This window comes from Rhizobium sp. 10N414 (assembly GCF_056394785.1).
On sequence record NZ_JBFTIN010000025.1, the window covers coordinates 1 to 56,865 of the forward strand.

Here is a 56,865-nt window from a genome sequence, read left to right on the forward strand (position 1 = left end):
CGGTGAGACGGGAGTGAAGACGTTCCTGGTGAGCGAGAAGGGCGTCGTCTACGAACGCGATCTCGGCACCAACACCGCCGCGGCGGTCGCGAAAATGACGCGCTTCAACCCTGACGAAAAATGGGACATCGTACCCAACTGATTTTGGCACCGCCCCGCCGATGGGAGTCATTTCGCAACGTTCGGACAAAATTCGAATGCGATGCGTCCTTTGCCGCCTGTGACTGGGAAAGACAAGCCTGCATTCCTTTCGTCCGTCTATGGCTACGAGTTGCCAGGCGCGAGCGGCGCTGCGATTGGCGCCTAAATTGAGACTTCTCAGACGACATCTGGGCGATGTTCGCCACTGCTGCAAATTCCGTAGCCGCCAGGCGCGACGAACCACCTCGCGGCGTCAGGAATAGGGTTTGCGGACCCGATTTTGGAAACCGCCCCCCAAGCGAGATCACGAGTGTTGCAGTTCCGCACTCGACTCGCCGTTAAAGCAATGCTCCAGTAACAACAGGCTAAAGTTGGGAGTTGGCGATGTACTACGAGTGGAACGAAGCCAAAGCGAGACGGCAGTACCTGATCAAGTTCGCCTCGGTCTGGCTGGCAGCGATCGCGTTGGCATTTCTTCCTGTCTGGTGGTTGGTGCAGGAAACCACTTTCTAGTCTTGTCAGACGAAGATCTTGCCTGATCGGGAGACACCCAAGGGGTGAACTCGGCCGCAACGCCTACGCCTCTCAGAACTCTCGAAACAGTTCCTACCAGCTGTAGCGCCAGTTACCAACATTGGCGTACGTGCGATCGATGGTCGGCTGTGCTTTTATGACCCCGGCCAGAAAATGCGGCCACTTCCTGTGATAGTGTTCCGAGGTCCGTGCACACCCCTGCGGGCCTCGTCCTTTGCGCCTCCCACCGAATGACTAGCCCTCCCCCTCAAACGGAGGCATCCTGCCCTTCGCCCCAATAGGTTATTCTGAAACTTGTTCGCAGTCCCTCTGTGAGCAGGGTTAACTCAGGGCCCCTCAGAACCCCGTCGAGCCTTGCGCTTCTCTGTTCTACAGCCAGGCCGCGACAATAGCCGCGGCCTCGGCATTTTCAGGAGGGCTTCGATTTCGGCTGCTCCCGACCCGCGATCGACATGTGCTTGAAGCCTCTGTAGTTCGGTTACATCCGCGTGTCATTTGGCTGCACGTCGAAGCCGCTATGTGACCTCCGGCGACTGTCGATCTGGGGGCTCTCGCATACAGATGGCCTCCTCGGCGCGTCGCGGCCGCTGAATGCCTCGTCGGCATGACCGTGGTGACAGCAGGCTGGATGATGCTTGGACGAGTGAGTGTGCTGGTGGTCAAGAACACTTGGAGGGCGCCTCAATGCCCCCTAAAGTCGGCCTGGACGCACTCCTCATCAACGGCGATGAGAACTGCGACAAACGCTCGGGCACAATTCCGGGCGCCCTGAGTCGGGGTAACATAAACCAGTGAACCGAAGGCGAGATGAGCGGGCAAGGCAGGGACAGGTTCAAGATTGCCATTCTGGCTGTTGCCCTTACCGGCCTTACGGTTGGGGCCAGCCTGAGGCTTGCCGGAAATGTTGATCTCGCCGAGATGGTCTGGGTCGCGGGGGTCGTTACTGTCCTTGCCGTCCTAATCATCGAGATTGTCCGAAGCCTCTGGAGAGGCGAGGTCGGCCTCGACATCGTGGCGGCTCTGTCCATGTCGGCCGCGCTTGTCTTCGGTGAGACGCTCGCCGCGGCCGTCGTCGCGCTGATGTACACTGGAGGCACATTCCTCGAGAGCTTTGCCGAAGGCCGTGCCCGCCGCAACATGCAAGACCTCCTCTCACGTATTCCACGCACCGCCGCCCGATACCGCGACGGCGCGTTGGAAGAGGTGTTGCTCAACCAAATCGCACCCGGCGACCTTCTCCTCATTCGGCAAGGGGACGTCGCGCCTGTCGACGGAACTGTCGAGAGCGCGCGCGCGGTCGTCGACCAGTCAGCCATGACAGGTGAATCGATGCCTGTGAGACTGATGCACGGGCAAGAGGCGATGAGCGGCTCGACCAATGTGGGTGATGCCTTCGATCTGCGCGCAAGCCGCCGCGCTGCGGAGAGCACCTATGCAGGAATCGTCCGTCTGGTCGAGGAGGCGCAGCGGTCGAAGGCGCCGATGTCTCGACTGGCAGATCGCTATTCGATCCTGTTCCTCGTCGTTACGGCCACGCTTGCCGCTGCCGCGTGGTGGATGACCGATGACCCAATCCGGGCCGTAGCCGTGCTGGTCGTAGCCACACCCTGCCCTCTGATCCTTGCGGTGCCGGTCGCGCTGGTCGCGGGCCTATCGAGGGCAACGCACTTTGGCGTGCTGATCAAGGGCGCGAGGGCCCTCGAGGCACTCACGCAGGCCCAAACATTGATCCTCGACAAGACCGGCACACTGACGGACGGCCGTCCGCAGATTGTGTCGGTCGACACTTATGCCGACTTGCAGCCGGGTGAAGTGCTTCGCTTGGCTGCGGCAGCCGATCAGGCATCGAAGCACCCCATGGCACAGGCGATCGTTGCCTCGGCACGCGCGCAGGGCATGCCCCTGCCAATACCGACGCATATCGAGGAAGTTCCAGGAGACGGGGTCGCGGCTCAGGTGGACGGCCGATCCGTCGTCGTGGGCGGGACAGATTTCGTGATCAGCAAGATTGGCAGATCGCGGGCTCCGGATCAGGAATCCGAAGCGGGCTCTGTGCTGGTCGCGGTCGCGGTGGACGGCCAGCTCGCGGGAAATCTGGTCCTGTCCGACCCGTTGCGCCGGGAAACGGCAGGCTTCCTTTCCGGCATCCGCCGCAGTGGCATTAGACGGATTGTGCTTGCCACAGGCGACCGTCACGCCGTCGCCGAGGCCGTTACTGAAGGGCTCGGGCTTGATGCCGTCCGCGCCGACCTGACGCCCGACAAGAAAGTTCTTCTGGTGCTGACCGAACGCAAGAACGGGCCGGTGATGATGGTGGGCGACGGCGTCAACGACGCTCCCGCATTGGCGGCCGCCGATATCGGCGTAGCAATGGGAGCACGGGGGGCGGCTGCCTCCGCCGAAGCTGCTAGCGTTGTTCTGCTGGTTGACGACCTCGGTCGGCTCGTTTCGGGGCTAGAAGTGGCTAAGCGATCACGCGGGATCGCGCTCGAAAGCGTCTTCGCGGGCATCGGTCTTTCCATGGCCGGAATGGTTGCCGCAGCCCTTGGCTACCTCACGCCAGTCCAGGGCGCGCTCCTTCAGGAGGCAATCGATGTTGCGGTCATCCTGAACGCCTTGCGCGCGCTGCGAATAACACCAAGAAACGTGTCGGCAGTGGGCACACGGGTTAACCCTGTCGAGCTCCAATCCCGGGCAGAACGCTACGGTGCCTCTCAATGACTAGCCTCTCCCTAGCTGAGACGCATATGGTGTCTCGACGCCGATCTGCATCGGCGATGCACGCGGCAATACCTTTGAGGGACCGGAAGCCCGTCATTGAAAGCCTCAAATTGCAAGATGTCAGAAAGGTTTAGGCTGAGCGCCGAACGCGGTCTCGATCTGCCGCGAATATTACAACCAGAAACTTATTTTGAGACGACACGGCCACTAAGTCGGGTAGGCTGCTTCCATGAGGGGGTAGCTGGAATGAACTCGGAAGCGCGAGACTATGGACATCAAACCGACTGGCAAAGCATCGCCATGCTAACGATGCCATTGGCCATTGCCGTCGTTTCGTTTGGATGTCAGTTTTTCCTGTAGATATCTCATTATGGAAGGCTCCGCGCTTTTGCAGCACAACGCTGCAGCGCAGTGACTTGCATCGTATTGGACGCCCCTAGACTGTCACAAGGAGAGCGTTGCCCGAGGCGGTTGCGTTCTATCCAGACAACCTCATTTTAAGCTCGACAAGCACAATCCGAGGAAATTCGCTGCACCCTCGCGCGACGAACTGGCGCGGCGCCCAAGGCGCAGCGATTTGATGGCGAGTCCGAAAACTCCACCGCCATGTCGCGCTGGACAGCTTTGTAGATAATCGCTGCCCTCCCTGGGGTCCTCAAGCTTGCGCTGGGTCAAGGTGCGAAACAAGCGGGCCACCTGTTCCGAACGCGGCATCATTGGAAACAGCGAAAGCGACTCCAGATGTATTTGGCGACGTTTACTTCGAGCCATATTCACTTACCTAAAGGGCAGAATAGCCCGAGAATTTAAGGGAGCTGCCTGGGCAACCTCCTCGCAGCAGGCGATACCGGCAGCTGCCTTTTGACGGAGGAGAAAATGACCGATAGCCGCTCAGATCCGAAGGGACCCGATCTCGCCCTCGGAATAGCACTCGACAACCTTCCCGATGGAGGCAAGCTGGTTGGTCACAAAGACGGCGAGCCCGTGCTTCTCGTGCGTCGTGGAGCAGAGATATTTGCCGTTGCCGCCACCTGTTCGCACTATGGCGGACCGCTGGTCGACGGCCTGGTTGTCGACGACAGTGTTCGTTGCCCCTGGCATCATGCCTGCTTCGACCTGCGAACCGGAGAGGCCCTGCGCGCACCGGCCCTGTCGCCGCTCACGTGCTGGTCGGTCGAGCAGCGCGGCGATAGGATTTTCGTTGGCGATAAACGCAAGAAATCGTCGCAAGCCTCGCGCGATAGCAATGCCGAGGTCTTGCCGGGAAGAATCGTCATCGTCGGCGGTGGCGCGGCGGCYTTTGCCGCAGCCGAAAGACTGCGGCGCGAACAATATCAGGGCGCCATCGTCATGATCAGCGACGACGAGGCGTTGCCGGTCGACCGCCCCAACCTCTCGAAGGACTATCTTGCGGGCAAGGCTCCCGAAGACTGGATCCCACTGCGCACGGAAGGCTTTTATGCCAAGAACGGCATCGAGGTACGCCTCGGAACGAAGGTTGCCGACATTGATGTCCGCGCCAGAGAGGTCGTGCTCGCCGATGGCGGCCGGGTCGCCTTCGACAAATTGCTGCTAGCGACCGGCGCCGAACCGGTGCGCCTCAGCATACCGGGTGCCGACCAGCCTCATGTCCACACACTGCGCTCGCTTGCCGACAGTCGCGCGATCATCGCGCAGAGCGGCGCGGCGCGGCGCGCTGTCGTGCTGGGCGCCAGCTTCATCAGCCTCGAGGTCGCTGCCGCGCTTCGGACCCGCGGTGTCGAAGTGCATGTCGTGGCGCCTGAGGAACGGCCGATGGAACGGGTGCTAGGTCCCCAGATGGGCGACTTCATCCGCGCCCTGCATGATGAACATGGTGTCGTCTTCCATTTGAAAGATACCGCTGCGAGCATCGGCGCCAGCGAGGTTTTGCTGACGAGCGGCAGCACGCTGACTGCCGACCTGGTCGTTGCCGGCATCGGCGTGCGCCCGCGGGTCGATCTCGCCGAAAGAGCGGGGCTTACCATCGATCGGGGTGTCCTGGTCGATGCCTATCTGGAGACCAGCGCGCCGGGGATATATGCGGCCGGCGATATCGCGCGGTGGCCCGACCCCCACAGCGGCGAGAACATCAGAGTTGAGCATTGGGTCGTGGCCGAGCGGCAGGGTGCTACCGCTGCGCTGAACATGCTCGGACGCCGGAAGGAGTTCACGGATGTGCCGTTTTTCTGGAGCCAGCATTACGACATCCCGATCAATTATGTCGGACACGCCGAGAGATGGGACGCGATCGAGATCGAGGGCGACATTGCTGCGAAGGACTGCCTCCTGCGCTTCACGCACGGCGGACGCGTTCTGGCGGTTGTCACGATCTTCCGCGATGCGGAAAGCCTCGAGGCAGAACTGGCGATGGAACACAACAAGGCATAACGCGCGTAATGGCTCTATGCCAACCCGGATCTCTCCTGTCGCAAAATAGCGCCGTGGAGTTGATCCATAAAGCAGCACCGTGTGGGCTGCCGACGTGGGCGTCACGCGCGCCGCTGTAATGGCTGCCAACGGCTTCACATGTTGATCCAGGCGCCCGACCTGCAGTGCAAGATGGGGCTTTTCCGTCCCGCGACAGCGAGGTGCCCTGAGTTGACAAATGGCTGACTGCCCATAATCTGCGCGTACGCCTTTTAGATCGCCGTTTTTTTCGTGGTGAGGTTCATGCCCATGGCAAAGTGCATGAGACGATTTCTGCTGGCGAATGTTGCCCTGTGGCTTTCCGCGATCGCGGCCGGCGCTGCGACGCTCGATACGGTCACCCAGCGCGGCAGTGTGCGTATCGGCTACATTACCGACGAGGCGCCCTTTTCCTCCGTCAAATCGGGCGCCGATCCGACGGGATATGCCATCGACCTGTGTGGCAAGATCGCCGACGAAATAGAGTATCGGGTTCCGCAACTGAAGCGCGAATACGTTGAAATGACGCTCGCCAACGGCTTCGATGCAGTGAAAAACGGACAGATCGACCTGCTTTGCGGCGCGATCACAGTCAATTTGAAGAGGCGAGAAATCGTTGACTTCTCACAGCCAATCTTTCTGACGGGGGCGACCGCGCTGCTCCGCAAAGATTCGCCTAACTATCTGCAGACTCTTTTTCTCGAGAAGCCCGCTGTTCGCCCGGTCAGCCAGCGTGTCCCCTCCACACGGGTAATCGGGGTGCGGGCAAGCACAACAACTGGAACGACCCTGCGCGAGGCGTTGGCCATCCAAGCCTCGAAGACGAAGCTTTCCGATTTCGAAACGCACGAGGATGGGCTTAAGGCGCTGGAGGATCACAAGATCGACGCCTATATCGCCGATCAGGTGCTACTCATCAGCCTGGCCAAGAGGGCACGCGATTCATCGTCGCTCGAGATCGGTGATCGGCTCTTTACGCATGAACCCTATGCAATAGCGCTGCGTCGCGACGACGCCGACTTCCGCCTGCTGGCCGACCGTGCGTTGACGGCATTCTATCTGTCGGACGATTTTCTGCCGCTGCTGGAAGGCTATTTCGGATCCGAGGCGCCGATGCTGCACACGCAAATCATCATGGAGCATGTTCCCGATTGATTTTAATCACCTCAATCAAGGGATTACACAAGCAGCTGCACCGCCTTGCGGAACGACCGACCGCAAAGGGGTATCCTGATGGCTAATGCCCGCCGCGCCCGAGAAGATGGGCAGCCAACCGCCAGGTGTGATGCGCGATTCGGTCGAGTCGTCGAGCGGCGTCGATCCGCGCGAAGGCACTTGCAGCTACCAGCTCTCCCAGTGCAACCGAGGCAAGAGTTGTCGCGCGATGGTCCTGCTTCAGCGCGCTGAGTTCTTTTGCCGCCCGTTCGGCGTCCGAAAGCGTCGCGGCGACCTCGGGTGACACGCTCCAACCGATAGCCGCGGCCTGCGCGCTGAGGGCCGTTTCAGAAGTGATCGAGCGACCAATCGCTTCGGCCGCGATCATCACACGTGCGCATAGCTCGGTCGCGCGGCGTTCGAGAACGGCTTCGACCGGCCGGCCGGGGAGCTCCCCCTCCTCCAGGACGTCCGCAAGGCGCGAAGCGTGATCGAGCGCGTGCAGCATGCTCGTCATGCGCAACCGCTCATCCTCAGTCTCGGGCGGCTCCTTCAATTCGGAGAGAAAATCCCGTATCTCCGTCAGCACAATGCCGGTCGAAACGCCTCCGGTCGCAAGCCTCGTCGGGCCTGAGAGCGCAGCAGAAACCGAGGCAGTGTTCATCGCGAGGACGTCCGCCAGGACGCGCCTGACCGTCTCGATCGCGATGACCGGACTGGCAAGGGCGCTTGGATCAAGCGCGCGCTGAACGGCTGTCTGCCTCGACGGCAACATACGCTCGACAACGCGGGTAAACCATTGCGTCGCCGGAAGCAGCACCGCAACCCCTACGACGTTATAGGCCGTGTGATAGGCAGCAAGCTGCGTCATCCCGTCGACCGACGCGGAAAAGCGTTTCATCAGTACAGTCGTGAACGGAAAGGCGATGATCGCGATAAGCGCCGCGATCATCTTGAACAGCACATAGGCCAGGGCGAGGCGCTTGGCCGTCGTGCTGGCGCCGATCGCGGCTAAGGCGGAACTCGTCGCCGTCCCGATATTCTGGCCGATGATCAGTGCTGCGCCTTGCTCCAGGCTCACTGCCCCGGCGTAGAAGGCGGAAATGGTCACGGCGATCGCCGCCGTCGAGGACTGCATGACCGCCGTCATCGCCAAGCCAACGCCGATCAGCATCATGAGGCCAGCCAAACCCGCACCCCAGCTAACTCCCGGAGAACCAAGCACCGAGGGCAGATCGGACGGATGCAACGTCTCCGCCAGCCCCCCCATGCCCTGCTGCAGCGTCGTCAGCCCGTAAAGAATGAGCGCGAAACCCGCAAGCGCACTGCCCCCCGCCGCGATCCTCCCGCCGCTCAGTAGCTTGGCCAGCGCTCCGATGAATATCATCGGCAGCGCGTAGGCTGAGAGCGAGACTCTCACGCCGATCAGCGCAACCAGCCATCCCGTTCCCGTTGTGCCGACATTGGCGCCGAAAACGAGCCCAAGCCCCTGCGGGAAGGTCAAGAGCCCGGCGTTGACGAGACCGATCGTCGTCATCGTCACCGCGCTCGACGACTGGACGAGCAAGGTGACGACAGCGCCCCAGAAAGCGCCGGAGAGCGGCGTGGCGACTGCCGCGCCCAAGGCGGTCCGTAACGCCGATCCCGCCAATGCCTTGAGGCCGTCGGTCATGACGGTCATGCCGAGGAGAAAGAGCCCAATTCCACCGAGAATGGCAACCGCTGTCGACATCGGCGTTTGGCTCCCTTCGCTTCGCTCTTTATCTCTTCAAGCTAATAGGACCAACCTCGCCGTGCAAGCGGGCTTGGAATGCCCTTCCTTTGGGTGAGTGAGCACACGGGAAGCCAACGCGCGGCCTTCGATTCGGTGCTTATCTTTTCCGGATCTGATCCGCGGCGGCCGGCCTCCCCCCTTGCCTCTCCTTGCCTCTCCTTGCCGTAAGAGGATGCTTCTCCGCCAGTTGTTGCGACTCAGCGGCTTGCAAAAAACCTGTTGGCGGGCCGAGATAGGCCAAGGTGTTCACGTAGCGTCGCACCCTCGTAATCCCTCCTGAAAATGCCTCGTCGCTGCAGCTCGGGTACAAGCCGATCAACGACATCGTCGAGACCTTGGGGAAGGTAGGGGAAGACGATGTTGAAACCGTCGCTGCCGCGTGCCGTCAGCCATTGCGCCATCTCATCGGCGATCGTTTCCGGCGTTCCTACGAACGCAAGGCCCGCGTAGCCCCCATAGCGCTGCGCGAGCTGCCGAACGGTCAACTGCTCTTCCTGGGTGAACTTCAGCACTTGCGCGCGGCCGGTCTTGCTGGCGTTCGTCTCGGGTATCTCAGGCAGCGGCCCGTCCGGATCGAAGCCGGAAGCATCATGACCAAGGGCGATCGAGAGCGAAGCGACGGCGCTGTCATAGTGAACGAGGCTGTCGAGCAGCGCCCGTTTCGCGCGCGCCTCCTCAATGCTGTCGCCAATGACGATGAAGGCGGCCGGCAGGATCTTGAGGCTATCAGGATCGCGGCCGACGGCGGCCATCCGCCCCTTGATATCGGCATAGAGTGATTGCGCCGCCGGGAGATCGCGCGGCGAGCAGAAGACGACTTCGGCTGTCTCGGCGGCAAGCTGGCGGCCCGGCTCTGACTGCCCCGCCTGCACGATCACCGGCCATCCCTGAGGCGGGCGGGCAATATTGAGCGGACCGCGCACGCTGAGCTCCTCGCCCTTGTGATTGAGGACATGCATTTTGGTCGGGTCGAAAAACTGGCCACTTTCCACGTCGCGCGTAAATGCGTCGTCGGCGAAACTGTCCCAGAGGCCGGTGACGACGTCGTAAAACTCGCGGGCGTGGCGATACCGTTCGCCGTGTTCGACATGTTCATCGAGGCCAAAATTCAGCGCGGCGTCGGGATTAGCCGTCGTCACAATGTTCCAGCCCGCGCGCCCGGCGCTGATATGGTCAAGCGAGGCGAAGCGGCGCGCAACGTGATAGGGCTCGTCGAAGGTCGTCGAGGCTGTCGCAACGAGCCCGATCCGATCGGTGACGGCGGCAAGCGCCGACAGCAGTGTGAACGGCTCGAAGGAGGTTACCGTCTGGCTCCTCTTCAGTGCCTCCAAAGGCATGTTGAGCACGGCCAGATGATCAGCCATGAAGTAGGCATCGAACTTCGCCGCCTCCAGCCTTTGCGCAAACTCCTTTAAGTGCTTGAAGTTGAAGTTCGCGTCCGGGTAGGCGCCGGGATAGCGCCAGGCTCCGGTATGCAGACTGACGGGGCGCATGAAGGCGCCGAGATGCAATTGTCGCTCGTGTGCCATCAAGTCGTCCCGCCTTATGCCTGCCCGTGCCCGCCGACTACGCCTGCGGCTGCTTGGTCTTGCGCAGGTACGGCAGCACCGTGTCAAACGATCCGAAGCGCGTTACCGCGTCCTCGTTGGAGACGGCAGCCGTGATGATGACGTCATCGCCCTGCTGCCAGTTCGCCGGCGTCGCGACCTGATGCTTTGCCGTCAACTGAATGGAGTCGATCGCGCGGAGGATCTCGTTGAAGTTTCTCCCCGTCGTCATCGGGTAGGTGAGGATCAGCTTGATTTTCTTGTCCGGGCCGATGATGAAGACGGAACGAACGGTTGCGTTGTCAGCTGGCGTGCGGCCTTCCGACGTTTCTCCGGCTCCAGCCGGCAGCATGTCGTAGAGCTTGGCAACCTTCAGGTCCTTGTCGCCGATCAATGGATAGTCGACATCAAAGCCGGTCGCCGTCTTGATATCGCTCTTCCACTTGCTGTGGCTTTCCACCGGATCGACGGAGATGCCGATGATCTTGGCGCCGCGGCTGCGGAATTCGGGCTCCAGCCCTGCCATCGCCCCAAGCTCGGTCGTGCAAACCGGCGTGAAGTTTTTCGGATGCGAGAAGAGTACGGCCCAGCCGTCACCGATCCAGTCGTGGAACTGAATGGGACCTTGTGTGGTGTCGGCGGTGAAATCAGGGGCAATATCGTTGATGCGGAGGCTCATGAGTAGTGACCTTGTTGGAAATGGCGCTGGTGTTCAATGACAGGCGATTCTGTAGTCGTTTTCTGGCACTGTTCAAGCACTTGTGCCACGATGCCGGTGATCAATGGCCGCAAAGTTCGCGTGCCGGCCAGTTGCCTCGTCGATGACATCGACTACCACGCGGACGAGGCCCCTCTACCAAGAGACGGCTTTTTCGGCGGTATCTTATCGAGATGCCGCGTTCTGGCTTTCAGGGTTTCGAAGGCACGGTAGCCCCCCGGCCACCGGCCATAGCCGCTGGCGACATTGACGTGCCCGGCCAAACCGGCATTGCGAAGCTCGCTGCCCCAGAGACGGGCAAACAGTGTCAGCCGATCGAGCGACATGTAGTGATCGTTCAGGCTGCCGACGACGATACTCGGAAACGGCAGCTCGGCCGTCGGCATTGTACCAAACGCAATCTGCCCGGGATGCAGCTTCTCAGTCACCAGCAGGTCGCACGGCGCCACGAGCAGCGCTCCCCTCACCCGCGCCGCAGCAGGCCGCCCGGCAAGGCTTGCCGCGAGCAGACATCCAAGACTGTGAGCAACGATATAGGCTTCACCGGCATCTTCGAGCACGGCCTCGAGCCTCGCCCGCCAGAGGCTGAGGTGCGGATGATCCCAGTTGTCCTGCCCGACAAGGCGACTTTCGGGATGGTCCCGCAGCCATGCGGTTTGCCAGTGCGCATCTTCTGATCCGAAGAGCCCGGGAAGAATAAGTACTGGCGCCATCATCAATCCTTATCCGCGTTGTGTGAAGGAGTATCTGTTCCTAGAGAACGCCGAGGGTGATGGCGAATAGGAACCCGAAGGCGAACACCGTCGCCGCGGAAGCAGCCACATCCGCCGCGGCATCGGCAAGCCGGCTACGCGGAGCAATATGGCGAGCATCGAAAACGGCCATGACGATCCCTCAGTACCAAGGCGCCGGAGACGAACTCCAATAGTAGATTTCATAGTCGCGTGCCGTCAGTTCGCCGTCGCCATGCGGCTCAAACCGTGGTGCGACTGCCGGTTGGGAAAGTCCGATGAGGACCATCGACCGGAACCAAAGAAGAAGAGACTGCATCATCGTTTTCTCCTTGCCCTACCTCAGATCAGCTGGTTGCGCCTCGCATTCGAAAGCAGGTCCGCGGCACTGGCGACCGGGCCGAACAGCGTCAGCAGTCGATTTTGCTCGCGCATCGTCAGCCGATAGCGACGCGCAAAGTCGAAGACGCTCCAAAGCTCGCTCCCCATCGCCCGTTTCTCCGAACTGTCCATGCCACCATTCCTCCAAATCTCATTCGGCCGCCTGAAGCGAGGCCCTTGCCGACGGGACGAAAGAGAAGGCAGCGAGTTCATCGACGACAGAACCGATGCGGCCAGACAGCGCCTCCGAAGCGATTTTGTAGTCGACGAAATCGCGGTCAGCGGCATAGACGGCCGTCGGCAACGTGTGGGCCATGAAGAATCCGAACAGCGGCCGCAGCTGATGCTCGACAATCAGGGCATGGCGGTCTCCGCCTCCGGTGGCAGAAATGATGATGGGCTTCGAGCGCAGTTCGCTCGGCTCGATTAGATCGATCAAGTGCTTGAACAGGCCGGGATACGAGCCTTTGTAGGTGGGCGAGCCGATGACCAGGACATCCGCCTTCACGATATCATCGAGAACCTGGCTGGCCTGTTCATCCAGGTCGCGACGCCAGAGCGCAGTGCCCAGCGACGGACCGACGTCCTTCAGATCGTAGATCTTGCTTGAAAAGCCGTAGTTTTCAGCAGCAAGCCCCACAATATGCTCGACCAGGGCATAGGTCTTGGACGGACGGTTAAAGCTACCGGCAATACCCACCAATCGCAGCGACATAGATCTCTCTCCTTTGTTGTTAGACCGAATATTGTCTATAAATTTTATGAACAAAAGAAATGACGTTCCGTTATCTAGGAGAACCGTGAAATTCGATGCCCTCGGACGCGCCGTCACGCAGCCTGGCTTCTGCAACTCTCCTAAGCTGTTGAACAGCAAACCTATGAGGCGGCAGAGAGCGACGGCCAGACTGTGTAATCGCGTGCGCCTGCTACGGCCCGGCCGTTCAAAAGTTCCAAGGTGTGCCGCAAGCTTTCTGTCTCGGCATACGCGTTTTTCTTGGAACCTTTGGCCGCGCCGCTCGTTGTGTGATTGCAGCGTTTGAAATCCGCGCTGCCGGACCAGCATCGCCTATGTAGGTTCGTCAAAAAGGCCCGGTGGTTTCTATCCCGCCGGGCTTTTCTTGGTCCCTTCCCCCGCTTTTTCTCCTTCGATTGTCGTTCGTTTTGAACAACTTGCGCTCTCGAGCATTAACTATCGTCTGCAACCAGGAAACAACCCAATGACGATCACCGCCAAAGTTGCCGCCGCCCTATGCATGCTCATGGCACTGAGTTCTTGCGCAAACACGATCAAGGGCATTGGGCGCGATACGGCTAATACCGTCAATGCGACCCAGAACGCCGGCAATCGTGTAGCGAATGCTGCGTCCCGCTAATCTCGTTGATGGCTTCTCCGCCAACAACCGGACCCTGCATGCTTCCGGTCTGAAACCCGCCGAGACGCGTTTTCTGGTGGACAACCTGAGCGCGTTCGAAAGGAGCGTTTCAATCTCTTCGCGTTAATCGACGGAAATAGCCGGCGGGCCTTGAAATCGCATCGATCGAAGCAAAGATTCGTCTGGATGCGATGGAGGCCTAGCGATGTCGAACTATAAAGAGGAAAGGCGGTTTCGGTGTCAGGACGACAGAGGAAAAACCTATGTCGTCATTCAGCAGATCAGGATTTCTGGCCAAAACGCGCCTTCGCCCAAGACCGACTATATGACCGAAGAAGGCGAGATCGTGAATCGACTCGATGAAGATCATTTTCTGCTCCTGCTCGATGGGCAGGTACTGCACATTCCCCATATCTCGGATACGGATCACTGAGCGGTGACGGCAACGACAGAAATGGCGCGCCGCTGACTCCAGGCGGTTGCTTTCGCTGCGTCTGCCGCCGACCAAACTCAACCGAATCATGATTCGGCGCGATCATCCGCATGACTGGGACATGAACGCCGGTTTCAGTGCGCATTCATTCGCCACATCTAATCTGCCCAACCATCAGCGCTCCGAAGCGTTGCGTTGACAGATACAGATGGAGACCGATCATGAGAAAGCTAGTTGTTGCAGCCGCCGGACTAGCGACGCTGCTCGTAAGCGCACCGGCTTTCGCGGACGGCGTATACTTCGAGTTCGGCTCCGGCCCACGCTATTATGACGATCCGCCTCCGCCGCGCTACTATAGGCACGGCCCGCGCTATGCGTACGACGATGATGGCGATGATTATTATCGCCCGCGTTATGCGCGACAGGTGTGCTGGGACCAGCCCTACCAGAAAAAGAGCCATCACCACTACATCACCAAATACAGGACGGTCTGCCGCGACCGCTAACATGTAGTGCGGAAGGCAATCATGGTGCGCCCGGCGGCGCACGATCACCGCTTCCGCATCCTGCGTCCTTCCTTCCTTTTTCAACGAAAGCGCAAAAAGGTGATTGGCCCCGATGGTTAGGTTGCGATAGGACTTCGCGCATCATTGCCTGCCGCCGGAGTGCCTAAGTGTCGATTGCCGATATTTCCTTGTTGAGCGCCCTTTTTGCCGGCGCGCTGTCGTTCCTGTCGCCCTGCGTCCTGCCTCTCGTTCCCCCCTATCTCTGCTATATGGCCGGCATTTCCGTCGAGCAGTTTCGCGGTGGCAGCGCCGTTGCCGTTGCCCCGGACGCGCGGCGGGGCGTGCTGTTTTCGGCGCTTTTCTTCACACTCGGCTTCGCGACCGTTTTTGTGGCGCTCGGAGCTGGTGCATCCAGCATCGGCATGGCGCTTCGCCAGCATCTCGATCTCCTGGCAAAGATCGGCGGCCTGATCATCATCGTCATGGGATTGAATTTCCTCGGAGTCTTCCGGATTGGAATTCTGGCCCGCGAGGCGCGCTTCCAGGGCAGCGGCAGGCCCGCGACGCTGACCGGTGCCTATATCATGGGCCTGGCTTTCGCTTTTGGCTGGACACCCTGCATCGGTCCGGTACTCGGTGCGATCCTTGGCGTTGCGGCCTCGCGGGAGACGGTTGGCTCAGGTGCTGGGCTGCTGGCCGTCTATTCCCTCGGCCTTGCCATCCCGTTCTGGATCGCCGCTGGCTTTTCCGGCGCCTTCATGAACTTCCTGACGCGCTTTCGCCGGCATCTCGGAACGGTCGAGAAAGTCATGGGCGTATTCCTCGTCCTGACCGGCCTCGCCTTCATGTTCGGTTTCGTCAGTGACGTCGCAATCTGGTTCCAGCAGACCTTTCCAATCCTGATGAAAATCGGCTAAGCCGAAATCACCCTGCAGAAATTTGCATTTGGAATAGCCGTTGTTCGACATTGTTAGTCTGCTCCTGCCGTTCTTCGGCCTGATCCTCATTGGCTATATCGCAGGCAAGGTGACGAAGCAGCCGGCCGACGCGCTCGGCTGGATGAACACCTTCATCATCTATGCAGCGCTGCCGGCGTTGTTCTTCAAGCTCGTCTCACGCACGCCCTTCGAAGATCTGACAAGGATCGACTTCATCGCCACCGATCTCGCGGCAACCTATTCGATCTTCATTGCGCTGTTCGCGATCGGTCGCTGGATCCGGGGTAATTCGCTCGCCGACTGCACGATCCAGTCGTTTGCCGGCGCCTACGGCAACATCGGCTATATGGGGCCTGGCCTCGCTCTGCTGGCGCTCGGCCAAGCAGCGGCCGTCCCGGTCGCGCTGATCGTCTGCCTCGAGAACGCGCTGCACTTTATCGTCGCGCCGGCGCTGATGGCAGCCGCAGGCGATGACCGGCGTTCCGCGGGACGGCTGGCGATCGACATTACTCGGAAGGTGGCCTTCCACCCCTTTATCCTGTCGACGGCGTTCGGCTTCGTTGCTGCCGCCTTTCACATCGATCAGCCGGCCGCATTCCAGCATTTCGTCGACTATCTCGCGCAGGCTGCCGCCCCCTGCGCTTTGTTTGCCATGGGCGTCACGCTGGCGCTTCGGCCGGTGAGGCGCATACCGGCCGAAATCGGCTATATCGTTCTGGCGAAGCTCATCGTGCACCCGATTGTCGTCTATCTCGCGCTGACCGCCATCGGTGGCTTCGAGCCGGTCTGGATCTATGCCGCGGTACTGCTTGCCGCCCTGCCGACGGCAACCAACGTCTTCGTCATCGGACAGCAATATGGCGTCTGGAAGGAACGCGCTTCGGCAACGATCCTGATCACGACGGCGCTTTCCGTCGTGACCGTCTCGCTCTTCCTGATTGCGATCAAATCAGGCTTTCTTCCGGCTTAGCTTTTCCTTGATCGCGCCGGGAATATCGCGGAACGAACGACCAGGCTCGATGCCCTCACGCATGACAATGCTGCGCAGTGGGGGGAGTGCCGACAGAATGTGCAGGCCGGCAGCGCGCATCATCTGCACAGGCAGGAAATCGGACAATAGCGAGCGATTGAGAAGATCGACGCTCGCGGTGCGGCTCATGATATCGGCGCGACGCTTCCGATCGAAACGGTCGCCGGCATCAGCCGCGATCGGCAGTTCGGGTCGCGTGCAAAGAATGTCCTGAAGCGCCATGACATCGCGCAGGCTGAGGTTCAGCCCCTGCGCGCCGATCGGCGGGAAGACATGCGATGCCTCGCCAATGAGGGCAATCCGCCCCTTGCCGGAGCGATGGGCCATCATGCCTGATAGAGGCCAGAGCTGCACACCTTCCTCGACGGTCACCTTACCGAGCAGTGACTGCATGCGCTCCTCGACGACATTGCTCAGTTCGACGAGCGAGAGTTCATTGCGGGCGACGGCATCCGATGGGTTCTGGACCCAAACGAGGCTGGAGCGATTGGCGGGCAGCGGCACCTGAGTGAAGGGTCCGCTTTCCGTATGGAACTCCGTCGAGATATTCTCATGCGGCAGCGTGTGTTCGAAGTTCAGCACCATGGCCGACTGCGGATAAGACCAGGTGCGAACGTCGATGCCGGCGGTTTCGCGCAGCTTCGACTTGCGCCCATCAGCGCCAACCGCGAACGTCGCCGACAGGATTTCGCCATCGGCAAGCGTGACCGTCACCGCCTCGGTGCCGATATCGATCACGTCGGCAAACGAGGTAAAGCGCGTGATGTTCCCCTCACCGGCGATTGCGGTCTCCAGCACCCCCATCAAGGCTTTGTTCGGGAAATTGTAGCCGAAGGCCTCAAGATCGAGTTCGACCGAACGGAATGTGGTGATCGGCGCCCGCAGCAGGCGATTCGTGCCGTCGATGATGCGCATGGTGGAAAGCGGCGCGGCCGCTGGCCGCAACTTTTCCCACAAGGTCAACCTGTCGAGGAAACGGATCGATTGATCCATGAGCGCGGTCGTGCGCCGGTCCTGGCTCGGCGATGGCGGGGCAACGAGAGCCACGTTGCGTCCGCCGCGAGCCAAGGCGATGGCGGCGATCATGCCAGCAAGCCCGCCACCGATCACCGCGATTTCAAAAGTCTTCATTGCACCGTTCCGTCAATTCTTTGACGGCGATCCGGTGCTTATGCAGCCGGCTTCGCCTGACGGCGCCAACTATAGCCCTTGCCAGCGTCCGCGTCACGCACAGCCGGTTGATAATGATGCGGAATTCCCGGCAGGCGATGTTCCGTGAGGCGCTTTATCGCAGTCTCGTTGGTGACAGCGAAGCTGTCGATGCCGACCCGCTGCATCAGCGGAATCTGGTCGATCAGCACGTCGCCGACGGCGCGCAGTTCGTTGGTGTATCCAAGGCGGTCGCGCAGGAGGGATGCATGGCTGAAGGCCCGGCCATCGTTGAACGCCGGGAAGGCGACAGCGACGATCTCAAGCCGATAGAGGTAGGGCTCGAGCTTGCGAATATCGTCCGCCGGCTTGATCAGCACGCCGAAGCCGACCTCGTTGCTCTCGTCGGCCCTGGCGATCAGCTCGTCCAGGCCGAGAAGGGGTCTCTGCCCCTCGACTGCCTTCACCTCTTCAGTCTCGATCACCCAGGGATCGTTCTCTACGAAGCCGGTTTCTCTCCAGATCTTGGTCATCGTCCCCTCCTTACGCCGCTTCTGCCGCCGAACCATACAGCGCGTCCTTAAACGGCTGAGGACCAACGCGGCGATAGGTTTCGAGGAAGATCTCAGACGGCTCCTTGCGGATTGTCAGATAGGTGTTGACGATCGTTTCGATCGCGTCGGTCACCTTGTCAGGCTCGAAGCCGCGGCCGATGATCTCGCCGATCGACGTATGCTCGTCGCCCGAACCGCCAAGCGTGATCTGGTAGAGCTCAGCGCCCTTCTTCTCCACGCCCAGCAGGCCGATATGGCCGACATGGTGATGGCCGCAGGCATTGATGCAGCCGGAGATCTTGATCTTCAGCTCGCCGATCTCAGCCTGCCGATCCGGATCGCCGAAGCGCCGGGAAATTTCCTGCGCAACAGGAATGGAGCGCGCATTGGCGAGCGCGCAATAGTCCAGCCCCGGACAGGCAATGATATCGGTGATCAGACCGGCATTGGCCTCGGCGAGGCCGATGGCGACGAGACCGCGATAGACCGCTTCGAGATCGGCGAGCGCCACATGCGGCAGGATCAGGTTCTGCTCGTGGCTGACGCGGATTTCGTCGAAGGCATATTCCTCAGCGATATCGGCAATGGCATCCATCTGGCTATCCGAAGCATCGCCCGGAATGCCGCCGATCGGCTTCAGGGAGATCGTCACCATGCCGTAGTCGGGATGCTTGTGCGGCTGCACGTTCTGCTGCACCCAGCGAGAGAAAGCCGGATCGGCCTTCTTCCAGCGAGCGAGATTTTCCCAGCCTTCGGCACGATCTGGCAGGGCCGGCGGCGCAAAATAGGCGGCGATGGCTTCGACATCAGCTTCCGGCAACTTCAGTTCGGAGTCCTTGAGTTCCGCGAACTCTGCCTCGACCTGACGCGCCAACTCTTCCGCGCCTGTTTCGTGCACGAGGATCTTGATGCGAGCCTTGTACTTGTTGTCGCGACGGCCATGCAGGTTGTAAACGCGCACGATGGCTGTCGTATAGGACAGCAGGTCCTCCTCCGGAAGGAAATCGCGGATCAGCTTGGCGATCATCGGCGTGCGGCCCTGGCCCCCACCGACATAAACGGCAAAGCCGATTTCACCCTTCTCGTTCTTCTTCAGATGCAGGCCGATGTCGTGGACCTGGATCGCGGCGCGGTCACGTTCGGCACCGGTGACGGCAATCTTGAACTTGCGCGGCAGGAACGAGAATTCCGGATGCACCGAGGACCACTGGCGCAGGATCTCGGCGTAGGGACGCGGATCCGCGATTTCGTCGGCGGCTGCACCTGCAAAATGGTCAGCAGTGACATTGCGAATGCAATTTCCCGACGTCTGCAGAGCGTGCATCTCAACGGATGCCAGCTCGGACAGCGCATCCGGGATTTCGGAGAGCTTCGGCCAGTTGAACTGCAGGTTCTGGCGGGTCGTGAAGTGGCCGTAGCCGCGGTCGTACTTGCGCGCGATATGAGCGAGCATCCGCACCTGGCGCGAGCTCAGCGTCCCGTAAGGAATGGCGATACGCAGCATGTAGGCGTGAAGCTGCAGATAGACGCCGTTCATCAGGCGCAGCGGCTTGAACGCGTCTTCGGCAAGCTCACCGGAAAGGCGGCGCTGCACCTGGTCGCGGAACTGCTCGACGCGCTCGGCGACAAAAGCGTGGTCAAATTCGTCGTAACGATACATCTGCTTCCTCAGACTGCGATGAATGCGGGGTCGGCGGGCTTGTAGCCCGGCGCGTATTCCATGGTTGGGCCCTGGGCACGAATGCGTTCGCGCAAGCGCAGCGGCCACAGCACGCCATTGCTCTCCTGAACCTCGACGACGGCTACGTCCACGACCTGATTGTCGGCATAGGACTTCTTGCCAATTGCTTCCAGCGCATCGACGGCTTCTGTATGGCGAGCAACAAGGGCTTCCTGCAGCGAGGTCACCCATTGGCCGTTGGCGTTCAGCCAGACGGCGATGCCATCCGTCAGTCGGTTGGCAGTCAGGACCTTGTCCACCATGTTCAGCTCCTTGCAAATTCCTCGGACCGGGCGCGTTCGCGCACGAGCGGTTCCGACAGTTCGAAATTGGCGCCTGCTACAGCATCGCCGATAATGACCATAACGGGGCCGGTCAACTCGTCACGGTGCTGCAGATCAGGAAGATCCCGCAGAATCCCATGCAACAGCCGGCGATTGGGACGGCTGGCATTCTCGATGACGGCGACAGTGGTTTCTGCCGGAAGGCCAGCCTGCATCAGGCGCTCGGCGACGGAAGCGGCGACGGTGCGCCCCATATATACGGCGATCGTTGCGCCTGAGACGGCGAGGCTTGCCCAATCCGGCAGGACATCACCCGTCAGATCGTGGCCGGTCGTAAAGACCAGCGAAGATGCCACGCCACGCAACGTCAGCGGTAACTCGAAATCGGCGGCGGCGGCGAAGGCCGAGGTGATGCCGGGGACCACTTCATAGGAAATGCCCGTAGCCCGCAGCGCCGCCATTTCCTCACCTGCCCGGCCGTAGACCAGCGGATCGCCGGACTTCAGGCGAACCACGCGCTTGCCTTCGCGACCGAGATATACGAGCAGATCGTTGATCTCTTCCTGCGACTTCGAATGGCATCCCTTGCGCTTGCCGACCGACAGGCGCTCGGCGTCGCGGCGGCCCATGTCGACGATTTCCTGCGGCACGAGGGCATCATAGACGATGACATCGGCCTCCATCATCACGCGCTGGGCGCGCAGCGTCAGCAGGTCCGCAGCACCCGGCCCGGCGCCGACGAGCCAGATGTGCCCCTCGACCTTCTCAGCGGACTGCAACATGCTGTTGGCTGCACGACGCGCCTGCGGCAGGTTCTCGCTGGCGACAGCATCGGCGACCGCGCCGGAGAAGAAACGCCGCCAGAACAGGCGACGCGCAGCGCCCTTCGGCACGAGATGCTCGACAGTCTTTCGATAGCCGATGGCAAGATCGGCCAGCCGGCCCAGCGACGGTGCAAGAATTTGATCGACCTGTGCACGGATCATCTGTGCGAGCACCGGCCCGGCACCTTCGGTGCCGATAGCGACAGCGACCGGCGCGCGATTGACAAGAGCAGGCGTGAAGAAATCGCAGTAGTCAGACTGATCGACGGCGTTGGCGGGCACCTTTTCGGCGCGCGCGGCCTCAACGATGGCGCGATCCTGCACCGCGTCTCCGGTCGCAGCAAAGACGAGTGTTGCCCCACGGACTTGCTCGTCCACAAAAACTGCGCGCACCGTCTCAATCCGATTGGCGATCAGATAGGCGTGGTAATCGGCCTCAGGATGATCGGTATAGGCAACAACCCGTGCCTGCGTGTTCAGCAGCAAGCGAACCTTGGCGAAAGCCTCGTCGCCATTGCCGAAGACGGCCGCGATCCTACCCTCGACGCGAAAGAAGGCAGGAAATATCGACAGTTGTTCAGTCTTGGGAGACATCATCAATCCATTTCGAAGTTGCCGGAATATGCACTCTCTGCCCAGGCAAATGAAGAAACAGAAATTCCAATGCCCGCGCGCGCACGTATTCTTTTACTCGCTCTCTCAATGATTTGAGTAAAAGTCACCGGTGCGGCGCAGCGGACACACCTGCGTCTGCCGCAGCGCAGCAGAAAGACTGTGACAAATCCCGCTCCCCGTCGAAATCGGCATTTGCCTCGCCTGCCGCTACCGGTAGAGTGCGGCTACCAAGGAGAAAGCCATGTCCGACCAGACCATCGCCGCCCGCCTGCTCAACGTCATGGAACAGGACATCCTGCCGATGACCGAACGCGGCGTCGCTGCCGGCAACAAGGTGTTCGGCGCTGCGATCCTGCGCAAGTCCGACCTCTCGCTCGTCATCGCCGAGACCAACAACGAGCTTGAAAATCCGCTGTGGCATGGCGAGGTGCACACGCTGAAGCGCTTGTACGAACTGGGCGAGAAGCAAGCCACCAAGGATCTCATCTTTCTGTCGACGCACGAACCCTGCACCATGTGCATGTCGGCGATCACCTGGGCCGGGTTCGACAATTTCTACTATTTCTTCAGCCACGAGGACTCGCGCGACGCCTTCGCCATTCCTCACGACCTGAAGATCCTGAAGGAGGTTTTCGGTCTGGAACCGGGTGGCTACAGGCGCAGCAATGCATTCTGGAACAGCTTTGCCATTGCCGATCTCGTCGAGACCGAAGAAGAGCATTTGAAGGCCGAACTGAAAACACAGACTGCGCGCATCAAGGCGCGGTACGATGCGCTCTCGGAAAGCTACCAGGCGTCGAAGAGCGACAACGACATTCCACTGAACTGAGTGACCATGGAAGCCTCAAAAGACATTTCGCGCCTGATCGAGATCATGGCCGCGCTGCGCAATCCAGCAACCGGCTGCCCCTGGGACATCGTCCAAACGTTCGAGACGATAAAGCCCTACACGATCGAGGAGGCCTATGAAGTCTCCGACGCAATCGAGCGCAATGACATGGACGACCTCTGCGAGGAGTTGGGCGACCTGCTGCTGCAGGTCGTGTTCCATGCGCGCATGGCCGAGGAAGCGGGAGAATTCTCCTTTGGCGACGTCGTTGAGGCAATCACCCGCAAGATGATCCGCCGCCATCCGCATGTCTTCGCCCGTTCTGATGCCGACACGCCCGATGCGGTGAAGAAGCAGTGGGACGACATCAAGCAGGCAGAAAAGCGCGAGCGCGCCGAACGGCGAGCCAAGGGCGGCGTCAGCGAGGATTTCAAGGTGGGGTTCCTCGGATCGGTCCAGCGGAGCTTCCCTGCCCTGACAGAGGCGCTGAAGCTGCAGGAACGCGCTGCAAAGGTGGGCTTCGATTGGTCAGCGCCCGAACCGATCCTCGACAAAATCGAGGAGGAAATCGGCGAGTTGCGTGTCGCCTTAGCGGAAGGCGATCAAGCAAAGGTCAGTGATGAGCTCGGCGACCTCATCTTCGCCGTGGTCAATATCGGCAGGCATGTAAAGGCTGACCCGGAAGATTCCTTGCGCGGAACGAATACAAAATTTCGTAGACGTTTCAGTCATGTTGAAGCCGTTCTTGACACGGAAGGCGAAACTTTGGAAGCGGCGAGTCTGCAGCGGATGGAAGAAATCTGGCAGGCGGCAAAGGCTATCGAGCGGCAACTGGGCTGAGCCGACATCCTTACCTTGCGTGAGGCCCAATCCGGCGTAAGGCGAAGCCCGCTGCAGGAAGCTCTAGCGTTCCCAATCCTCTTTCGCGGCTTTCGGCCCGTTGCCCAGGCGGCGCTCCAGTTCGACCGCTTCGGTTTCCGAGAGACGTACATCGAGCGTGATCGACCCGTCCTCGTTGTCCTCGCGGTTATCGACGATCGCATGATCGTAGAGCCAAGGCAGCAGCGCCAACTTGTCGACAGGCAAGCGGACAGTCGCTTCGGTCAGCACGCCTGACAGTCTGCGGCTGATCTCTCCCATCAGCGTATCGATACCCTCGCCGCTGATTGCGGATAGGGCGACGACGTTCTCGGCACCGCTCGCCTTCTGGACGATGGCATCGTGCGCTTCCGGCTCAAGGCGATCGATCTTGTTCCAGACTTCGATGATGCGCTTGTCGCCCTCTTCCTCGTCGATGCCGAGGTCCTTCAGGATGCGGAGCACGTCGGCACTCTGCGCCTGATTGTCGACGTCGAACATGTCGCGGACATGAAGGATCAGGTCGGCTTCCAGCACCTCTTCCAGCGTAGCGCGGAAAGCGGCGACGAGGTGGGTCGGAAGGTCCGAGATGAAACCGACGGTGTCTGAGAGGATCACCGTGCGGCCATGTGGCAACTTCATTCGGCGCAGCGTCGGATCGAGCGTTGCGAACAGCATATCTTCGGCCAGCACGCCTGCCCCGGTGATCCGGTTGAACAGTGTCGACTTGCCGGCGTTGGTATAGCCGACAAGCGCCACGATCGGATGCGGCACCTTCTTGCGCTTGGCGCGATGCAGCTGGCGGGTGCGAACCACCTGTTCCAGCTCACGCTCAAGCTTGACGATGCGGTCCTGCAGCAAGCGACGGTCGGCTTCGATCTGGGTTTCACCGGGACCACCCATGAAGCCGCCACCGCCGCGCTGACGCTCAAGGTGGGTCCAGCTGCGAACCAGACGGCCCTTCTGATAGTTCAGATGAGCTAGATCGACCTGCAGCGTGCCTTCCTTGGTGGAAGCACGACGGCCGAAGATCTCGAGGATGAGGCCAGTGCGGTCGATGACCTTGGCGTTCCATTCCTTCTCGAGATTGCGCTGCTGTACCGGTGTCAGCGGATGGTCGACGATCACGAGACCGGAATCATTCGCATCCAACGTCGCCTTGATCTCTTCGATCTTGCCCGTGCCCATCAATGTTGCGGGTCGCGGATCGCTGACGGTGACGATCGTGCCATTCACCACATCGAGGTCGATCGCCTGCGCAAGACCGGTCGCCTCTTCCAGGCGGCTCTCGGGCGTGCGGGTGACCACAGGCGCAGCATCGCCCGCACTGCGTCCGGCGCGCCCCTGCTTGAGCACGGGCACGACGACGGTCGCGCGCATATCATCCCGGTGCTTGGCTGCTTCCGGGATTATCGAATCGTTTTTGGTATCGCGTGTCGAGATAATTGCAGGTCCCGTTAGGAAGCAGCTTCTTCGCTTTCGAACATCTGCATCGGCTGGCCGGGCATGATGGTCGAGATTGCGTGTTTATACACGAGTTGCGAATGGCCGTCACGGCGAAGCAGAACGCAAAAATTGTCGAACGAGGTGACAACTCCGGTCAGCTTCACGCCATTGATCAAGAAGATTGTCAGTGAAATCTTTTGTTTGCGTACAGTATTGAGAAATAAGTCCTGCAGATTCTGAGAACGTTCCGCCATCGCGCCGCTTCTTTCTTTATTGCCGGCTTCATTCCGCCGGTGAAATACTAATCAACCTCGCCTGCAGGCAGCCGACAACCCTCATCCCATCTGCCCAGAAAGTCTTGGTATCAAATCGCAATCTTTTCCGCAACGTCGAAAAAGGCCTCCCTAATTTTCTGGGAGACGCTGCCTGGATGGCCATTTGCGATCGGCTGGCCATCGATCGACACAACCGGAAAGCAGATGCTCGTGGCCGCCGTGATGAACACCTCACGCGCCGCAAGCATCTCCGCGACCGAGAATTTCCGCTCCTCGATCTTCAGGCCCAGCTTGGCGCCGACATCGATCAGCGTCGTGCGGGTAATGCCGCGCAGGATGCCATGTTCGGCCGGACGCGTGATGAGAGTGCCGTCGCGGTCGACGATCCAGACATTGGTCGCCGCTCCCTCTTTCACCATGCCATCGGCGTCTACAAAGATTGCCTCCTGCGCACCCGCTTCCTTCGCGTGCTGGCGCGCCATGGCGTTCGGCAAGAGACCGACGGACTTGATATCGACACGGTCCCAGCGATTGTCGGGCACGGTGATCGCCTTGATGCCTGTCGCGTTCTTCCTCGCGATGATCGAAGGATCGGTGCTCTTTGCGGTGATGACCAGCGAGGGCAGCGTTCCTTCTGCGGGAAACACGTGATCGCGCCGTGCAACCCCACGGGTGATCTGCAGGTAAAAGAGACCGTTGCGGACGCGATTGCGCCGCAGCGTTTCGCGAATGACACGGGTCAGCGCGTTGCGGCTCATTGGCCAGGCAATACGCAACTCACCAAGCGATCGGTCCAGCCTGTTCAGATGGCGTGTAAGATCAACGATATAGCCATGCCTGATTTCACAGACTTCATAGACGCCATCCGCGAACTGATAGCCTCTATCCTCGATATGGACCATGGCATTCGAGTGCGTGACATAGCGGCCGTTCACATAGGCTATTCTGGGCATGGTGAACCTGTGCGGGAGTTGTAGCAGAGAGAATTAGGACGGCGCCGCAGCGCCGCCCGTGTCTCAGACGCCGAGCGACTTCAACTTGCGGTGAAGCGCCGAGCGCTCCATGCCGACAAACTCCGCGGTGCGCGAGATATTGCCGCCAAAGCGATTGATCTGCGCGATCAGGTAGTCCTTCTCGAACATCTCTCGTGCCTCGCGAAGCGGCAGCGTCATGATGTGATAGTCGTTCTTGGCCGAAACCTTTGGCAACATGTCGCCAAGGTCAGTCGGCAGCATCTCGGCAGTGATCGGCGCATCCGGACCGTCGGAACGGGCAAGGATCATCAGCCGCTCGATGTTGTTGCGCAGTTGGCGGATATTGCCCGGCCAATCATGGGCCTGTAGCACGGCCATCGCGTCGTCGCCAATGCGGCGGGGACGGATGCCGGCCTGTTCGGAAATCTGCCGCATCAGCTGATCGACCAGGAACGGAATGTCTTCGCGCCGTTCGGCGAGTGCCGGTACGCGCACGGGCACCACGGCAAGGCGATGATAGAGATCTTCGCGGAACCAACCCTCGGCGATGCGGGTCTCGAGATTGTAGGCCGTCGACGAGATGATGCGCACATCGACCTTCACCCGCTTGGAGCCCCCCACGCGCTCGAACTGCTGATCGACAAGAACGCGGAGGATCTTGTTCTGCGTCTCGCGCGGCATTTCGCCGACTTCGTCGAGGTAGAGAATGCCACGGTGTGCCTCTTCCAGCGCGCCGATCTTGCGCGCCTGGCCAGGCGACCCTTCCGTACCGAACAGCGCAATCTCCATGCGATCAGGCGTGATATTGGCGGCATTCAGTGCCACGAAGGGACCATTCGCGCGCGTCGACTTCTTGTGGATCATACGGGCCACAAGCTCCTTGCCGGAACCCGACGAGCCAAGGATCATGATGCGGCTGTTGGTCGGCGATACCTTCTCGATCGTCTGGCGGAGCTGCGAGACGGCAACGGAGGTACCGATAAGTTCGACCGGATCGCCAGCCTTGCGCTTGAGTTCGGATACTTCGCGCTTCAGCTTCGAATTCTCTAGCGCGCGCTCCGCGATCAGGATCAGTCGATCGGCCTTGAATGGCTTTTCGATGAAGTCGAACGCGCCCCGCTTGATGGCGGAAACAGCCGTCTCGATGTTGCCGTGACCCGAGATCATGACGACAGGGATGTCCGGGTGGCGCGTCTTGATCTCGTCCAGAAGCGACAGACCGTCGAGCTTGCTGCCCTGCATCCAGATGTCGAGGAAGATCAGCCGCGGCGCACGATCGGAGATCGCGGCCAGCGCACTGTCGCTGTCATGTGCTGTACGGGTCTCATGTCCTTCGTCAGACAGGATACCGGAGACGATCTCGCGGATGTCGTGCTCGTCGTCGACGACCAGAATATCAGAGGCCATAAACACTTTCCTTGTCACTTGCGGCCGGAGCAGAAGGTGCAGTTTCCAGACGTGGCAGATGCACGCGGATCATGGCCCCTCTTCCCTGGTCGAAATCAGCGGGCGCATCATGCAATTCGAGCTGCCCACCATGTTCCTCAATAATCTTCTTTACGATCGCCAGGCCAAGTCCGGTGCCCTTCTCGCGCATCGTCGTATAGGGTTCCAGAATGCTGTGGCGGTTCTCGACCGGCAGGCCGCGACCGTTGTCGATCACATCGACGGTGAAGCGATCCCGCGCCGGATCGAGCGAGGCACGAACGAGGATCTTGCGCTCGTCGCGCTCTCCGCTCGGCACGGCTTCAATCGCCTCCACGGAATTCTTGATCAGATTGCCGAATGCCTGACCGAGCATGCGGCTGTCGAACAGCCCTTCCAGCGGCTGGTCGCCAAGTTCCTGCTGGAAGCTCACGTGACTGTTGCCCATCTCGCGCAGGAACACCGCATCATGCAGGATCTTGCGGAGATCGCTCGGCTCCTTGATCGGCTTCGGCATCCGGGCAAACGACGAGAACTCATCCACCATGCGGCCAATGTCACCCACTTGCCGGATGATGGTCTCCGTGCACTGGTCGAAGACACTGCGGTCATCCTGGTTGATCTGCTTGCCGTAGCGGCGCTGGATGCGTTCTGCAGACAACTGAATCGGCGTCAACGGATTCTTGATTTCATGAGCGATGCGGCGGGCGACGTCGCCCCATGCCGTCGAGCGCTGTGCGATGACGAGGTCGGTGATGTCATCGAGCGTGATGACATAGGATTCGCTCATGTCACGCACTTCCTCGCGCGTCACCTGGACGCTCAGCGTCCGCACGGTGCCAGCTCGCACGAGGGCAATCTGCTTGCGGAAATCGCCACGATAGCGGGAGGCGGCTTCCGTCAGTACCTGGTCGACTTCGGGCGCAATCTCGGAGAGTTGCTTGCCGAGCATGTCCGACGCCGGCAATGCCATAAGCGCTTCTGCGGAACTGTTGACGATGGTGACCCTGCGGTCGTGCTCGACACCGATGACCGCGGCGGTCACGCCGGATAGAACCGCTTCGATGAAACGACGGCGGTCGTCCACCTCATCCTTGGCCTCCAGGATCTCGTCGCGCTGTGTACGAATTTCCGAGATCATCTTGTTGAAGGTCCGCGAGAGGTTGGCAACGTCGCCGTCCACGGAATGGACAGGCACGACAATGTCCATGTTGCCGGAGGCCACGCTGTCCGCCGCCGTAATTAGCAGACGGATCGGACGCACGATCCGGTCAGCCACGGCAATTGCCGTCCAGATGGCGGCCAGCAAAACGATAAGGGCAAAGCCGATGTAGAGAACCGCGAAGGCGATCTGCAGCGAGAAGCGCCCTGCCTCCATGGATTTGTATTCTGTGGCGTTCTCCTCCATGAGACGCATTGCGCCCATGACCTTGGGATCGACCGCACGGACCGTGTAGAGGAACGCGCCGTCAATCGCATCGAGCTTGATGATGGCGCCCACCAAGTTGGTTATGCCCGGCGGAATCAAGGTCGGCTGGCCGGCCGCGGCCTTGTTCAACGCATCCTGCGGAATTGCCGGCAACGGCTTCTCGGTCTTGATGTCAGCCTGGGTGATCACCGAGCCGTCAGACTGGACAAGGAAAGCACCGAGTAGCCCGCGCCCGCGCGCCTGCCGCGTCATCAAATCGGAAAAGCCCGTGCGATCAAGATTGAACAGAGCCCTGTTGCGCTCGAGGTCATTCGCCATCGAGACAGTCTGGCCCTGCAGGTAGCTCGCATTCTCCATCATGTAGGCCTGCCCGATGTTTCGGGAGGAACTGACGATCGATTGCGTGCGGAGCGCAAACCACCGGTCGAGGCCGGCATTCAGCGTAATACTGGCGAAAATCGCAACAAGGATCGCCGGGGTGATCGCGACGATTGAGAAGAGCACAACGATGCGGATATGAAGGCGCGCCGCCGCTCGCCCGCGTTTCCGCGCCTTGAGCAGGCGGGAGACCTCGCGTGCGATCAGGGCCATCAGACCCAACACGAAGAACGAGTTCACCACAACGGAGGTGACGACGACATGGTAAGTCGGCGCGATCGGGGTCAGCCCGAGCAGCACGAAGAGCGTCAGCGTGGCGCAGAGAAGCGCACCACCGGCAAGGATCAGGCCCGGCAGCGCAAACAGGGCACGGCGATCGGTCACGGCCGTGACAGCTTCGCCTTCCGCCGCAGGCGGCATTGCATCCTGTTCCATTCGCTTGTTTCTCCTGGCGGCAGGCAATCGCCTCCGCCGCTCCCGCGGACCAGGGCGGAAGCCGCCAGCCTGCCCCATCGATGCAACGGCAAGTGCCGCTACTCTCTTGGACAGCTCCGAAAACCCGAACCCCATGCGTGACTTCTAAGCAACGCATTGTGGCGAAAATGCAACGTCGCCAGTCACATTGTCAAGCAGTGCGGGAGCTTCTGTACACCGATACGCCAAGCTCTCTGATCTTCTTGCGCAGCGTATTGCGGTTCAACCCCAAAAGGTCAGCCGCCTTGATCTGGTTGCCGCGCGTCGCCGTCAGTGCGGCCAGAATCAGCGGATACTCCATTTCCGTCAATACACGATCGTAAAGCCCCGGTGGCGGCAGGCCGTCGCCGAAACCGGCGAAGTATGTGCGCATATTTTCTTCGACAGCCTGGGCGATAGTCATGTTGCCGTTACGCATCGGCCCCTTGTCGATCGGGCTATCCGGCACATCGGACCGAAGCTCGGCTTCGATGATTTCGCGGGTGATCACATCCTGTGGATAAAGCGCCATCAGCCGGCGAATGAGGTTCTCGAGCTCGCGCACGTTGCCCGGCCAGGCGTAGGCTTTCATCAGATCGAGCGCCTCCTGATCGAAGCGCTTGGAGCCAAGGCCTTCCTTTTCCGCCTGCTGGACGAAGTGGCGCACAAGATCCGGGATATCCTCCGCACGATCACGCAACGGCGGCAGACGCAGCGGAACGACGTTTAGGCGATAGTAGAGATCCTCGCGGAAAAGTCCCTGATTGATCGCCTGCTTCAGATCCTTGTTGGTCGCCGCGACGATCCGAACGTCGGTGCGGATCGGTGTGCGGCCACCGACAGTGGTGTACTCGCCTTGCTGCAAGACGCGCAGGAGGCGCGTCTGGGCATCCATCGGCATATCACCAATTTCGTCGAGGAAAAGCGTGCCGCCTTCGGCCTGCTCGAAGCGACCGGTCGAACGCGTCTGGGCGCCGGTGAACGCACCCTTCTCGTGGCCGAAGAGCTCGGATTCGATCAGATCGCGCGGGATCGCCGCCATGTTGATCGCGACAAACGGCCCGTTGCGGCGCTTGCCGTAGTCATGGAGCGCCCTCGCCACCAGTTCCTTGCCGGTACCGGACTCGCCGGTGATCATCAGCGTCAGATCGGTCTGCATCAGGCGCGCAAGGACGCGATAGATTTCCTGCATCGCGGCCGAACGGCCGACAAGCGGCATTCCGTCCTGCATGTCCTCGTCAAGCTTGGCTGGCCTGCGCTTCGGCTCGGCCAGCGCACGGCCGATGATGCCGATCAGTTCCGTCAAGTCGAATGGTTTTGGCAGGTAATCGTAGGCGCCCTTTTCGGAAGCCTTGATCGCCGTCATGAAGGTGTTCTGGGCGCTCATGACAAGCACGGGGAGATCCGGGCGGGCCTTCTTGATGCGCGGCAGGAGATCGAACGCATTTTCATCCGGCATCACAACATCGGTTACGACAAGATCGCCCTCGCCTGCCGACACCCAACGCCAGAGCGTGGCGGCGTTGGAGGTAATTCGCACGTCATAGCCGGCGCGGCTCAGAGCCTGATTAAGCACGGTACGAATTGCCGCATCATCATCCGCGACGAGGATCGTTGCTGTCATCGAGTAGGTCCTGTGGGAGTTATGGTCGTTGCGTCGTCCACCGATGCGTCCTTGGAGGCCGGCATCAAGACGCGGAATGTCGTGCGGTTGGTCTGGCTGTCGCATTCAATAATGCCGCCGTGGTCCCCAATAATCTTAGCGACGAGCGCGAGGCCAAGGCCGCTGCCGTTCGTCTTGGTCGTAATGAACGGATCAAACAGATGCGGCAGAAGGTCCGCCGGCACGCCCGGACCGTTGTCCTGAACACAAAACTCCAGCGGCAGCGAAATCTTTTCGCGCGTGCCGGCGACCGACAGACGAATGCCGGAGCGGTAAGCCGTCGTCAAAACGATCTCGCCATCCGGGCGATCGCCGACGGCTTCGGCGGCATTCTTTACGAGATTGAGGAACACCTGAACAAGCTGATCGCGGTTCGCGTAGACCGACGGCAACGACGGGTCGTAGTTCTCGGTGATCCGGAGGTGCCGCGCAAATCCCGCCTTCGCCACGGCCTTCACGTGATCGAGAACGGAGTGGATATTGACCGGCATCCGATCAACGGGGCGTTCGTCCGAGAAGACTTCCATGCGGTCCACGAGCGAGACGATGCGGTCCGTTTCGTCGCAGATCAGCCGCGTCAATGCGCGGTCGTCGTCGACGACCGATTGCTCTAGCAGCTGCGCTGCACCGCGAATACCGGAAAGCGGATTCTTGATCTCATGCGCCAGCATGGAGGCAAGCCCCGTGACCGAGCGGGCCGCCGCACGATGCGTCAGCTGCCGGTCGATCTTGTCCGCCATCGACCGCTCTTGGAACACGATCACGACGGAGCCTGGATCGCTGACGACAGGGGCAACATACAAGTCGACAAGCTTGTCCTGTCCGAGGCGCGGCGAGCTCAAGTCGACGCGATACTCGTTGATCGGTGCTCGCCGTTCGCGAACCTGGTCGATCAAGGCCAGCAGCGGACTGCCAAATGGGATAAAGGTCGAGATCTTGTACCGCGCGAGGTGGGCGGCGCTGGCACCGAAGAAGGCTTCCGCTTCCCAATTTGCGAAGGCGACGAGGCCAGCCTCGTTGACCATCACGACCGGATTCTGGATCGCGTTGAGCACAGCGATCGCAACTGCGCTACCGCCGTTGTCGATCGACGATGGCACGTCATTCGTCATGCAGCCTCCCGGGTCTGCGTGTTCGATGCCGCAGCCATAAATGCATTATAAAACCTTGCAGCTACGTCGTCGGGCTCCCGCGCTGTCATGATCGCGGCCTTTTCCTGCGCTGCAAGACCAGGCGCAAAACGGTCGAGATACCAGCCAAGGTGCTTCCTTGCATGGCGAACGGCGACTGCCTCACCGTAAAATTCGAGCATCATTCTGTAGTGCTCGGTCGCAATGTCGGGGACTTCCCACACTTCGGGCGCCGGTTGCCCAGCCAATACGCCGGCGTGCCACGGCCTGCCCTGGCAGCCCCTACCGATCATGACGGCATCGGCTCCCGAGCGACGCAGAATCTCATGTGCATCCTCGACGGTTTCGACATCGCCGTTTGCAACCAAGGGTACGGTAATGGCATCGCGAACCGCGCGGATCGCATCCCAGTCTGCCCGACCCTCGTAAAACTGCATGCGCGTGCGGCCATGAATCGTAATAAGCTGAACGCCAGCCTCTTCGGCGCGGCGCGCAATCTCGGGCGCATTGATCGAATTCTCGTCCCAACCGAGCCGCATCTTCAGGGTCACGGGAACGCTGACGGCCTTGACTGTCGCATCGATGAGGCTGAGGGCGTGATCGGGATCGCGCATCAAGGCGGAGCCGGAGTAACCGCCAATCACTTTCTTGGCGGGGCATCCCATGTTGATATCGATGATGTCGGCGCCATGGTCGGCAGCGATCTTCGCGGCCTCCGCCATCCAATGGGCTTCACGGCCAGCGAGCTGAACCATGTGGGGCTCAAACCCCGCGCTTTCGAGGCGTGCCCATGATTCGGCAGTGCTGTTGACCAGTTCGCGGCTTGCTACCATTTCGGTGACCACAAGCCCTGCGCCATGGCGCCACGCCAGTTGCCGGAACGGCATGTCCGTCACGCCAGACATAGGCGCCAGCACAACACGGTTCCTGACTTCCACAGGTCCAATCCGCAAAGGTGATGCGAGGTCGAAGCTCAACAATTGATTATCTTTCAGGCACGCAAAATGCGTGCACTATTTTTAGACAGGTTTGAATGGCTTGCCAAGAGGGCAGTGCGCGAATTGACATTTTTCGAGCAAATGCTGGAATTCGATGCGCCAAGCCGCTAAGCACCGGTGTAAAAATCGCGCTTTGAGGATTTATGCCGCAAATGCATCAAAAGCAACCAGCAATAGGTATCGTCGTCGTCGCGGCCGGCCGCGGCGAACGCGCGGGCGCCTCCGAAGAGGGACCGAAGCAGTATCGGGCGATTGGCGGCAGGCCTGTCATCACTCACACACTGGAGAAGTTCGCCAGCTGGGAGCTTGCCCGCCACATCGTCGTGGTCATTCACCCCGACGACGAGGCGCTGTTTGCTAAGGCTGCCGGGCAGGTCCAGTCCGGCACGCCGATCGATGCGGTTCACGGCGGCGCTACGCGCCAACAATCCGTCTTAGCGGGACTGCGCCTTTTGCGCGGCAAGAATATCTCGCATGTTCTGATCCACGACGCAGTGCGGCCCTTCTTCGATCATGCGCTTCTCGATCGCATCGCTGGCCTGCTCTCGGAGGGCGTGCCGGCAATTCTCCCCGCCATGCCCGTCGCCGACACGCTGAAGCGAGCAGATCATGATGGAACGGTCCTCGACACCGTTTCCCGCGATCATCTCTACGCAGCGCAAACGCCGCAGTCTTTCGCCTTCGAGCCCATCCTTGCCGCCCACGAAAAGGCGGCCGTGGCAAATCTCACCTATTTCACCGACGACGCCGCCATTGCCGAATGGGCCGGTATTCCGGTGCGGATCGTCGAGGGTCTGGCGGACAATGTAAAACTGACGGTCAAACGGGACATCGCAATGGCAGACAGCAGACTTTCGGTACAGGCGCTCCCCGATGTGCGCACCGGCAACGGCTACGACGTCCATCAGCTCGAGCCGGGCGACGGCGTAACACTCTGCGGCGTCTTCATACCGCATGACCAGAAGCTCAAGGGTCACTCCGACGCGGACGTAGCGCTCCACGCTTTGACTGACGCACTGCTTGCGACCTGTGGAGCGGGCGACATCGGCGATCATTTTCCGCCATCTGATCCGCAGTGGAAGGGCGCGCCGTCGCGCATCTTCATCGAACATGCGGCAAAGATCGTGCGCGAGCGTGGCGGCGCCATCATGAACGCCGACGTGTCGCTGATCGCCGAAGCACCGAAAGTCGGGCCGCATCGCGACGAGATGCGCGCCAAGCTGTCCGAGTTCCTGGGCATCTCGATCGACCGCTGCTCAGTCAAGGCGACGACCAACGAGAAGATCGGCTTTGTCGGCCGGCGCGAGGGCATCGCCGCGATCGCCACGGCAACCGTCGCCTATCGGAGCACATGAGATGAGCACCTTCCCGAACGACATCATCGTGCAAGCAGAAGCGATCATTCGCGATTTCACGTCGGCGGGGCTGATGGTTTCGACGGCAGAATCCTGCACCGGCGGACTGATCGCTGGCGCGCTCACGGAAATCTCAGGATCGTCTTCTGTCGTGGACAGAGGCTTCGTCACTTATACCAATACCGCCAAGATGGAGATGCTTGGCGTGCAGGAAGAAACGCTGATCCGCTTCGGCGCGGTCTCGGAGGAGACGGCGCGGCAAATGGTGCACGGCGCCCTCTTCCGCTCCCGCGCGGCCATTGCCGTCGCCGTAACGGGCGTTGCCGGGCCAAGCGGTGGATCGGTGGAGAAACCGGTCGGTCTCGTCCACCTCGCGGCCAAGTCGCGCTCTGGCGGGCTTATTCATCGGAAGATGCTCTACGGCGACATCGGTCGCGGTGAGGTGCGGCTTGCGACGGTCAGGACCGCGCTTGGCATGATCCAGGAACTGGCTCAGCCGTAAATCTTCGTCGCCCGCGTTTCGAAGGCTTCCGAGAACATGCGGAAGGCGCGATCGAACATCGACCCCATGACTGCCCCCAGGATGCGGCTCTTGAACTCGTAGTCGATGAAGAAGTGAATGTTGGAGCCTGTTGCCGTCTCCTCGAAACGCCAGCGGTTGTCGAGATAGCGGAATGGTCCATCGATATACTTGACCTCGATGAGGCGCTCGGCCCGGTTCAACAGCACCTGCGTCGTGAAGGTTTCGCGGATCGCCTTGTAACCGACGGTCATATCGGCGATCAGCAGAACCTTGCCGTCACGTTCCTTGCGGCTGCGAATGCTTAGCGCCTCGCAGAGCGGAAGAAACTGGGGATAATGCTCGATGTCGGCGACGAGATCGAACATCTGATCGGCGGAATGCGGGACGGAGTGATGCGTTTCGAACTGAGGCATGATCGGCAGTTAAGTAGGAGCGCCGAGAAGATCAAGAAGGTGGTTCACCTCCCGCCGGCTTTTCAGCTGAAAAACCGGAACATTCGGGCCATGCTTGTCGAGAGCAGCAATCACCAGGGGCGCGAACCGCTTCTCGAACATCCAGATGTAAGTGAGAAACTCCCGGTCCGGCACTCGCTCCAGGCATCCGGGCGCCATGTCTGGCCGCGTCCTTCCGAGATGGAGGAACGCGCGTTTGCAGATTCCCCACAGACAAAGCCAGCGCGGCATGCGTACCCAGACGACCAGCTCCGTGCGGGGGACACGAATATCGAAGGTGGATGGGCCGGTTCCGTCCATGAGCCAACGTTCGCCGGCGACGACGTTACCGATCAGATGGCGCTCTTCCTCTTTCGGGCGCTTGACCCAGCCCGGCAGCCAGAAGAACTCTTTATCCATGGAAAAATAAGGAAGATCGAGCTTGCGGCTGAGTTTTCGCGACAAGGTGCTCTTGCCGCCGCCGGAGCAGCCGATGACCATGATGCGCTCGGACTGGCGCAGCAGTCCGGCAACCTTGCGCATATCGTCGATATAAGCCGGCATTCTCGTCGCCTCTGCAAACAAAAAGCCGCGGGAAGATCGCCGCGGCTTTTGAAAAATGCAAGCGCTCGTTGATTATTCCGCTGCGATCAGCAGCTTTTTCTCGCGTGCGGCCTTCAGGCGTGCGAAGTCGTCGCCGGCATGGTGCGACGAACGCGTCAGCGGGCTCGAAGCCACCATCAGGAAGCCCTTGGTATAGGCGACCGTCTCGTAGGACTTGAATTCGTCAGGCGTAACGAAGCTCATCACCGCGTGGTGCTTGCGGGTTGGCTGCAGGTACTGGCCGATGGTCAGGAAGTCGACGTCTGCGGTCCGCAAGTCGTCCATCAGCTGCAGCACTTCGTTTCGTTCCTCGCCGAGACCGACCATGATGCCCGATTTGGTGAACATGGTGGGGTCCAGTTCCTTCACTCGCTGCAGCAGGCGGATGGAGTGGAAGTAACGAGCTCCCGGACGAACCGTCAGGTAGTTGCCGGCAACCGTTTCCATGTTGTGATTGAAGACGTCGGGCTTTGCGGCAACGACGCGCTCCAGGGCACCGGGCTTCTTCAGGAAGTCGGGCGTCAGGATTTCGATGGTCGTCGTCGGCGAGGCAGCACGGATCGCCCAGATCACCTTCTCGAAATGCTCGGCGCCGCCGTCTTCGAGATCATCGCGGTCTACCGAAGTGATGACGACGTGGGAGAGCCCCATCTCCTTCACCGCCTTGGCGACATTCTCCGGCTCGGCCATGTCAAGCGCATTCGGCTTGCCGGTCGCAACGTTGCAGAAGGCGCAAGCGCGGGTACAGATCTCGCCCATGATCATGAAGGTCGCGTGCTTCTTGTCCCAGCACTCGCCGATATTGGGGCAACCAGCCTCTTCGCAGACGGTGACGAGCTTGTGCTCCTTCACGATCGAGCGCGTCTCTGCGTATCCCTTGGAGGTTGGCGCCTTGACGCGGATCCAATCCGGCTTGCGCAGGACCTCCTGGTCAGGCCGATGGGCCTTTTCGGGATGCCGCACACGCTTGGTATCAGGATTGATCGTATCGAGAATGGTTACCATGGCAGTTCAAATCTCCGCCGCTCCATGCGGCAAAAGCCCTATCTATCGGCGGACGAGCCGCGCGACGAATATCAGCAAGCAGGCACCGAGAAAACCCGTGATGAAGTAACCGAGCCTGCCGCCGGCCACCTCTATATGAAATTGCGCCAGAATCGCAGTTGCGACCACCGAGCCGACGATGCCGAGCACGATATTGAGCAATACTCCGTAGCGAACCTCCATCAGCTTGCCCGCGAGCCAACCCGCAAAGCCGCCAATGATGATCGCTGCGATCCAGCCTACGCCTTCCATCCTGCCCTCGCCTCTTTACGATATCGCCCTTGCAATCAGAACCACGATGATGGCGCCGACACACCATAAACATGATGATCGGCTTTTGCTTTTTCCACCTTCGACAATAGGGAGGAAACGATCAAGCGTTCAGGACACGACCATAAGCATCCAGAACCGCTTCCTTCATCGTTTCGGAAACCGTCGGATGCGGGAAGATCGTGTGCATAAGTTCATCTTCCGTGGTCTCTAGGTTCATTGCGACGACAAAGCCCTGGATGAGCTCGGTGACCTCAGCGCCAACCATGTGGGCGCCGAGCAGCTCGCCGGTCTTCCTGTCGAAGATGACCTTGCAGAGACCCTGATCTTCGCCAAGCGCGATCGCCTTGCCGTTGGCGGCAAAGGAGAAGCGACCGACACGGATGTCGCGGCCCAATTCCTTGGTCTTGGCTTCCGTGAGACCGACGGAGGCAACCTGGGGGTTGCAGTAGGTGCAGCCCGGGACCTTGCCCTTGTCGGTCGCATGAACGTTCGGCAGGCCGGCGATCTTCTCGACGCAGACGACGCCTTCGTGCTCCGCCTTGTGAGCGAGCATCGGCGGGCCGGCGACGTCACCGATCGCGTAAATGCCAGGAACGTTGGTCTTGCCGTAACCGTCGATGACGACGCAGCCGCGATCCGTCTTGACGCCAACTGCCTCAAGGCCGAGGTTTTCGATGTTGCCCTGCACGCCGACAGCCGAAATCATGCGATCCGCCGTGATCTGCTGTATCTTGCCATCCGACGTCTCGACATGCGCGGTGATGCTGTTGGCGGATTTTTCGACCTTCGCGACCTTGGCGCTCGTGAAGATCTTCATGCCGCGCTTTTCCATCTGCTTGCGGGCGATCGCAGTAACTTCCGCATCCTCGACCGGCATGATGGTAGGCAAGACTTCGACCACCGTCACGTCCACGCCCATCGACAGATAGAAGCTTGCGAATTCGATGCCGATCGCGCCCGAGCCCATGACGATCAACGACTTCGGCAGTACATCCGGCTTCAGCGCTTCGAAATAGGTCCAGATCAGCTTACCGTCCGGCTCGATGCCCGGCAGGGCGCGGGGACGCGCACCTGTTGCAACGATGATGTGCTTGGCGGTGTAAGTGCCCTCGCCCTTGACACCCTTCGGCACGGGATGCTGTGGCTCGACGATCGGCTTCGACGACTTGCCGACGACGATCTCACCCGGCTTGGTGATCTTGGCCTCGCCCCAGATCACGTCGACCTTGTTCTTCTTCATCAGGAAGCCGACGCCTCCGTTGAGGCGTGCGGAGACGGCGCGCGAGCGCGCAACGACCGCCTTCACGTCGGCGCTGACCTTGCCTTCCAGCACGAGACCGTAGTCCTTCAGGTGATTGGAATGGTCGAGAATTTCGGCCGAGCGGAGCAGAGCCTTGGTTGGAATGCAGCCCCAGTTCAGGCAAATGCCGCCCAGATGCTCGCGTTCGACGATCGCGGTCTTGAGACCGAGCTGGCTGGCGCGCACAGCGGCGACATAGCCCCCGGGTCCGGAGCCGATGATGATGACGTCGTAGTTCTCAGCCATGTTTCCCTGCCTTTGCTATCGGGCGTCGCGGGTGAGAAGCACCCACTCGTGTTTCCTGCCGTTTTCGAAGAAGGCCACGGCATTCGTTCGCGCCGCCTCCGAAAATCCATTCTTCTTGTAAAGCGACAGAGCCGCCTCGTTGTAACCTGCGGTAATCAGGCTGACCGGCGCATTTTCCGCACGCTCAATCTGATCCATGAGAAGCCGTCGACCGATCCCGATGCCACGCAGATGGCTGTAGACACCGAGCGTTCCGACAAACCAGCTTCCCACCACCATTTTCTGCAGATCGATGACCGGCTTCAGCGCCGGGCGATCCGCCTCGATATTCCGTATGCCTTCGCCGAGACCGTAGCCGATCGCGGCTCCCGCGATCTCGCCATGGGCTTCTGCAATCACGGCGTCGCTCCAGTTGCCTTGCCCCTGGTCGCCACGCAGCTTCTGCCGTCCACGCTCCATCGGCGTATCGCCCCCACCGTTTCCAAGCTCCACCAGCCAGAGCCAGGAGGCGAAACCATGGGAAGCGATGTCCGTGAGTAAAGCCAGCTCCGTCGCATCCTCCCGCGTCGCGGGACGAAGCGAAGCGAAGGATCCCATGCTCAAAGCCCCAGCATCATCCGCACAGTCGATTCCATGCCGCGCCCGAGAGCGCGGGTATTTTCAGCGTCGAGGTGAATACCGTCGAGAGGTGTCGTCTTCGCCACTGAATTGCCGTCGAAGAAGCCGCAGCCGAGCTCGTCCGCGAGATCACGATAAAGGGTCGGAAGCTTCGCCGACTTCTCGATAGCGCCGACGAACGATGCCGCAAATGGCACGTTTGCCGTCTCACGCACCTTCGGCGGCGCGACGATCAGGATGTCCGGACCGTCGAATTCGAAGGGCCAGGCATGGTTGCGGATCAACCGCACCAGCCGGGCGATGCCCTGGCAGGCGGCAAAGGCCGAACCCGCCACGACAGGCTTCATGTCGTTGGTGCCGAGCAGCAAAATGACGAGATCAATCGGCGCATGGCTCTGCAGAATCGTCGGAAGGATGCGTGCGCCATTCCGGTCGCAGTCGGCGAGATGGTCGTCGAAGGCGGTGGTTCGCCCATTCAATCCTTCGGCGATGATCCGCACTTCGTTGCCGAGTGCCGCCTGAAGCGCACTTGGCCAACGATCCTTGTAGGCATGACGTCCGATCGTGTCGGCGTCATAGCCCCAAGTCAGCGAGTCACCATAGCAAAGAACGGTCTTCGTCATTTCCGCCTCCGCTCCGGTCTCAGACGAGCATACCCATCGGATTTTCGATGTAACCCTTGAACGCTTGCAGCAGTTCCGCACCAAGCGCGCCGTCGACGCAGCGATGGTCGGTCGACAGCGTGACCGTCATCACGGTTGCGACAGCCAGCTGGCCGTTCTTGACGACGGGGCGCTGCTCGCCTGCGCCGACTGCGAGGATCGTTGCATGCGGCGGGTTGATGACGGCTGCGAACTGCTTGACGCCCATCATGCCCATGTTGGAGACCGAGCTGGTTCCGCCTTGGTATTCTTCGGGCTTCAGCTTGCGATCCTTGGCGCGCTTGCCGAGATCACGCATCTCGTTGGAGATGGCCGACAGGGTCTTCTCCTCGGCCTTGCGGATGATCGGGGTGATCAGGCCGCCAGGGATCGAGACGGCAACGCCGACATCGGCGTGCTTGTGCTTGACCATGTTGGCTTCGGTCCAGGAGACGTTCGCATTCGGAACATCGCGCAGAGCCAGCGCCATAGCCTTGATGACCATATCGTTGACCGACAGCTTGTAGGACGGCGCACCATCCTTGCGGGGAGCGGCATCGTTCAGCTGGGCACGCAGAGACATCAGTGCATCGAGCTCGCAATCCACGGTGACGTAGAAGTGCGGCACAGTCTGCTTGGACTCGACGAGGCGCTTGGCGATGACCTTGCGCATGCCATCATGCGGCACGAGCTCGTAAGAGCCCGGTTCGAACAGCTTGAGAACGCTCTCGTCCGATGCGCCCTTCGGGGCTGCAGCAGGAGCCGGTGCGGCAGCCTGCGGAGCAGCAGCAGCCGGAGCAGCCTTTGCACCACCACCTGACACGGCCGCTTCGACATCGCTCTTGACAACGCGGCCGTGAGGGCCGGAGCCTGATATGGCCGAGAGATCGATACCGGATTCCTTGGCGAGTCGACGCGCAAGCGGCGAGGAGAAGGTGCGATTTCCGCCTGCGGGAGCGGCTGCAGGAACCGGTGCGGCAGCAGCCGGAGCCGGTGCTGCCGGCGCTGCTTCCGTCTTCGGGGCTTCAGCAGCCTTCGGCGCCGGTGCGGCAGAGCCTGCACCGCTTGCAGCAGCGGATACATCTTCGCCATCGGCAGCAAGCACGGCGATCAAGGCATTGACCTTGACGCCTTCCGTGCCGGCAGGAACGACGATCTTGGCAACCGTGCCCTCATCGACGGCTTCGACTTCCATCGTTGCCTTGTCGGTTTCGATTTCCGCAATGATGTCGCCCGACTTGACCGTGTCGCCTTCCTTGACGAGCCACTTGGCCAGATTGCCTTCTTCCATCGTCGGAGAGAGGGCAGGCATCGTGATGTTGATAGGCATCGAAATACCCTCCCCTTGTTACTTGTAGCAAACGGCCTTTACGGCATCGACGACCTCGGCGACGCTCGGCAGTGCGAGCTTCTCGAGATTGGCGGCGTAGGGCATCGGAACGTCCTTGCCGGCGATCGTGAGAACCGGCGCATCGAGGTAGTCAAAGGCCTGCTGCATGACGCGGGTAGCGATTTCGGTGCCGACCGAGTTCTGCGGATAGCCTTCCTCGACGGTGACCAGACGGCCGGTCTTCTTGACCGATTCAATCACGGTCGGAAGGTCCATCGGGCGCAGCGTGCGCAGATCGATCAGCTCGGCATCGATGCCGATCTTTTCGAGTTCGGCGACGGCCTTGGTGGCATAGGTCATGCCGATGCCGAAGGAGACGATCGTGACGTCCTTGCCCGGACGATGGATGCGAGCCTTGCCGATCGGGAGAACGAAATTATCGAGCTTCGGCACATCGAAATGCTGACCGTAGAGGATTTCGTTCTCGAGGAAGACAACAGGGTTCGGATCGCGGATGGCAGCCTTGAGCAGACCCTTTGCGTCGGACGCCGTGTAGGGCATGACGACCTTGAGGCCCGGGATCTGGCTGTACCATGCCGAGTAGTCCTGGCTGTGCTGGGCACCGACGCGGGCAGCTGCACCGTTCGGGCCGCGGAAGACGATCGGAGCACCCATCTGGCCACCGGACATGTAGAGCGTCTTGGCGGCGGAGTTGATGATCTGGTCTATCGCCTGCATGGCGAAGTTGAAGGTCATGAACTCGACGATCGGCTTCAGACCGGACATGGCAGCACCGACGCCGACGCCGGCAAAGCCGTGCTCGGTGATCGGGGTGTCGATGACGCGGCGGGCGCCGAATTCCTGCAGAAGACCCTGGGTGACCTTGTACGCGCCCTGGTATTCGGCAACTTCTTCGCCCATGACGAAGACGCTGTCGTCGGCGCGCATTTCTTCGGCCATGGCATCGCGAAGCGCTTCGCGAACAGTCATGGAGACCATTTCCGTACCTGCCGGAATTTCCGGATCGTTCGGCACGGCAGCCTTCGGCTCGGCCGGAACCAGAGCAGCAGCGGCAGCAGGCTTTTCTTCCGCCCGCGGGCCGGCAGCGGCAGGTGCGGGCTGCGCGGCAGGTGCGGCAGAGATGTCGGACGCCGATTCGCCGTCCTGAAGCAGGACCGCGATCTTGGCATTGACCTTCACATTTTCTGTGCCGGCCGGAACCAGGAGCTTGCCGATGACGCCTTCATCGACGGCTTCGACTTCCATCGTTGCCTTGTCGGTTTCGATTTCGGCGATCACGTCACCAGACTTGACGGTGTCGCCTTCCTGCTTGAGCCACTTGGAAAGCGTGCCTTCTTCCATCGTCGGAGAGAGGGCGGGCATGAGAATATCGATTGGCATGGGTCGTCCCTCCCCGATTAGAGCAGAATGTCAGTGTAGAGCTCGGATGCATCCGGCTCAGGATCGGACTGGGCGAAGTCGGCGCTGTCGGCAACGATATCGCGGACATCCTTGTCGATCGCCTTCAGATCGTCTTCCGAGGCCCAACCCTTCTCAAGGAGGCGCGCACGCACCTGCTCGATCGGATCCTGCTCGGAGCGCATCTTCTGCACTTCTTCCTTCGTGCGGTACTTCGCCGGGTCGGACATCGAGTGACCGCGATAGCGGTAGGTCAGCATCTCGAGGATGATCGGACCCTTGCCGGAGCGGCAATGCTCGAGGGCTTCGTCGGCTGCGGCCTTCACGGCGCGGACATCCATGCCATCGACCTGGATGCCGGGGATGCCGAAGCCGGAGCCACGCAGGGAGTAGTTCGACTGCGCGGTCGCGCGGGCAGTCGAGGTGCCCATGGCGTAACGGTTGTTTTCGACGATGTAGATGATCGGGAGCTTCCAGAGAGCAGCCATGTTGAAGCTCTCGTAGACCTGGCCCTGGTTCGCAGCACCGTCACCGAAGTAAGCGACGGAAACGCTGTCGTTGCCGCGGTAGCGATTGGCGAAAGCGAGACCCGTTCCGAGCGAAACCTGGGCGCCGACGATGCCGTGACCGCCGTAAAAATGCTTCTCTTTCGAGAACATGTGCATCGAGCCGCCCTTGCCACGCGAATAACCGCTACGGCGGCCGGTCAGTTCGGCCATGACGCCACGCGCGCTCATGCCGGTCGCCAACATATGGCCGTGATCGCGATAGGCGGTGATAACCTGATCGCCTTCTTTCTGCGCCATCTGCATGCCGACGACGACGGCTTCCTGACCGATGTAGAGGTGACAGAAGCCGCCAATGAAGCCCATGCCGTAGAGCTGCCCGGCCTTCTCTTCGAAGCGGCGGATCAGCAGCATTTCGCGGTAGGCCTTGAGCTCCTCGTCGCGTGTGAAATCAGCGACAGGACCACCATTCGAGGCCTTGTTTGCCGGCTTTGCGCTAGTTTTACGGCTGGAAACGGTCGCGGTTTTTCGCGGCGCCATTCAACCCTCCCTATGGGTTTGTCGGTTCTTTGGTGGCGCACACCATAGGGAAGAAATTTAGCCACAGCAATGCCATAAATGCATGGCTCGTATTCATCAGTAAATCACTGATAAATAACGCTTTATTTCGATTAACTGAATTTCAGTTAATTCGAATAGTGATTGAATATGACGATCTCATCGGCGCGAGAAACATTAAGCTGAAGACGCGCTTTCTCGTCCAGCATGTCCTTGTCCATCGAACCGTCGCTCAGCAGCGCGACCTGCTTTTCAAGATGCTCGCGCTTGCCTTTCAGAACCGCCAACTCCCTTTCGCGCGCTATCCGCTGGCGCTCGAACCCCTCGGTTGCCCTCAGACCGTAATCACCATGAATGCAATGATAGCCGAAGTAGGAGAGAAACGCGACCGTCATCGCGGGAACCACGAAACGACCGATCTTTTTCTTCTTGTGATGCTTTGTCCACATAAACGCACGCTCGAACGCATTACCTCGATGCGCTCAAGACTACCGGGCAGAGATTAACTGTCCGTTGACTATGAAAAATCGGGCAAGAAAAAACCCGCGCCTTTCGAAGGCGCGGGTCGAAGTGGTTGAAATCAGGCGCAATTAGCCGCGGATGATCGAGCGACCGGCATAGCGGGCCTGCGGGCCAAGACCTTCTTCGATGCGGATCAGCTGGTTGTACTTGGCGAGGCGGTCCGAGCGCGACAGCGAGCCGGTCTTAATCTGACCGCAGTTGGTGGCAACCGCCAGATCGGCAATCGTCGAATCTTCGGTTTCGCCCGAACGGTGCGACATGACGGCGGTGTAGGCTGCCTTGTGCGCGGTGTTGACGGCATCGAGCGTTTCCGTCAGCGAGCCGATCTGGTTGACCTTGATGAGGATCGAGTTGGCGACGCCCATCTTGATACCGTCGCGCAGGCGAGCCGAGTTGGTGACGAAGAGATCATCGCCGACCAGCTGAACCTTCTTGCCAGCGAGATCGGTCAGCGCCTTCCAGCCGTCCCAATCGTCCTCGGCCATGCCGTCTTCGATCGAGACGATCGGATACTGGCCCGCGAGCTGCGCGAGGTATTCTGCCATGGCGCCCGGCTCCAGCGTGCGGCCTTCGCCTTCGAGAACGTACTTGCCATCCTTGAAGAATTCCGTCGAGGCGCAATCGAGGCCAAGGCAGATATCGTCTCCAGGCTTGTAGCCGGCTTTCTCGATCGACTTCATGATGAAGTCGAGGGCTTCAGGGGCGCTCTTCAGGCCCGGTGCGAAGCCGCCTTCGTCGCCGACGTTGGTGTTGTGGCCCTGAGCCGACAGTTCCTTCTTGAGGACGTGGAAAACTTCCGAACCCATGCGAACGGCTTCGCGAATGGAATCGGCGCCGACCGGCAGGATCATGAACTCCTGGAAGTCGATCGGGTTATCGGCATGCGCGCCACCGTTGATGATGTTCATCATCGGGACCGGCAGCAGGTGGGCGCTGGCGCCACCGACATAACGGTAGAGCGGCAGGCCGGCGGCCTGGGCAGCAGCCTTGGCAACCGCGAGCGATACGCCGAGGATGGCGTTGGCGCCGAGGCGCGACTTGTTCGGCGTGCCGTCCAGTTCGATCATGATGTTGTCGATCTGGATCTGGTTTTCGGCATCAATGCCGCCGATCGCGTCAAAGATTTCGGTGTTGGCGGCTTCGACAGCCTTTTCAACACCCTTGCCGAGATAGCGATTGCCACCATCGCGAACTTCAACAGCTTCGTGAGCACCGGTGGAAGCGCCCGACGGCACCGCCGCACGGCCCATGCTGCCGTCTTCGAGATAGACATCGACTTCGACAGTCGGATTGCCACGGCTGTCGAGAATCTCGCGGGCGATAATGTCGGTAATTGCAGTCATCGGTTCTTCCTGCTCGGTGGGTGATAACGTTGGAAGCCTGTTTAATCGAAGGCACACAAATTACAATGCCACACTGACGACAGATGGCATGCCACGGCCCTAACGGGTGAATATGTCAGGCTTTTGAAGCCACGCCCCGGCCGTTGGTTCGAGACAACGCTTATCAACTTTCAAAACCTGAAGTTTTGGAAATATAAATTTTGACTTTCAAGCTGGTTGCAAATTTATCGACCAGTAACCAATCACATTTATAGTTAATGGCCGAAAGGAAATAACACCTTCTTCGGCAGGCGTTATTGCATGATGCGCTTCCTTATGCGGCCAAGCCGCCTGCCACGATCCGTAGCTGCTGCTCGAAAATTTCCAATGGTTTCAGAAACGACGTCGTTCACTATTACAATTTACGGGGCATAGGATGAAACTCAATATTGCACGAAGCCTTGCCATCTTCGCGGTGGTCGTCGCCGCCGGGCTCATTGCTTCGATCAGCATACAAAACTACGCCTTCAATAAGCTACGCGTGAACGGCGAGATGTACCGGCAAATCGTCTACGGCAAGGATCTCGTTGCCGATATTCTGCCGCCGCCCCTCTATGTCGTTGAATCCTACATGCTTGCACTCGAGGCGGTGCAGCGCCCGGAGGTCGCCGGAAAGAACATCGACCGCATTCAGAATGTCCTGAAGCCCGCCTATGAGGATCGCCGCAAGTATTGGCAGGCAACCGCGCTCAGCGCAGACCTCAAGGAAAAGCTTCTGAACGACGTCCTCATCAAAGGCGATACGTTCTGGAAGGTGATGCAGGACGAACTCGCGCCCGCCATCCTTAACCACGACTCTGCGGTCATCCCGACAGCCTTCGAGAAGCTTGCGACAAATTTTCATATCCACGAAACGGCGGTCAACCAGCTCGTTGATATGGCGAACGCTTTCCTGGCAAAGGCTGAAAAAGACGCGGCCGAACAGACAAGCATTCTCTCGGCGATTACGGTTGCATCTGCGGCGGTCTCGCTTTGCCTGCTTCTTGGCGGCCTCTACGCCTTCCGCCGGCGCGCAATCGTGCCACTTTCGGCGATGCGCGACTACATGGCGATCCTGGCGGGCGGCGACTATTCCAAGCAAGTCCCCTTCAGCCACCGTGTCGATGAAATTGGCGAAATGGCACGCGCCGTCACCGTGTTTCGCGAATCGGCGCAAGAACGGAACAAAATCCGCGAACACCAGGATGCGGAGCGCCTGGCCCAAGCCCAGCGCGATGCGGCGCTGGCCGCCTCCAAGGCTGATGAGGATGCCGGCCGCGAACGCATCATCGTGAGCCTAAGCCGCGGCCTGGACCGTCTTTCCCGCGGCGACCTCACCGTCCAGCTCAACGAACCGTTCGCGCCAGACTACGAGAGGCTACGCGAGCAGTTCAATTCGAGCGTCCGCACGCTTTCCGGCACAATGAGGGATATCGCGACAGCAACCACTACGGTCAGGACTGGCACCAGCGAAATCGCAACAAGCACGGATGATCTGGCCCGGCGAACGGAACATCAGGCCGCATCGCTGGAGCAGGCAGCCTCGGCGTTAGATCAGATCACGGTTACGGTCAAAAACTCGTCGGAACGCGCCCATGAAGCAAACGCGATGATGACGGTGACGAAGGAAAGCGCCAGCTATTCGGCAACTGTCGTGCACGAGGCCGTAGCTGCGATGGAGAAGATCGAAGCATCATCCGTGCAGATCGGCGAAATCATCAACGTCATCGACGAGATCGCCTTCCAGACCAACTTGCTCGCGCTCAATGCTGGTGTTGAGGCCGCTCGTGCAGGCGAGGCCGGAAAGGGTTTTGCCGTCGTGGCGCAAGAAGTGCGCGACCTCGCCGGCCGCTCCGCCAAGCTGGCGAAGGAAATCAAGCAGTTGGTCGAGACTTCGTCCAGTCAGGTGTCAACCGGCGTTGCCTTGGTGAACCGCACCGGCGAAGCCTTGAACAGTATCGATCAGCAGGTGCTGAAGGTGACGACGCTCATCGAGGCGATCGTGCGCTCTTCCTCTGAACAGACGACCGCGCTCGTCGAGGTCAATGCCGCCGTCAACACCATGGACAGCGTCACCCAACAAAACGCCGCGATGGCGGAGGAAACCAGCGCAGCCTGCCGCGAGCTTGGCAACGAGGCGCTACACCTCAATCACCTGCTCTCCCGCTTCGCTCTCGAAGGCACGGAGAGGACGGCAGGATCGGCATATCCCACAAAGACGAGGTTGGCGCTCGCCGGTTGACAGCGTGCACGTCCATCCATTTATCCCGCCTTGGCAATCGCATCGAAGGCCAGCAGCTTTTCGAGAAGCCGCGGCATATCCCGCAGATAGACCATGTTGGGACCATCCGAAGGCGCATTGTCAGGATCTTCGTGGGTTTCCACGAATACGCCAGCGACGCCGACGGCGACCGCCGCACGCGCGAGCGTCTCCACGAACTCGCGCTGCCCTCCGCTCGAACCGCCCTGCCCGCCCGGCTGCTGGACCGAATGCGTGGCGTCGAAGACCACGGGGGCGCCCATCGCCACCATGATAGGCAGCGATCGCATGTCGGAGACCAGCGTATTGTAGCCGAAGGAAGCACCGCGTTCGCAAAGCAAGATGTTCGGATTTCCGCTCGAATTCAGCTTGTTGAGGACGTTCTTCATGTCCCAGGGCGCGAGGAACTGCCCCTTCTTGACGTTGATGACGCGGCCGGTCTTGGCGGCGGCAACGAGCAGGTCGGTCTGACGGCTGAGGAAAGCTGGGATCTGCAGGATGTCGACGATGGTGGCCACCTCGGCACACTGCTCTTCGGTATGAATGTCGGTCAGGACAGGAAAGCCGTATTCCTTCTTGAGATCGGTGAACACTTCAAGCGCCGTTTCGAGGCCGATACCGCGCTGCGCTGACAGCGACGTCCGGTTCGCCTTGTCAAAGGAGGACTTGTAGACGAGGCCGAGACCAAGCTTGTCGCAGAGTTCCTTCAGCACACCGGCGACCATGAAGGCATGCTCGCGGCTCTCCATCTGACAAGGCCCGGCAATCAGCGACAGCTTGCCGGAATTCGAAAAGGTGACGCGGCCGGCGCCTTCGCCGACCACGACTTCGGAATTTGTCTGGCTCATCGTTTCTCCTCGAAGGCGAAGAGAGCGCCCTGTCCGGGCGCGGCCTTCACCAGAATTCGATTGTTCTTGCGCGTATAGGTCATCCCGTTAGCAGCCAATTGCGCTTCTGTCACGGCGAGATCGCCGACTTTGAAAACGATGGCAACACCACGCAGACCGCGATCGTCGGAAGGCGCAGGGATGTCGAAGTAGGCGTCCAGTCCATCCGGGGAGAGAACACTCACTCTGGCATTCGGAGTTGTCACACTCACACCGAAGGCCTCATTGGTCGTTCCCAAGCTGTGGGCGGCGGCGCGCAGGAATGGTCCAAACGCCTTGGGGTCGGGTGCCCCAAGCACGATCTCTGCGATCCCAACCACCCCATTTGGATGCACTTGCAGGGCTTTCCGGTCGGCTGGCAGCGGGTTGACACGTTGGCATGTGAAGAAAAAGAAATCGGGAGCGCGCAGGTCAACTGCAAAGGCGAGCTTGAATGCGGCCGTCACCTCCGAGCCATCGGGCATCTTCATCGGCCGCTCGAACTGCAGCATCTCGCCGCCATTGATCTTTTCGGACAGAAATCGGGCATGGTCGCGATCGGCATCCGCCGTCGCAAAGACCACGGCAGACAGGCCATCGTCTCCACATCGGAATCGAAAGGCACGGTCCCGCGCGGTGAAGACATTGCCTTTCTGCGCCGAAGCTTCATGCAGTTCGGCATTAGCGACCCCGAGAGGCTCCAGATAAGTTTCGTCGGCGAAGAATATGCAGGCATTCTCGGTCCCAAACGGGTGCCGGGCGTCGGGCGCGACGGTGAATCCCAGCTTTCCGAGACGCTCGCGTGAGAGCCTGATATTTGGAACCGGCAGCACGATGTGGTCCAGCGGATGTGCTTCGCTCATGGCAACTTCTCCGGAATTTGCGAAGATGTGCGCCGGGCAACAGGACAATGCAACCCCCTTCTACGCTTTCGGTCAAATGAGACGCAAAAACTCACCAAGTTGCAGGCAAGTTTTACGAAAATTTAGGTACTTGCGGAACACATATGGAACATATAGTGTCTGTTCTGGCTTTGTTTCACGACTCTGGGGTTCAACTTCGATGCTGACGCGCAAGCAACAGGAGCTTCTTCTCTTCATTCACGAGCGAATGAAGGAGTCCGGTGTCCCCCCTTCTTTTGATGAAATGAAGGATGCCTTGGACCTCGCGTCGAAGTCAGGCATCCACCGCCTGATTACCGCGCTGGAGGAACGGGGCTTCATTCGCCGACTGCCGAATCGAGCCCGCGCTCTGGAAGTCATCAAACTGCCCGAGGCATATAACCCGAGCCTGCAGCCCCGCCGCGGTTTTTCGCCGAGCGTTATCGAAGGCAGCCTCGGCAAACCACAGCCAGTTGTGGCGCCGAAGCCAGCGCCGCAGGGTGACAACGGCGGTTCTGCCTCTGTACCGGTCATGGGACGGATTGCTGCCGGCGTACCGATTTCGGCAATTCAGAACAATACCCATGACATCACGATTCCGGCGGACATGCTTGGCCCAGGCGAGCACTATGCGCTTGAGGTCAAGGGCGACTCGATGATCGAGGCCGGCATCTTTGATGGCGACACGGTAATCATCCGCAACGGCAGCACCGCCAATGCCGGCGACATCGTTGTTGCGCTTGTCGATGATGAGGAAGCGACGCTCAAGCGCTTCCGCCGGAAAGGCGCCTCCATTGCACTTGAGGCGGCGAACCCGGCTTACGAGACGCGCATTTTCGGGCCTGACCGTGTCAAGGTCCAGGGCAAGCTTGTCGGCCTCATTCGCCGCTATCATTGAAGGCAAGCGGCTCGCCGTCAAAGGTGCCGCTTCGCCAATTATACGCCCGATGGCGGATCCAAGGGCGGTCGAGCCTCGTATAGTCCGTCGTGACGACCGGGCTACCTTGATCGTCGATCCTTACCTCAGCGGCACCAAAGCGACGCAAGGTTTCGCCGGTGAACAAAAGTGCGCCTGACCGGCACCCCGTCGTGCGGAGGCGAGCGGGTGTCACGACGATATCGGCCGTATCGCCGGCAGCGCCGAAGTAAGCGGGATTTTCGACGATCGTCACGACGTAGCCGCTATCGTGCGTGGCTGTGCACCAGGCGCCTTTCAGGCATACAAATCGGTTCTCAGTGCTCGTCGCAGCCTGACGTAACGCATCGCGGGCATTGCGCAATTCCACGGCAGATAACCTTTCCGATCTGCCTTGACTGTCCCGCCGCCTGATAGCGTTGACACCCTCCAACAATTGCGGTGGTTGATCTAGCTCCGCGGCGCCATTGGTCGAAAATGAAGTCAGGCGGATGCGGCCGGTTCGGTGCAAGGACTTGTCCTCTCACAATCGCGACGAGATTGCCGTCTTCAGCAATGACGATGTCGGGCGGCGGTTCGCTCGGCGCAGCCGCAACAAGCACTGTTGCCAGCGCCGCAATACCCGCGCCGAGGTAGCGGATCTTGGTGCGCAGAAGGGCAAGTAAGAGGAACCCTGCAACCGCCACAGGAAATTACCAACCCGGCAATCTGCCGATATCGATATTGCCGCCCCAGGCCGAGACCATCTGGGCAATGGCGATCACGATGTCGAGCCCGAAACCGGCAATTTTCCACGGAATGACGTCGAGGCCAAACGGTGTCAGCAGCATAGCGAACATGCCCATCGGCATCACCACGAAAGAGATCACCGGCATGGCCATGAGATTTGCCGGCAGACCATAAGCGCTGAGCCGGTGGAAGTGCTCGACGGCGAAAAGCGCGGTCGAGTAGCCGCCGATCATCGAGGTCAGCAGGATGCCACCAAAGAAGCGTATGATGAAAACGACGGGCTTTACTGCGGCGACCTGCAGCAAGGGATGTTCGCGCGGCGGCCTTCTTGACCAGATCGCGTAACCCGGGACGAGGGCAAGCGTCTCCGCAAACGACATCTGGAAGCTCGGGCCCCGGGCCTCGGATGGTGACAGGAGTAGGATCACCCACGCGGACAAGGCAATGTCGCGCAAGCTTATCGACGGGCGATCGAAGAACACCGCGGCGAGCATGATCGCCATCATGATGAATGCACGCTCCGCCGATACCGCGAAGCCCGAGATCATGTAGTAGGTCGTCAGCGCCACGAGCGCTCCGGCAGCGGCAATCTTCTTGGTCGGGTATGCCTGCACGATGGAAACAGGCTCAGCAACTGGCGCAGGCCGACGAAGAAGATGCCGGCAGACAGCGCCATGTTGAGGCCGGAGATTGCCACGATATGAAGCCAGCCCCGCCTGCCGCAGAGCCTCGGTCGATTCCTGCGAGATCGCACGTCGCTCATCGGTGACAAGAGAAGCGGCGAAGGCGCCGGTGTCGCCCTGCAGGATTTCGCGGATACGGTCCCCTATTCCGCTTCGAAGCACGTCCAACCAGTTCACAGCGCTGTCCCAAACGGACCCCTGATCGGTGGTTACAGGCGATGAAGCGCTTGGCGCGCCATAGAAGAAGCCATTCGCGCCGATGCCATCGAAATAGGCGCTGAAGGCAAAATCATTGAGCCGGGCAGTGCTGGCCCAGCCGGCGGCGTCAATCGCGCCCGGCCCGTCACCCACTCACCGATGGCGAAAGGTTCCGCCTGCCCTCGCGCGACCATGGAAACGCGCTCAGGTGGCCGCTTTATCTCGGGCGATTGCGTCGATGAGACGGAGACGATGTAACGCCACCGGCCACGGCCATCTCCTTCCCGGCGCTCGACACGGCCGATGATCGTCGTCGTCACCGCTGTCCAATATGATGGTCGCCTTGCTCCACGTCTCGAACTGGGCCGCGAACATCCCCGTTACGCAGAGCAACCCCGCCAATGCGAGATTTCGAATGAGCCTGCGCCCCGGGCCCGCCATCAGCGCGACAACGGCGAATGCCGCGAACCACGCCACCATCCGGAGCTCGGCCGGGGCACTTCCAAGCACGAACCAGAGGATCGCGCCCGCCCCAGCGAAGACGGGCGAAACCAGGAAGAACCCCCATGCTCTATCTCCGTTGCCACGGCGAGCCGAAGCCACAATGTACAACGATCCGACGCAGTCCTTATCCGTGTCGGCCACGGCACGAAGGATTGCGTCCGGAAAGTTAGCGGTGGTTCCGCAGGAACTCGTGGCACGAGGAAAGAAGGCTGTGCCGCGCGCCCAAACGCGTCCGCGCCGGGTGTGGCTTTCCTCACCTCCAATGGCCTCAACCCCGGCATGCATTGCGCCCAAAAACAGCCGCCCCTACAACCAGAATGAAAGCTCACGGGCTTCCAAGCAAGAATAATCGATTGAAAATCTGAAGGAAAATCGGAAGCCGGAAAAGCTAAGGATAATCATCAGCTTCTGCTATGCGCAGGGGTCATCGCAGAAGTGCCCAAAAGTTGATACTGCGATGCACAAAATGGCGTCACGGTAACTTGGCATTAGGCGCGCGATCATATAGCAATCATCGACGACGCTTAACCCTATGGCGCTTTTATGGCGCCAACCGCCAGTTTGGAGGATCATAATGACGGAACAAAGCGCAACACTGAAAATCGGTGACAAATCAGTCGATCTCGCCGTCAAGAGCGGCACGATCGGTCCTGACGTCATCGATATCGGCGCCCTGTACAAGAACACGGCCTCCTTCACGTACGATCCTGGTTTCACCTCGACCGCGTCCTGTGAATCGAAAATCACCTATATCGACGGTGACGCCGGCGTACTGCTGCATCGCGGCTATCCGATCGAGCAGCTCGCCGAGCACGGCGACTTCCTCGAAGTCTGCTATCTGCTTCTCTACGGAGAACTGCCGACCGCAGCCCAGAAGAAGGACTTCGACTATCGCGTGACGCATCACACGATGGTGCATGAGCAGATGAGCCGGTTCTTCACGGGCTTCCGCCGCGATGCACATCCGATGGCTGTCATGTGCGGTTGCGTCGGCGCGCTGTCGGCGTTCTACCACGACTCCACCGACATCACCGATCCGCATCAGCGCATGGTCGCAAGCCTGCGTATGATCGCCAAGATGCCAACGCTGGCCGCCATGGCCTACAAGTATCACATCGGCCAGCCCTTCGTTTACCCGAAGAACGATCTCGACTACGCGTCGAACTTCCTGCGCATGTGCTTTGCAGTTCCTTGCGAGGAATATGTGGTCAATCCGGTTCTGGCCCGCGCCATGGACCGCATCTTCATCCTGCACGCCGACCACGAGCAGAACGCGTCGACCTCGACCGTCCGCCTCGCCGGCTCGTCGGGTGCAAACCCGTTTGCCTGCATCGCAGCCGGCATTGCATGCCTCTGGGGCCCGGCACATGGCGGCGCCAACGAAGCAGCGCTGAACATGCTGACTGAGATCGGCACTGTTGACCGCATTCCGGAATACATCGCCCGCGCCAAGGACAAGAACGATCCGTTCCGCCTGATGGGCTTCGGTCACCGCGTCTACAAGAACTACGATCCGCGCGCCAAGATCATGCAGAAGACGACGCATGAGGTTCTCGGCGAACTCGGCGTCAAGGACGATCCGTTGCTCGAAGTTGCGATGGAACTCGAGCGCATCGCCCTGACCGATGAATACTTCATCGAGAAGAAGCTCTATCCGAACATCGACTTCTACTCCGGCATCACGCTGAAGGCCCTGGGCTTCCCCACGACCATGTTCACCGTGCTGTTTGCCCTGGCCCGTACGGTCGGCTGGATTGCCCAGTGGAACGAGATGATCGAAGATCCAGAGCAGCGTATCGGTCGCCCGCGCCAGCTTTATGTCGGCGAACCGGAGCGCGACTACGTGCCGGTTTCCAAACGCTAATCGGCGATCACAGACAGCAAAAAGCCCGGTCAGAAACGACCGGGCTTTTTCTTTTGGAGAACGTCGAGAACAATCTCTGCCGCATGTTCTCCCGGCGGCTTCTCGGTCTGCATTCTCTGCCAGAGAACGTCGAAGCCCTGCATCATTGCCTGCCGTGGCAGGGTATCCGCTGAAAGCTTCTCCATCCAGCGAGCGAAGCTGCCGCCTCGGACCACGTCGTTGATATACTCGGGCACAACAGCGTAATCGGCGATCAAGTTCGGAAGCGCAGCACTCCACGTTTTGATCTTGCTGGTCATGAGCCTGATGATCCAGTCCGTCTTGTACGCCGAAACACAGGGAACGCCCGTCAAAGCCAGCTCAAGCACGACAGTGCCGGAGGCAGCCATGGCGGCATCGGCCTCCGTGAATGCTCGCCACTTCGCCTCGGCTCCCGTCACGATCTCCGGCTTGGCCGTCCAATCCTTGACGAGCTCACGGATCATGGCTTCACGGCGTGGCATCGTCGGCAAGATGAAACGCATCTCGCCGTTGCGCGCTACCAACTCGCTAATGGCATCGCCAAAGTGTGGCAGCAGCTTGGCGATCTCCGACGAGCGCGAACCCGGGAGAAGCATGACTGTCTTGCGGTCGGCCTGGTTTCGCGGCTTCGTCTGCGCGCGCTGGCGTCGTGCATCCAACAGGTTGGGATCGGCTGTCAAGCGGTGGCCGACATAAGTTGTCGGCGGCCCGCCCAGCTTGCGCATCACGTCCGGTTCGAATGGCAACACAGCGAGCACATGGTCGACATAGGCGAGCATGCGCTGCGCCCGGTATTCCTTCCACGCCCATACGCTGGGGCAAACGTAGTTGACGACAGGCAAGCTGGGCAGCGCCGTGCGAACACGCTTTGCGACTCTGTGCGTGAAGTCGGGACTGTCGACGATAATAAGCACATCAGGCTTTGCGGCGATGATGGCCGACGCCGTCTCACCGATACGCCGAACGAGCCGCGGCAGCTTCGAAAGCACCTGGGTGATGCCCATGACCTGAAGGTCGGCGAAATCGAAAAGCGAGCGCAGACCCTGCGCCTCCAGCCCCTCGCCGCCAACGCCGATGAGTTCCACGTCGCCAGGAAACTTTCGTTTCAGAGCGGCGATCAGGTCGGCACCCAGGAGGTCGCCCGAAACCTCTCCAACAACAATGGCAACTCTCAGTGAAGCTTCGCTCACGCCAGCCCCCAGGATGACAATCCCCTATCCAGTCCGCATACAAAGATACCGGCTTCATCGGCAGCCTTGATGACGGCGTCGCGCTCCAGGATGAGCGAGCGGCCTGCCTCCACAGCCACTCCGGCAAGTCCTGCTCTCTGCACGTTCTCGATCGTCGAAATGCCGATCGATGGCAGGTCCGCGCGGATATCCTGCTGCGGTTTGCACAGTTTCACCAGCACGCCGCGGCGGCGCTGAGAAATTCGCCCCGCCGACCGCAGCTCGGTGACACGCCCCAGCATGCTGTCCGTGCCTTCCACGCCTTCGAGCGCGACAATGCGACCACCGACCGACACCGACCCTTGGCCGACGTCCAGCCTGCCGAGCGCATCCGCTGCTTCTGCGGCTCGCGCGATGTCCTTCGCATCATCGGGGCTTGGTCGCACAGCGCCCAGCGGACCGACCGATGCCAGCAGATCCGGTGCGATCTCGTGCGCGCCGACGACCCGGCGCCCATTCTCTTCGATCAGCGTGATGACCATCCGCAACACGGTATCGTCGCCACCAGCGAGCAGCGTCCGGATTGTCGACGGTAATTTCACGAGGGTCCTCAGCGTCGGCCGCACTTCGC

The 56,865-nt window shown here is 60.4% G+C and carries 54 protein-coding genes and 1 pseudogene (1 of these 55 only partly in view); 17 read left to right on the forward strand and 38 right to left on the reverse strand.

The window, feature by feature from the left end:
* Positions 1-13 precede the first annotated feature (13 nt).
* From AC1DE4_RS20715 to AC1DE4_RS20735, 5 genes are all read left to right on the forward strand, one after another.
* Positions 14-142, forward strand: a complete 129-nt coding sequence (locus tag AC1DE4_RS20715) for a DUF2950 family protein (RefSeq protein ID WP_477881805.1) — start codon at positions 14-16, stop codon at positions 140-142.
* 383 nt (positions 143-525) lie between these two features.
* Entirely contained in the window at positions 526-654 is a 129-nt protein-coding gene (locus tag AC1DE4_RS20720) for a hypothetical protein (protein WP_018858765.1), read from the forward strand.
* A gap of 828 nt (positions 655-1,482) precedes the next feature.
* Positions 1,483-3,396: a heavy metal translocating P-type ATPase gene (locus AC1DE4_RS20725; protein ID WP_477882725.1), complete on the forward strand. Its 1,914-nt coding sequence runs from the start codon at positions 1,483-1,485 to the stop codon at positions 3,394-3,396.
* Between the two features lie 876 nt (positions 3,397-4,272).
* Complete coding sequence (locus AC1DE4_RS20730; RefSeq protein ID WP_477882726.1) at positions 4,273-5,805, forward strand: FAD-dependent oxidoreductase; 1,533 nt, start codon at positions 4,273-4,275, stop codon at positions 5,803-5,805.
* Between the two features lie 300 nt (positions 5,806-6,105).
* The gene (locus tag AC1DE4_RS20735; RefSeq protein ID WP_018858768.1) at positions 6,106-6,978 is read left to right on the forward strand and encodes an amino acid ABC transporter substrate-binding protein; all 873 of its coding nucleotides are present in this window, start codon (positions 6,106-6,108) and stop codon (positions 6,976-6,978) included.
* 82 nt (positions 6,979-7,060) lie between these two features.
* Here AC1DE4_RS20735 and AC1DE4_RS20740 read toward each other — a convergent pair whose 3' ends face one another.
* The 8 genes from AC1DE4_RS20740 to msuE all read right to left on the reverse strand — a co-directional run bounded on the left by AC1DE4_RS20740 (position 7,061) and on the right by msuE (position 12,844).
* Positions 7,061-8,710: a Na/Pi cotransporter family protein gene (locus AC1DE4_RS20740; protein ID WP_192241953.1), complete on the reverse strand. Its 1,650-nt coding sequence runs from the start codon at positions 8,708-8,710 to the stop codon at positions 7,061-7,063.
* Positions 8,711-8,949: 239 nt separating this feature from the next.
* A complete protein-coding gene (locus AC1DE4_RS20745) occupies positions 8,950-10,281 on the reverse strand; it encodes an LLM class flavin-dependent oxidoreductase (protein WP_477882729.1) in 1,332 nt (443 codons plus the stop codon).
* Positions 10,282-10,318: 37 nt separating this feature from the next.
* A complete protein-coding gene (locus AC1DE4_RS20750; RefSeq protein WP_018858771.1) occupies positions 10,319-10,978 on the reverse strand; it encodes a peroxiredoxin in 660 nt (219 codons plus the stop codon).
* A 152-nt stretch (positions 10,979-11,130) separates the two neighbouring features.
* The gene (locus AC1DE4_RS20755) at positions 11,131-11,730 is read right to left on the reverse strand and encodes an RBBP9/YdeN family alpha/beta hydrolase (RefSeq protein ID WP_025658998.1); all 600 of its coding nucleotides are present in this window, start codon (positions 11,728-11,730) and stop codon (positions 11,131-11,133) included.
* A gap of 40 nt (positions 11,731-11,770) precedes the next feature.
* Complete coding sequence (locus AC1DE4_RS20760; protein ID WP_280949572.1) at positions 11,771-11,902, reverse strand: hypothetical protein; 132 nt, start codon at positions 11,900-11,902, stop codon at positions 11,771-11,773.
* A gap of 9 nt (positions 11,903-11,911) precedes the next feature.
* Positions 11,912-12,070, reverse strand: a complete 159-nt coding sequence (locus tag AC1DE4_RS20765; RefSeq protein ID WP_156932677.1) for a hypothetical protein — start codon at positions 12,068-12,070, stop codon at positions 11,912-11,914.
* A gap of 20 nt (positions 12,071-12,090) precedes the next feature.
* Positions 12,091-12,261: a hypothetical protein gene (locus tag AC1DE4_RS20770; protein WP_477882732.1), complete on the reverse strand. Its 171-nt coding sequence runs from the start codon at positions 12,259-12,261 to the stop codon at positions 12,091-12,093.
* 19 nt (positions 12,262-12,280) lie between these two features.
* A complete protein-coding gene (gene msuE / locus AC1DE4_RS20775) occupies positions 12,281-12,844 on the reverse strand; it encodes an FMN reductase (protein ID WP_025658999.1) in 564 nt (187 codons plus the stop codon).
* 502 nt (positions 12,845-13,346) lie between these two features.
* Here msuE and AC1DE4_RS20780 point away from each other — a divergent pair.
* The 5 genes from AC1DE4_RS20780 (at position 13,347) to AC1DE4_RS20800 (ending at position 16,349) form a co-directional block, all read left to right on the forward strand.
* Complete coding sequence (locus tag AC1DE4_RS20780; RefSeq protein ID WP_018858777.1) at positions 13,347-13,502, forward strand: entericidin domain-containing protein; 156 nt, start codon at positions 13,347-13,349, stop codon at positions 13,500-13,502.
* Positions 13,503-13,707: 205 nt separating this feature from the next.
* A complete protein-coding gene (locus AC1DE4_RS20785; RefSeq protein ID WP_018858778.1) occupies positions 13,708-13,935 on the forward strand; it encodes a hypothetical protein in 228 nt (75 codons plus the stop codon).
* A gap of 221 nt (positions 13,936-14,156) precedes the next feature.
* On the forward strand, positions 14,157-14,441 hold the full coding sequence (locus AC1DE4_RS20790; protein WP_025659001.1) for a hypothetical protein: 285 nt from the start codon (positions 14,157-14,159) through the stop codon (positions 14,439-14,441).
* A 167-nt stretch (positions 14,442-14,608) separates the two neighbouring features.
* Positions 14,609-15,358 carry a cytochrome c biogenesis CcdA family protein gene (locus tag AC1DE4_RS20795; RefSeq protein ID WP_025659002.1) on the forward strand — a complete coding sequence of 250 codons (750 nt, stop codon included), beginning with the start codon at positions 14,609-14,611 and terminating at the stop codon, positions 15,356-15,358.
* 40 nt (positions 15,359-15,398) lie between these two features.
* Complete coding sequence (locus AC1DE4_RS20800) at positions 15,399-16,349, forward strand: AEC family transporter (protein WP_025659003.1); 951 nt, start codon at positions 15,399-15,401, stop codon at positions 16,347-16,349.
* On the opposite strand, the gene AC1DE4_RS20805 is transcribed toward AC1DE4_RS20800, so the two are convergent.
* Genes AC1DE4_RS20805 through cysG form a run of 5 tightly spaced genes read right to left on the reverse strand, consistent with a single transcriptional unit; the run spans position 16,329 to position 21,534 of the window.
* The gene (locus AC1DE4_RS20805) at positions 16,329-17,540 is read right to left on the reverse strand and encodes a UbiH/UbiF family hydroxylase (protein WP_025659004.1); all 1,212 of its coding nucleotides are present in this window, start codon (positions 17,538-17,540) and stop codon (positions 16,329-16,331) included. The genes AC1DE4_RS20800 and AC1DE4_RS20805 overlap by 21 nt on opposite strands.
* 38 nt (positions 17,541-17,578) lie before the next feature.
* Entirely contained in the window at positions 17,579-18,091 is a 513-nt protein-coding gene (locus AC1DE4_RS20810; protein ID WP_025659005.1) for a DUF934 domain-containing protein, read from the reverse strand.
* 10 nt (positions 18,092-18,101) lie between these two features.
* Complete coding sequence (locus AC1DE4_RS20815) at positions 18,102-19,772, reverse strand: nitrite/sulfite reductase (RefSeq protein ID WP_025659006.1); 1,671 nt, start codon at positions 19,770-19,772, stop codon at positions 18,102-18,104.
* Between the two features lie 8 nt (positions 19,773-19,780).
* Positions 19,781-20,095, reverse strand: a complete 315-nt coding sequence (locus tag AC1DE4_RS20820; protein ID WP_018858786.1) for a DUF2849 domain-containing protein — start codon at positions 20,093-20,095, stop codon at positions 19,781-19,783.
* Between the two features lie 2 nt (positions 20,096-20,097).
* The gene (cysG, locus tag AC1DE4_RS20825) at positions 20,098-21,534 is read right to left on the reverse strand and encodes a siroheme synthase CysG (protein WP_477882791.1); all 1,437 of its coding nucleotides are present in this window, start codon (positions 21,532-21,534) and stop codon (positions 20,098-20,100) included.
* Between the two features lie 262 nt (positions 21,535-21,796).
* On the opposite strand from cysG, the gene AC1DE4_RS20830 reads away from it, so the two are divergent.
* Both AC1DE4_RS20830 and mazG read left to right on the forward strand, forming a co-directional pair.
* Positions 21,797-22,384 carry a nucleoside deaminase gene (locus tag AC1DE4_RS20830; protein WP_025659008.1) on the forward strand — a complete coding sequence of 196 codons (588 nt, stop codon included), beginning with the start codon at positions 21,797-21,799 and terminating at the stop codon, positions 22,382-22,384.
* Positions 22,385-22,390: 6 nt separating this feature from the next.
* A complete protein-coding gene (mazG, locus tag AC1DE4_RS20835) occupies positions 22,391-23,224 on the forward strand; it encodes a nucleoside triphosphate pyrophosphohydrolase (RefSeq protein ID WP_477882737.1) in 834 nt (277 codons plus the stop codon).
* 63 nt (positions 23,225-23,287) lie between these two features.
* Here the strand turns inward: mazG and hflX are convergent, their stop codons facing one another.
* From hflX to dusB, 8 genes are all read right to left on the reverse strand, one after another.
* A complete protein-coding gene (gene hflX / locus AC1DE4_RS20840; protein ID WP_025659010.1) occupies positions 23,288-24,622 on the reverse strand; it encodes a GTPase HflX in 1,335 nt (444 codons plus the stop codon).
* A 77-nt stretch (positions 24,623-24,699) separates the two neighbouring features.
* Complete coding sequence (gene hfq, locus AC1DE4_RS20845) at positions 24,700-24,942, reverse strand: RNA chaperone Hfq (protein ID WP_003539403.1); 243 nt, start codon at positions 24,940-24,942, stop codon at positions 24,700-24,702.
* Positions 24,943-25,052: 110 nt separating this feature from the next.
* Positions 25,053-25,916 carry a D-amino-acid transaminase gene (locus AC1DE4_RS20850; protein WP_025659011.1) on the reverse strand — a complete coding sequence of 288 codons (864 nt, stop codon included), beginning with the start codon at positions 25,914-25,916 and terminating at the stop codon, positions 25,053-25,055.
* 63 nt (positions 25,917-25,979) lie between these two features.
* Positions 25,980-27,344 (reverse strand): nitrogen assimilation response regulator NtrX, encoded by a 1,365-nt coding sequence (gene ntrX / locus AC1DE4_RS20855; protein ID WP_025659012.1) that lies wholly within the window; start codon positions 27,342-27,344, stop codon positions 25,980-25,982.
* The gene (locus AC1DE4_RS20860) at positions 27,334-29,604 is read right to left on the reverse strand and encodes a sensor histidine kinase NtrY-like (RefSeq protein WP_018858793.1); all 2,271 of its coding nucleotides are present in this window, start codon (positions 29,602-29,604) and stop codon (positions 27,334-27,336) included. Before AC1DE4_RS20860 ends, ntrX begins: the two co-directional genes overlap by 11 nt.
* Positions 29,605-29,794: 190 nt before the next feature.
* Positions 29,795-31,246: a nitrogen regulation protein NR(I) gene (gene ntrC, locus AC1DE4_RS20865; RefSeq protein ID WP_025659013.1), complete on the reverse strand. Its 1,452-nt coding sequence runs from the start codon at positions 31,244-31,246 to the stop codon at positions 29,795-29,797.
* The gene (locus AC1DE4_RS20870; RefSeq protein WP_018858795.1) at positions 31,243-32,397 is read right to left on the reverse strand and encodes a two-component system sensor histidine kinase NtrB; all 1,155 of its coding nucleotides are present in this window, start codon (positions 32,395-32,397) and stop codon (positions 31,243-31,245) included. The genes ntrC and AC1DE4_RS20870 overlap by 4 nt, the downstream gene beginning before the upstream one ends.
* Positions 32,394-33,320: a tRNA dihydrouridine synthase DusB gene (dusB, locus tag AC1DE4_RS20875; RefSeq protein WP_245271640.1), complete on the reverse strand. Its 927-nt coding sequence runs from the start codon at positions 33,318-33,320 to the stop codon at positions 32,394-32,396. Before dusB ends, AC1DE4_RS20870 begins: the two co-directional genes overlap by 4 nt.
* A 236-nt stretch (positions 33,321-33,556) precedes the next feature.
* Here dusB and AC1DE4_RS20880 point away from each other — a divergent pair, with 236 nt between their 5' ends.
* Both AC1DE4_RS20880 and AC1DE4_RS20885 read left to right on the forward strand, forming a co-directional pair.
* Complete coding sequence (locus tag AC1DE4_RS20880; protein WP_477882741.1) at positions 33,557-34,768, forward strand: bifunctional 2-C-methyl-D-erythritol 4-phosphate cytidylyltransferase/2-C-methyl-D-erythritol 2,4-cyclodiphosphate synthase; 1,212 nt, start codon at positions 33,557-33,559, stop codon at positions 34,766-34,768.
* Position 34,769: 1 nt separating this feature from the next.
* Positions 34,770-35,270, forward strand: a complete 501-nt coding sequence (locus AC1DE4_RS20885; RefSeq protein WP_025659016.1) for a CinA family protein — start codon at positions 34,770-34,772, stop codon at positions 35,268-35,270.
* Here AC1DE4_RS20885 and AC1DE4_RS20890 read toward each other — a convergent pair.
* The 12 genes from AC1DE4_RS20890 to eno all read right to left on the reverse strand — a co-directional run bounded on the left by AC1DE4_RS20890 (position 35,261) and on the right by eno (position 46,125).
* The gene (locus tag AC1DE4_RS20890; RefSeq protein ID WP_025659017.1) at positions 35,261-35,704 is read right to left on the reverse strand and encodes a type II toxin-antitoxin system RatA family toxin; all 444 of its coding nucleotides are present in this window, start codon (positions 35,702-35,704) and stop codon (positions 35,261-35,263) included. The genes AC1DE4_RS20885 and AC1DE4_RS20890 overlap by 10 nt on opposite strands.
* A 9-nt stretch (positions 35,705-35,713) precedes the next feature.
* A complete protein-coding gene (locus AC1DE4_RS20895) occupies positions 35,714-36,286 on the reverse strand; it encodes a P-loop NTPase family protein (RefSeq protein WP_477882744.1) in 573 nt (190 codons plus the stop codon).
* A gap of 72 nt (positions 36,287-36,358) precedes the next feature.
* Entirely contained in the window at positions 36,359-37,330 is a 972-nt protein-coding gene (gene lipA, locus AC1DE4_RS20900; protein WP_477882746.1) for a lipoyl synthase, read from the reverse strand.
* A 42-nt stretch (positions 37,331-37,372) separates the two neighbouring features.
* Entirely contained in the window at positions 37,373-37,621 is a 249-nt protein-coding gene (locus AC1DE4_RS20905; RefSeq protein ID WP_025659020.1) for a GlsB/YeaQ/YmgE family stress response membrane protein, read from the reverse strand.
* Between the two features lie 121 nt (positions 37,622-37,742).
* On the reverse strand, positions 37,743-39,188 hold the full coding sequence (gene lpdA / locus AC1DE4_RS20910; RefSeq protein ID WP_477882748.1) for a dihydrolipoyl dehydrogenase: 1,446 nt from the start codon (positions 39,186-39,188) through the stop codon (positions 37,743-37,745).
* A gap of 15 nt (positions 39,189-39,203) precedes the next feature.
* Positions 39,204-39,785, reverse strand: a complete 582-nt coding sequence (locus AC1DE4_RS20915; RefSeq protein ID WP_018858803.1) for a GNAT family N-acetyltransferase — start codon at positions 39,783-39,785, stop codon at positions 39,204-39,206.
* Between the two features lie 2 nt (positions 39,786-39,787).
* The gene (locus tag AC1DE4_RS20920) at positions 39,788-40,429 is read right to left on the reverse strand and encodes an SGNH/GDSL hydrolase family protein (protein WP_477882750.1); all 642 of its coding nucleotides are present in this window, start codon (positions 40,427-40,429) and stop codon (positions 39,788-39,790) included.
* Positions 40,430-40,448: 19 nt separating this feature from the next.
* Positions 40,449-41,777, reverse strand: coding sequence for a pyruvate dehydrogenase complex dihydrolipoamide acetyltransferase (locus AC1DE4_RS20925; RefSeq protein WP_477882752.1), 1,329 nt, complete (start codon positions 41,775-41,777; stop codon positions 40,449-40,451).
* An 18-nt stretch (positions 41,778-41,795) separates the two neighbouring features.
* Positions 41,796-43,178, reverse strand: a complete 1,383-nt coding sequence (locus AC1DE4_RS20930; RefSeq protein ID WP_477882754.1) for a pyruvate dehydrogenase complex E1 component subunit beta — start codon at positions 43,176-43,178, stop codon at positions 41,796-41,798.
* Positions 43,179-43,195: 17 nt separating this feature from the next.
* A complete protein-coding gene (gene pdhA / locus AC1DE4_RS20935; protein WP_025659025.1) occupies positions 43,196-44,242 on the reverse strand; it encodes a pyruvate dehydrogenase (acetyl-transferring) E1 component subunit alpha in 1,047 nt (348 codons plus the stop codon).
* Between the two features lie 146 nt (positions 44,243-44,388).
* Positions 44,389-44,709: an FtsB family cell division protein gene (locus AC1DE4_RS20940; RefSeq protein WP_007532419.1), complete on the reverse strand. Its 321-nt coding sequence runs from the start codon at positions 44,707-44,709 to the stop codon at positions 44,389-44,391.
* A 141-nt stretch (positions 44,710-44,850) separates the two neighbouring features.
* Complete coding sequence (gene eno, locus AC1DE4_RS20945; RefSeq protein WP_025659026.1) at positions 44,851-46,125, reverse strand: phosphopyruvate hydratase; 1,275 nt, start codon at positions 46,123-46,125, stop codon at positions 44,851-44,853.
* 415 nt (positions 46,126-46,540) lie between these two features.
* On the opposite strand from eno, the gene AC1DE4_RS20950 reads away from it, so the two are divergent.
* The gene (locus AC1DE4_RS20950; protein ID WP_477882757.1) at positions 46,541-48,385 is read left to right on the forward strand and encodes a methyl-accepting chemotaxis protein; all 1,845 of its coding nucleotides are present in this window, start codon (positions 46,541-46,543) and stop codon (positions 48,383-48,385) included.
* Positions 48,386-48,405: 20 nt separating this feature from the next.
* Here AC1DE4_RS20950 and kdsA read toward each other — a convergent pair whose 3' ends face one another.
* Both kdsA and AC1DE4_RS20960 read right to left on the reverse strand, forming a co-directional pair.
* Positions 48,406-49,251, reverse strand: a complete 846-nt coding sequence (kdsA, locus tag AC1DE4_RS20955) for a 3-deoxy-8-phosphooctulonate synthase (protein ID WP_477882759.1) — start codon at positions 49,249-49,251, stop codon at positions 48,406-48,408.
* Entirely contained in the window at positions 49,248-50,132 is an 885-nt protein-coding gene (locus AC1DE4_RS20960; RefSeq protein ID WP_112666918.1) for a VOC family protein, read from the reverse strand. The genes kdsA and AC1DE4_RS20960 overlap by 4 nt, the downstream gene beginning before the upstream one ends.
* Before the next feature lie 199 nt (positions 50,133-50,331).
* Between AC1DE4_RS20960 and lexA the strand changes: the two genes are divergently transcribed.
* Complete coding sequence (gene lexA / locus AC1DE4_RS20965; protein WP_477882762.1) at positions 50,332-51,048, forward strand: transcriptional repressor LexA; 717 nt, start codon at positions 50,332-50,334, stop codon at positions 51,046-51,048.
* Here lexA and AC1DE4_RS20970 read toward each other — a convergent pair.
* Positions 51,029-53,461, reverse strand: a pseudogene (locus AC1DE4_RS20970) (ComEC/Rec2 family competence protein). The gene lexA and the pseudogene AC1DE4_RS20970 overlap by 20 nt on opposite strands.
* 293 nt (positions 53,462-53,754) lie before the next feature.
* On the opposite strand from AC1DE4_RS20970, the gene gltA reads away from it, so the two are divergent.
* Complete coding sequence (gene gltA, locus AC1DE4_RS20975; protein WP_018858813.1) at positions 53,755-55,044, forward strand: citrate synthase; 1,290 nt, start codon at positions 53,755-53,757, stop codon at positions 55,042-55,044.
* A gap of 29 nt (positions 55,045-55,073) precedes the next feature.
* Here gltA and lpxB read toward each other — a convergent pair whose 3' ends face one another.
* Positions 55,074-56,255: a lipid-A-disaccharide synthase gene (lpxB, locus tag AC1DE4_RS20980; RefSeq protein ID WP_477882764.1), complete on the reverse strand. Its 1,182-nt coding sequence runs from the start codon at positions 56,253-56,255 to the stop codon at positions 55,074-55,076.
* Positions 56,252-56,865, reverse strand: the 3' portion of a protein-coding gene (locus tag AC1DE4_RS20985) for an LpxI family protein (protein ID WP_477882766.1). Its footprint extends 268 nt past the window's final position; only the last 614 of its 882 coding nucleotides appear in the window; the start codon falls outside the window, past its right edge — the gene reads right to left on this strand; it ends in the stop codon at positions 56,252-56,254. The genes lpxB and AC1DE4_RS20985 overlap by 4 nt, the downstream gene beginning before the upstream one ends.

Coding starts and splice junctions, on each gene's coding strand:
- AC1DE4_RS20720 (WP_018858765.1), top strand. CDS start 526: ATGTACTACGAGTGGAACGAAGCCAAAGCGAGACGGCAGTACCTGATC.
- AC1DE4_RS20725 (WP_477882725.1), top strand. CDS start 1,483: ATGAGCGGGCAAGGCAGGGACAGGTTCAAGATTGCCATTCTGGCTGTT.
- AC1DE4_RS20735 (WP_018858768.1), top strand. CDS start 6,106: ATGAGACGATTTCTGCTGGCGAATGTTGCCCTGTGGCTTTCCGCGATC.
- AC1DE4_RS20740 (WP_192241953.1), bottom strand. CDS start 8,710: ATGTCGACAGCGGTTGCCATTCTCGGTGGAATTGGGCTCTTTCTCCTC.
- AC1DE4_RS20745 (WP_477882729.1), bottom strand. CDS start 10,281: ATGGCACACGAGCGACAATTGCATCTCGGCGCCTTCATGCGCCCCGTC.
- AC1DE4_RS20750 (WP_018858771.1), bottom strand. CDS start 10,978: ATGAGCCTCCGCATCAACGATATTGCCCCTGATTTCACCGCCGACACC.
- AC1DE4_RS20755 (WP_025658998.1), bottom strand. CDS start 11,730: ATGGCGCCAGTACTTATTCTTCCCGGGCTCTTCGGATCAGAAGATGCG.
- AC1DE4_RS20760 (WP_280949572.1), bottom strand. CDS start 11,902: ATGGCCGTTTTCGATGCTCGCCATATTGCTCCGCGTAGCCGGCTTGCC.
- AC1DE4_RS20765 (WP_156932677.1), bottom strand. CDS start 12,070: ATGATGCAGTCTCTTCTTCTTTGGTTCCGGTCGATGGTCCTCATCGGA.
- AC1DE4_RS20770 (WP_477882732.1), bottom strand. CDS start 12,261: ATGGACAGTTCGGAGAAACGGGCGATGGGGAGCGAGCTTTGGAGCGTC.
- msuE (WP_025658999.1), bottom strand. CDS start 12,844: ATGTCGCTGCGATTGGTGGGTATTGCCGGTAGCTTTAACCGTCCGTCC.
- AC1DE4_RS20780 (WP_018858777.1), top strand. CDS start 13,347: ATGACGATCACCGCCAAAGTTGCCGCCGCCCTATGCATGCTCATGGCA.
- AC1DE4_RS20785 (WP_018858778.1), top strand. CDS start 13,708: ATGTCGAACTATAAAGAGGAAAGGCGGTTTCGGTGTCAGGACGACAGA.
- AC1DE4_RS20790 (WP_025659001.1), top strand. CDS start 14,157: ATGAGAAAGCTAGTTGTTGCAGCCGCCGGACTAGCGACGCTGCTCGTA.
- AC1DE4_RS20805 (WP_025659004.1), bottom strand. CDS start 17,540: ATGAAGACTTTTGAAATCGCGGTGATCGGTGGCGGGCTTGCTGGCATG.
- AC1DE4_RS20810 (WP_025659005.1), bottom strand. CDS start 18,091: ATGACCAAGATCTGGAGAGAAACCGGCTTCGTAGAGAACGATCCCTGG.
- AC1DE4_RS20815 (WP_025659006.1), bottom strand. CDS start 19,772: ATGTATCGTTACGACGAATTTGACCACGCTTTTGTCGCCGAGCGCGTC.
- AC1DE4_RS20820 (WP_018858786.1), bottom strand. CDS start 20,095: ATGGTGGACAAGGTCCTGACTGCCAACCGACTGACGGATGGCATCGCC.
- cysG (WP_477882791.1), bottom strand. CDS start 21,534: ATGTCTCCCAAGACTGAACAACTGTCGATATTTCCTGCCTTCTTTCGC.
- AC1DE4_RS20830 (WP_025659008.1), top strand. CDS start 21,797: ATGTCCGACCAGACCATCGCCGCCCGCCTGCTCAACGTCATGGAACAG.
- mazG (WP_477882737.1), top strand. CDS start 22,391: ATGGAAGCCTCAAAAGACATTTCGCGCCTGATCGAGATCATGGCCGCG.
- hflX (WP_025659010.1), bottom strand. CDS start 24,622: ATGCGCGCGACCGTCGTCGTGCCCGTGCTCAAGCAGGGGCGCGCCGGA.
- hfq (WP_003539403.1), bottom strand. CDS start 24,942: ATGGCGGAACGTTCTCAGAATCTGCAGGACTTATTTCTCAATACTGTA.
- AC1DE4_RS20850 (WP_025659011.1), bottom strand. CDS start 25,916: ATGCCCAGAATAGCCTATGTGAACGGCCGCTATGTCACGCACTCGAAT.
- ntrX (WP_025659012.1), bottom strand. CDS start 27,344: ATGGCCTCTGATATTCTGGTCGTCGACGACGAGCACGACATCCGCGAG.
- AC1DE4_RS20860 (WP_018858793.1), bottom strand. CDS start 29,604: ATGGAACAGGATGCAATGCCGCCTGCGGCGGAAGGCGAAGCTGTCACG.
- ntrC (WP_025659013.1), bottom strand. CDS start 31,246: ATGACAGCAACGATCCTCGTCGCGGATGATGATGCGGCAATTCGTACC.
- AC1DE4_RS20870 (WP_018858795.1), bottom strand. CDS start 32,397: ATGACGAATGACGTGCCATCGTCGATCGACAACGGCGGTAGCGCAGTT.
- dusB (WP_245271640.1), bottom strand. CDS start 33,320: ATGTCTGGCGTGACGGACATGCCGTTCCGGCAACTGGCGTGGCGCCAT.
- AC1DE4_RS20880 (WP_477882741.1), top strand. CDS start 33,557: ATGCCGCAAATGCATCAAAAGCAACCAGCAATAGGTATCGTCGTCGTC.
- AC1DE4_RS20885 (WP_025659016.1), top strand. CDS start 34,770: ATGAGCACCTTCCCGAACGACATCATCGTGCAAGCAGAAGCGATCATT.
- AC1DE4_RS20890 (WP_025659017.1), bottom strand. CDS start 35,704: ATGCCTCAGTTCGAAACGCATCACTCCGTCCCGCATTCCGCCGATCAG.
- AC1DE4_RS20895 (WP_477882744.1), bottom strand. CDS start 36,286: ATGCCGGCTTATATCGACGATATGCGCAAGGTTGCCGGACTGCTGCGC.
- lipA (WP_477882746.1), bottom strand. CDS start 37,330: ATGGTAACCATTCTCGATACGATCAATCCTGATACCAAGCGTGTGCGG.
- AC1DE4_RS20905 (WP_025659020.1), bottom strand. CDS start 37,621: ATGGAAGGCGTAGGCTGGATCGCAGCGATCATCATTGGCGGCTTTGCG.
- lpdA (WP_477882748.1), bottom strand. CDS start 39,188: ATGGCTGAGAACTACGACGTCATCATCATCGGCTCCGGACCCGGGGGC.
- AC1DE4_RS20915 (WP_018858803.1), bottom strand. CDS start 39,785: ATGGGATCCTTCGCTTCGCTTCGTCCCGCGACGCGGGAGGATGCGACG.
- AC1DE4_RS20920 (WP_477882750.1), bottom strand. CDS start 40,429: ATGACGAAGACCGTTCTTTGCTATGGTGACTCGCTGACTTGGGGCTAT.
- AC1DE4_RS20925 (WP_477882752.1), bottom strand. CDS start 41,777: ATGCCTATCAACATCACGATGCCTGCCCTCTCTCCGACGATGGAAGAA.
- AC1DE4_RS20930 (WP_477882754.1), bottom strand. CDS start 43,178: ATGCCAATCGATATTCTCATGCCCGCCCTCTCTCCGACGATGGAAGAA.
- pdhA (WP_025659025.1), bottom strand. CDS start 44,242: ATGGCGCCGCGAAAAACCGCGACCGTTTCCAGCCGTAAAACTAGCGCA.
- AC1DE4_RS20940 (WP_007532419.1), bottom strand. CDS start 44,709: ATGTGGACAAAGCATCACAAGAAGAAAAAGATCGGTCGTTTCGTGGTT.
- eno (WP_025659026.1), bottom strand. CDS start 46,125: ATGACTGCAATTACCGACATTATCGCCCGCGAGATTCTCGACAGCCGT.
- AC1DE4_RS20950 (WP_477882757.1), top strand. CDS start 46,541: ATGAAACTCAATATTGCACGAAGCCTTGCCATCTTCGCGGTGGTCGTC.
- kdsA (WP_477882759.1), bottom strand. CDS start 49,251: ATGAGCCAGACAAATTCCGAAGTCGTGGTCGGCGAAGGCGCCGGCCGC.
- AC1DE4_RS20960 (WP_112666918.1), bottom strand. CDS start 50,132: ATGAGCGAAGCACATCCGCTGGACCACATCGTGCTGCCGGTTCCAAAT.
- lexA (WP_477882762.1), top strand. CDS start 50,332: ATGCTGACGCGCAAGCAACAGGAGCTTCTTCTCTTCATTCACGAGCGA.
- gltA (WP_018858813.1), top strand. CDS start 53,755: ATGACGGAACAAAGCGCAACACTGAAAATCGGTGACAAATCAGTCGAT.